Source organism: Fontibacter flavus (assembly GCF_042432905.1).
Lineage (GTDB): Bacteria > Bacteroidota > Bacteroidia > Cytophagales > Cyclobacteriaceae > Fontibacter > Fontibacter flavus.
Map to the genome: position 1 here is coordinate 1 of NZ_JBHLWI010000026.1, position 52,345 is coordinate 52,345.

The 52,345-nt window shown below is 37.6% G+C and carries 47 protein-coding genes; 28 read left to right on the forward strand and 19 right to left on the reverse strand.

The window, feature by feature from the left end; translation table 11 throughout:
• Positions 1-218 precede the first annotated feature (218 nt).
• From ACFFIP_RS09030 to ACFFIP_RS09040, 3 genes are all read right to left on the reverse strand, one after another.
• The gene (locus tag ACFFIP_RS09030; RefSeq protein ID WP_382387279.1) at positions 219-668 is read right to left on the reverse strand and encodes a hypothetical protein; all 450 of its coding nucleotides are present in this window, start codon (positions 666-668) and stop codon (positions 219-221) included.
• A gap of 114 nt (positions 669-782) precedes the next feature.
• Positions 783-1,394, reverse strand: a complete 612-nt coding sequence (locus ACFFIP_RS09035; RefSeq protein WP_382387280.1) for a hypothetical protein — start codon at positions 1,392-1,394, stop codon at positions 783-785.
• A 25-nt stretch (positions 1,395-1,419) separates the two neighbouring features.
• Entirely contained in the window at positions 1,420-3,687 is a 2,268-nt protein-coding gene (locus tag ACFFIP_RS09040) for a TonB-dependent receptor (protein WP_382387281.1), read from the reverse strand.
• A 330-nt stretch (positions 3,688-4,017) separates the two neighbouring features.
• On the opposite strand from ACFFIP_RS09040, the gene ACFFIP_RS09045 reads away from it, so the two are divergent.
• Positions 4,018-5,244, forward strand: a complete 1,227-nt coding sequence (locus ACFFIP_RS09045; RefSeq protein WP_382387282.1) for a S8 family serine peptidase — start codon at positions 4,018-4,020, stop codon at positions 5,242-5,244.
• 48 nt (positions 5,245-5,292) lie between these two features.
• Here ACFFIP_RS09045 and ACFFIP_RS09050 read toward each other — a convergent pair whose 3' ends face one another.
• Positions 5,293-5,514, reverse strand: a complete 222-nt coding sequence (locus ACFFIP_RS09050; RefSeq protein ID WP_382387283.1) for a DUF3820 family protein — start codon at positions 5,512-5,514, stop codon at positions 5,293-5,295.
• 45 nt (positions 5,515-5,559) lie between these two features.
• Between ACFFIP_RS09050 and ACFFIP_RS09055 the strand changes: the two genes are divergently transcribed.
• Entirely contained in the window at positions 5,560-6,966 is a 1,407-nt protein-coding gene (locus tag ACFFIP_RS09055) for an alpha/beta hydrolase family protein (protein WP_382387284.1), read from the forward strand.
• 51 nt (positions 6,967-7,017) lie between these two features.
• Here the strand turns inward: ACFFIP_RS09055 and ggt are convergent, their stop codons facing one another.
• From ggt to ACFFIP_RS09070, 3 genes are all read right to left on the reverse strand, one after another.
• Positions 7,018-8,742, reverse strand: a complete 1,725-nt coding sequence (ggt, locus tag ACFFIP_RS09060; protein WP_382387285.1) for a gamma-glutamyltransferase — start codon at positions 8,740-8,742, stop codon at positions 7,018-7,020.
• A complete protein-coding gene (locus tag ACFFIP_RS09065; protein ID WP_382387286.1) occupies positions 8,735-11,095 on the reverse strand; it encodes a S9 family peptidase in 2,361 nt (786 codons plus the stop codon). Before ACFFIP_RS09065 ends, ggt begins: the two co-directional genes overlap by 8 nt.
• Positions 11,096-11,176: 81 nt before the next feature.
• Positions 11,177-11,509, reverse strand: coding sequence for an Hpt domain-containing protein (locus ACFFIP_RS09070; RefSeq protein WP_382387287.1), 333 nt, complete (start codon positions 11,507-11,509; stop codon positions 11,177-11,179).
• Positions 11,510-11,670: 161 nt separating this feature from the next.
• On the opposite strand from ACFFIP_RS09070, the gene ACFFIP_RS09075 reads away from it, so the two are divergent.
• From ACFFIP_RS09075 to ACFFIP_RS09085, 3 genes are read left to right on the forward strand one after another with little or no spacing between them, the layout of a single operon-like run.
• The gene (locus tag ACFFIP_RS09075; RefSeq protein ID WP_382387288.1) at positions 11,671-11,913 is read left to right on the forward strand and encodes a hypothetical protein; all 243 of its coding nucleotides are present in this window, start codon (positions 11,671-11,673) and stop codon (positions 11,911-11,913) included.
• The gene (locus tag ACFFIP_RS09080; RefSeq protein WP_382387289.1) at positions 11,891-12,352 is read left to right on the forward strand and encodes a DUF2452 domain-containing protein; all 462 of its coding nucleotides are present in this window, start codon (positions 11,891-11,893) and stop codon (positions 12,350-12,352) included. Before ACFFIP_RS09075 ends, ACFFIP_RS09080 begins: the two co-directional genes overlap by 23 nt.
• Complete coding sequence (locus ACFFIP_RS09085; RefSeq protein ID WP_382387290.1) at positions 12,349-12,993, forward strand: DUF7255 family protein; 645 nt, start codon at positions 12,349-12,351, stop codon at positions 12,991-12,993. The genes ACFFIP_RS09080 and ACFFIP_RS09085 overlap by 4 nt, the downstream gene beginning before the upstream one ends.
• 48 nt (positions 12,994-13,041) lie before the next feature.
• Here the strand turns inward: ACFFIP_RS09085 and ACFFIP_RS09090 are convergent, their stop codons facing one another.
• Both ACFFIP_RS09090 and ACFFIP_RS09095 read right to left on the reverse strand, forming a co-directional pair.
• The gene (locus ACFFIP_RS09090) at positions 13,042-13,659 is read right to left on the reverse strand and encodes a deoxynucleoside kinase (protein WP_382387291.1); all 618 of its coding nucleotides are present in this window, start codon (positions 13,657-13,659) and stop codon (positions 13,042-13,044) included.
• Positions 13,660-13,726: 67 nt separating this feature from the next.
• Positions 13,727-14,617, reverse strand: coding sequence for a 3-hydroxybutyryl-CoA dehydrogenase (locus ACFFIP_RS09095; protein WP_382387292.1), 891 nt, complete (start codon positions 14,615-14,617; stop codon positions 13,727-13,729).
• 151 nt (positions 14,618-14,768) lie between these two features.
• Between ACFFIP_RS09095 and ACFFIP_RS09100 the strand changes: the two genes are divergently transcribed.
• Positions 14,769-15,596, forward strand: a complete 828-nt coding sequence (locus tag ACFFIP_RS09100) for a CvfB family protein (protein WP_382387293.1) — start codon at positions 14,769-14,771, stop codon at positions 15,594-15,596.
• Here the strand turns inward: ACFFIP_RS09100 and ACFFIP_RS09105 are convergent.
• Entirely contained in the window at positions 15,593-15,946 is a 354-nt protein-coding gene (locus ACFFIP_RS09105; protein ID WP_382387294.1) for an arsenate reductase family protein, read from the reverse strand. The genes ACFFIP_RS09100 and ACFFIP_RS09105 overlap by 4 nt on opposite strands.
• A gap of 106 nt (positions 15,947-16,052) precedes the next feature.
• On the opposite strand from ACFFIP_RS09105, the gene ACFFIP_RS09110 reads away from it, so the two are divergent.
• Complete coding sequence (locus tag ACFFIP_RS09110) at positions 16,053-16,547, forward strand: YkgJ family cysteine cluster protein (protein ID WP_382387295.1); 495 nt, start codon at positions 16,053-16,055, stop codon at positions 16,545-16,547.
• A gap of 49 nt (positions 16,548-16,596) precedes the next feature.
• Complete coding sequence (locus ACFFIP_RS09115) at positions 16,597-17,526, forward strand: ROK family protein (protein ID WP_382387296.1); 930 nt, start codon at positions 16,597-16,599, stop codon at positions 17,524-17,526.
• Between the two features lie 104 nt (positions 17,527-17,630).
• Here ACFFIP_RS09115 and ACFFIP_RS09120 read toward each other — a convergent pair whose 3' ends face one another.
• Positions 17,631-18,023, reverse strand: a complete 393-nt coding sequence (locus tag ACFFIP_RS09120) for a hypothetical protein (protein WP_382387297.1) — start codon at positions 18,021-18,023, stop codon at positions 17,631-17,633.
• A 265-nt stretch (positions 18,024-18,288) separates the two neighbouring features.
• Between ACFFIP_RS09120 and ACFFIP_RS09125 the strand changes: the two genes are divergently transcribed.
• From ACFFIP_RS09125 to ACFFIP_RS09135, 3 genes are all read left to right on the forward strand, one after another.
• Positions 18,289-18,783: a DNA topoisomerase IV gene (locus ACFFIP_RS09125; RefSeq protein WP_382387298.1), complete on the forward strand. Its 495-nt coding sequence runs from the start codon at positions 18,289-18,291 to the stop codon at positions 18,781-18,783.
• A gap of 39 nt (positions 18,784-18,822) precedes the next feature.
• Positions 18,823-20,730, forward strand: coding sequence for a DNA topoisomerase IV subunit B (locus ACFFIP_RS09130; protein WP_382387299.1), 1,908 nt, complete (start codon positions 18,823-18,825; stop codon positions 20,728-20,730).
• 109 nt (positions 20,731-20,839) lie between these two features.
• Complete coding sequence (locus ACFFIP_RS09135; protein WP_382387300.1) at positions 20,840-23,446, forward strand: DNA gyrase/topoisomerase IV subunit A; 2,607 nt, start codon at positions 20,840-20,842, stop codon at positions 23,444-23,446.
• 79 nt (positions 23,447-23,525) lie between these two features.
• On the opposite strand, the gene smc is transcribed toward ACFFIP_RS09135, so the two are convergent.
• A complete protein-coding gene (gene smc / locus ACFFIP_RS09140) occupies positions 23,526-27,065 on the reverse strand; it encodes a chromosome segregation protein SMC (RefSeq protein ID WP_382387301.1) in 3,540 nt (1,179 codons plus the stop codon).
• Positions 27,066-27,178: 113 nt separating this feature from the next.
• Here smc and ACFFIP_RS09145 point away from each other — a divergent pair, with 113 nt between their 5' ends.
• Together ACFFIP_RS09145 and ACFFIP_RS09150 are read left to right on the forward strand one after the other, a co-directional pair.
• Complete coding sequence (locus ACFFIP_RS09145) at positions 27,179-27,706, forward strand: hypothetical protein (protein ID WP_382387302.1); 528 nt, start codon at positions 27,179-27,181, stop codon at positions 27,704-27,706.
• Between the two features lie 85 nt (positions 27,707-27,791).
• Positions 27,792-28,706 (forward strand): helix-turn-helix transcriptional regulator, encoded by a 915-nt coding sequence (locus ACFFIP_RS09150; RefSeq protein ID WP_382387303.1) that lies wholly within the window; start codon positions 27,792-27,794, stop codon positions 28,704-28,706.
• Positions 28,707-28,784: 78 nt separating this feature from the next.
• Here the strand turns inward: ACFFIP_RS09150 and ACFFIP_RS09155 are convergent, their stop codons facing one another.
• The 4 genes from ACFFIP_RS09155 to pxpA form a co-directional block, all read right to left on the reverse strand.
• Positions 28,785-30,299: a DUF4301 family protein gene (locus tag ACFFIP_RS09155; RefSeq protein ID WP_382387304.1), complete on the reverse strand. Its 1,515-nt coding sequence runs from the start codon at positions 30,297-30,299 to the stop codon at positions 28,785-28,787.
• Positions 30,300-30,429: 130 nt separating this feature from the next.
• Complete coding sequence (locus tag ACFFIP_RS09160) at positions 30,430-31,308, reverse strand: 5-oxoprolinase subunit C family protein (RefSeq protein WP_382387305.1); 879 nt, start codon at positions 31,306-31,308, stop codon at positions 30,430-30,432.
• Positions 31,301-32,011 (reverse strand): 5-oxoprolinase subunit PxpB, encoded by a 711-nt coding sequence (gene pxpB, locus ACFFIP_RS09165; protein ID WP_382387306.1) that lies wholly within the window; start codon positions 32,009-32,011, stop codon positions 31,301-31,303. Before pxpB ends, ACFFIP_RS09160 begins: the two co-directional genes overlap by 8 nt.
• Positions 32,012-32,015: 4 nt before the next feature.
• Positions 32,016-32,738, reverse strand: a complete 723-nt coding sequence (pxpA, locus tag ACFFIP_RS09170) for a 5-oxoprolinase subunit PxpA (protein ID WP_382387308.1) — start codon at positions 32,736-32,738, stop codon at positions 32,016-32,018.
• A 182-nt stretch (positions 32,739-32,920) separates the two neighbouring features.
• Between pxpA and ACFFIP_RS09175 the strand changes: the two genes are divergently transcribed.
• From ACFFIP_RS09175 to ACFFIP_RS09200, 6 genes are all read left to right on the forward strand, one after another.
• Entirely contained in the window at positions 32,921-33,436 is a 516-nt protein-coding gene (locus ACFFIP_RS09175) for an acyl-CoA thioesterase (protein ID WP_382387309.1), read from the forward strand.
• Positions 33,437-33,809: 373 nt separating this feature from the next.
• A complete protein-coding gene (locus ACFFIP_RS09180) occupies positions 33,810-34,397 on the forward strand; it encodes a DUF3244 domain-containing protein (RefSeq protein ID WP_382387310.1) in 588 nt (195 codons plus the stop codon).
• Positions 34,398-34,557: 160 nt separating this feature from the next.
• Positions 34,558-36,093 (forward strand): M20/M25/M40 family metallo-hydrolase, encoded by a 1,536-nt coding sequence (locus ACFFIP_RS09185; RefSeq protein ID WP_382387311.1) that lies wholly within the window; start codon positions 34,558-34,560, stop codon positions 36,091-36,093.
• 186 nt (positions 36,094-36,279) lie between these two features.
• Positions 36,280-37,437, forward strand: coding sequence for an acyl-CoA dehydrogenase family protein (locus tag ACFFIP_RS09190; protein WP_382387312.1), 1,158 nt, complete (start codon positions 36,280-36,282; stop codon positions 37,435-37,437).
• Between the two features lie 141 nt (positions 37,438-37,578).
• On the forward strand, positions 37,579-39,261 hold the full coding sequence (locus tag ACFFIP_RS09195; protein ID WP_382387313.1) for an AMP-binding protein: 1,683 nt from the start codon (positions 37,579-37,581) through the stop codon (positions 39,259-39,261).
• 129 nt (positions 39,262-39,390) lie between these two features.
• The gene (locus ACFFIP_RS09200; RefSeq protein ID WP_382387314.1) at positions 39,391-40,989 is read left to right on the forward strand and encodes a GMC family oxidoreductase; all 1,599 of its coding nucleotides are present in this window, start codon (positions 39,391-39,393) and stop codon (positions 40,987-40,989) included.
• Between the two features lie 84 nt (positions 40,990-41,073).
• Here ACFFIP_RS09200 and ACFFIP_RS09205 read toward each other — a convergent pair whose 3' ends face one another.
• Together ACFFIP_RS09205 and ACFFIP_RS09210 are read right to left on the reverse strand one after the other, a co-directional pair.
• Positions 41,074-41,484, reverse strand: a complete 411-nt coding sequence (locus ACFFIP_RS09205) for a nuclear transport factor 2 family protein (RefSeq protein WP_382387315.1) — start codon at positions 41,482-41,484, stop codon at positions 41,074-41,076.
• Positions 41,477-41,914 (reverse strand): DUF6526 family protein, encoded by a 438-nt coding sequence (locus ACFFIP_RS09210; RefSeq protein ID WP_382387317.1) that lies wholly within the window; start codon positions 41,912-41,914, stop codon positions 41,477-41,479. The genes ACFFIP_RS09205 and ACFFIP_RS09210 overlap by 8 nt, the downstream gene beginning before the upstream one ends.
• 150 nt (positions 41,915-42,064) lie before the next feature.
• On the opposite strand from ACFFIP_RS09210, the gene ACFFIP_RS09215 reads away from it, so the two are divergent.
• Both ACFFIP_RS09215 and ACFFIP_RS09220 read left to right on the forward strand, forming a co-directional pair.
• On the forward strand, positions 42,065-43,393 hold the full coding sequence (locus ACFFIP_RS09215) for a polysaccharide deacetylase family protein (RefSeq protein WP_382387318.1): 1,329 nt from the start codon (positions 42,065-42,067) through the stop codon (positions 43,391-43,393).
• Positions 43,394-43,457: 64 nt separating this feature from the next.
• A complete protein-coding gene (locus tag ACFFIP_RS09220; protein ID WP_382387319.1) occupies positions 43,458-43,883 on the forward strand; it encodes a hypothetical protein in 426 nt (141 codons plus the stop codon).
• 74 nt (positions 43,884-43,957) lie between these two features.
• On the opposite strand, the gene trpS is transcribed toward ACFFIP_RS09220, so the two are convergent.
• The gene (gene trpS, locus ACFFIP_RS09225; RefSeq protein WP_382387320.1) at positions 43,958-44,932 is read right to left on the reverse strand and encodes a tryptophan--tRNA ligase; all 975 of its coding nucleotides are present in this window, start codon (positions 44,930-44,932) and stop codon (positions 43,958-43,960) included.
• Between the two features lie 72 nt (positions 44,933-45,004).
• Here trpS and ACFFIP_RS09230 point away from each other — a divergent pair, with 72 nt between their 5' ends.
• From ACFFIP_RS09230 to ACFFIP_RS09260, 7 genes are all read left to right on the forward strand, one after another.
• Positions 45,005-46,099 (forward strand): DUF1573 domain-containing protein, encoded by a 1,095-nt coding sequence (locus tag ACFFIP_RS09230; protein WP_382387321.1) that lies wholly within the window; start codon positions 45,005-45,007, stop codon positions 46,097-46,099.
• A gap of 127 nt (positions 46,100-46,226) precedes the next feature.
• A complete protein-coding gene (locus ACFFIP_RS09235; protein ID WP_382387322.1) occupies positions 46,227-46,484 on the forward strand; it encodes a YtxH domain-containing protein in 258 nt (85 codons plus the stop codon).
• Between the two features lie 202 nt (positions 46,485-46,686).
• A complete protein-coding gene (locus tag ACFFIP_RS09240; RefSeq protein ID WP_382387323.1) occupies positions 46,687-47,232 on the forward strand; it encodes a hypothetical protein in 546 nt (181 codons plus the stop codon).
• 267 nt (positions 47,233-47,499) lie between these two features.
• Positions 47,500-47,982, forward strand: coding sequence for a hypothetical protein (locus ACFFIP_RS09245; protein ID WP_382387324.1), 483 nt, complete (start codon positions 47,500-47,502; stop codon positions 47,980-47,982).
• Positions 47,983-48,116: 134 nt separating this feature from the next.
• Positions 48,117-50,033, forward strand: coding sequence for a sensor histidine kinase (locus tag ACFFIP_RS09250; RefSeq protein WP_382387325.1), 1,917 nt, complete (start codon positions 48,117-48,119; stop codon positions 50,031-50,033).
• The gene (locus tag ACFFIP_RS09255; protein ID WP_382387326.1) at positions 50,030-50,674 is read left to right on the forward strand and encodes a response regulator; all 645 of its coding nucleotides are present in this window, start codon (positions 50,030-50,032) and stop codon (positions 50,672-50,674) included. Before ACFFIP_RS09250 ends, ACFFIP_RS09255 begins: the two co-directional genes overlap by 4 nt.
• A 486-nt stretch (positions 50,675-51,160) precedes the next feature.
• Positions 51,161-52,345: hypothetical protein (locus tag ACFFIP_RS09260; protein WP_382387327.1), on the forward strand; the 1,185-nt coding region annotated here is incomplete at its 3' end.

Sequence of the window (52,345 nt, forward strand, 5' to 3'; positions counted from 1 at the left end):
TCGACCAGTATTATACGTGTCAAGGAAAAAATCTAATCAAAAATCCCCAATCATGACTTTAGATTTTCAAAATCAAAAAATTGCAGCATAAAAAAGGCTGCCCTTTTCGGACAGCCCCTTTTTTTTAAAACAATGACTATTACAATTCTGATTCAAATTCATTAAATCAAGATAAGTTTTCAGGATTTAAAACTTTATGTTATCAAGAGGTTATAGAATCAATCCTGATTCTCTTTATCCATGATTTTTGGAGCCATGAGCACTTTCAAGGCTTCCTGAATCTGAACGATTTCATCATGCATCACTTTCTGATACTCTAAGTGTTCAGCATCTGAAAATGGCTTCATTGGATTATGAACGTGGTATTTCCGGTGCTGTTCTTCCCCTTCATGGCCATGGTCATGTGAATGCTCAAAGCCTGGAACTTCAATTATATCTTTATCCCACAATTTGAGCATTTCCTTGGCTTCACTATAATCAATTTCAGCTTCTTTCAGGGATTTTTCAAGATCCATGATTTCTTCTCTAATGTCCAATGATTTTTGGTGGATTCCATTTGCTTCTTCAAGCTCTGGGGTGATTTCCCTATGTTCATGCTTATTGCCTGAACAATACATTAAGGAAGTGCTACTTAAAAGAATAAATGTTGCTTTCAGTAATGCTTTCATATTCGGTTTTTGATTTTCACAGCTAAAGATAAATAAAAAGGTTTCTAAAAATAAAAAGCCACCAAAAAGTTAACAGCTTCTTAGTGGCCTTCAAAAAGAGAAATGCTATTCAACTTATGGATTCAAGACTAAAGGAAAACTGATATCCAAATCTGTTTCACCACCGGCTTGCACAAAATTCTCCCAATTTGGATTATTGGCTCCTTGAAATGATTTGTTAAGGTCATGTCTCAAAACTATTCTGATCTGAGCATTATTGATATCAGGGTTTTCACTAACCTGTACAAATCCACGTACTCCCAATGGATTACCATTTTGATCCTGATCAGCATAGGTATAAGTCAAAACAGGTGTTCCTATGAAAGCAGTACCGAGAAAATAAAACTGATGGTCATCTGCCTCTTCCAAGATTTCTTCAGTAATATCTTCATTCTCTATACTATTGGTCAACTCCATTGTGAGTAAATATCTTTTTCCAGCTGTAAGGTTTACAGTTTCGATTGTCGGATTATTTCCCAATTCTAAACCTTCCGGATTAGAAGCCTGAAATGAAACGGGCTGACCAATTTCCTGACCTGATGCATTTACTTCAGTAAAAATCAAGGTAATGTCAGTTATCAATTCCTGCTCTTTCTCTTTTTCAGGGTCATCACTGACGCAAGAAGAGAAAGAAAACATCACCATCACCATTAAGAAACTTAAGAATTGAAATTTGTGCTTTTTCATTTTTGCTAATTGATTTAAAGTTGGTTTAAAATTCATAATTCAATTTGAGGAAGATATTACGGCCGATTTCATGACTGAAATACCTAAACCGATTCATATAATCACGATAAGCTACATTAAAGACATTGTTGACATGAAGTCCAATGTGTATGAATTTATCTTTCGATTTGAATCTGTTCTGGATTCCTGCATTCCAAACTGAATAGGCAGGAGGTGCCTGAGCAAAATCAAATTCCGGTTCTCTGTTTTGTCTGGCAACAGAGAAGTTACTGAAAAAGATCTTGGAGTTTATGCGCCCTGATTTATTATTCAATTTAAAATTAAGACCGCTTTCGATCCTGTCTGAAGGAATAAATGGAAGGAAAGTATCGTCTAGCAGATTGATGGCTCTTACCATTGACCCTCTCGTAAACATCTCCCATTTTTTAGAAATCTCCCATAAAGCACTGATATCTGCACCATATAAATTGGCATCTGTCTGCCTATATTCAAAAACATTAAAAGTGCCTCTTAAGGAAACAAACTGCTCTTGAACAGGATTCAAGTAGATATAATTGTTGATTCTATTAGTGTAAGCTGTTAGTTCAATATTTAATGAGCGGTCAGCATAATTAAGTGTGTTTAGCCATTTGAAAGACTGTTCGCTCACAAAATCAGGATTGCCGATTTCTATGGCAGCAAGGCCATGATGAAGACCCTGACTGAACAATTCATTTACATTTGGAGGTCTCCAGGCAGTAGCCAAGTTGGAGTTGAAGGTCCAATTGCGGGAAAAGGCATACACCCCACCAATAAAAGCGGAAGCATTATTAAACTGGTAGACTTTTTCCTGTAACTGTCCATTTGCAAATCTTGCAGCATCAGTCCACCTGTAATCATACCTGAGTCCTCCTTCAATTTCCAATGGCCCATTTGTGAATTTTTCAATGGCATAAATCCCGAAATTGAACATGTCAAAGTTTGGAATCAATGGCGTAACTCCTGTACCAGGAATATTTGAATTAGCCTGTTGGATCACACTGATGCCTACCGATCCATCCCAGTTTTTTCTGGTTTGATGGGTATAACTGAAGTCTAGAGTGTTTGTAAATAACTCCATATCCAAAGCAGGTCTTGCATCAAGCTCACCACGTCTACGGTCAAATTCCTGTCTGTGATTCCGTTGAAAAGCATATTGAAGGTTAAGTTTCGCGCCATCATGCAAGTGGTAATGGGCTTTTAACTTTAATAGCTGATGATCAACCTGCTGCTTTGGGTTTTGAATTGTATAAGTAAAATCAGGAGTATTGAACGGCCTTCCATTTTCAATGATGCTTTGGAGGTCAGATAAATTTCCGGTATGAGCATCTTTTAAAATGCCTATGGTCGTTTGGAAATGACTGAAATATATTTCAGTTCCAAGTGTCTGTGTGGTATAACCAAGTCCACCTGAAAAATTGAATTCTCTAAGCCCTGTATTATCGAGCATGTAATCGGGCGTCCTGATATTTCCTGCCATTTTGGAAGAGGCCTGTACTCTGTAGCCTAAACCTTTTATTTTTTCAGAGCCACCAATCAGGTAAGCAGAACCATTGATTCCCTGACCATTGGAAAATCCTATCAAATCAATTTGGCCTGATTGTCCCGCTTTTATTGGTAAAGGTTCCGGATTTACCATAATCACCCCACCCATAGCATCCGGCCCAAATCTCACTGTTTCTGCCCCTTTAACTACGGAGATTTCTTTAGCTGCCATAGGGTCAATTTCCGGCGCATGTTCGGCACCCCATTGTTGGCCTTCTAGCCTGACACCATTGTTAAGGATGAGTATACGATTGCTATGAAGACCGTGAATGACGGGCTTTTGTATGTTGGTACCTGAGGAATAAGAGGTAATTCCAGGTATATTCTTAAGCAGTTCACCCAAATTCAAACCTCTGTTTTCTCTTAGTACATCTCCATAAATACTGGAAACTGTATTAGAAGTCAAAAGGGCATCTTGATGACCATGAATATCGACGCCCTCCAAATTGATATCTTCAGCTACTAAGCGAATGGTAAGGTTTGAATTCGAAGTCATACTGATTTCTTCGAACTGATCTTTATGACCTAAATATTGAACTTTTATGGTGATTTTACCCGGACATATGTTTTGAATACGGAAATTGCCCATGGCATCACTGACGGTTCCTCTTTCTGCTTCTACTATCCAAATAAATGCCCCATCAATCGGTTCATTATTTTCCAAATGAACCACTTTTCCTCTTAGAACCAGGTTGCATTCATCTTGCGCAACAGCGGTTTGAAGAGTCAAAAGGATTGAAATAAATAATAATGCACGGACCATAAATGAAACTATGTTGCAAAAATAACAAAGTTGCACTTAGTATCCACACTTTATTGCAACTTTGTTTCATTTAGGATTCATGTCGATTTTCAAACGATCCATATTTAATGCCGCCAAAATTTTTATTTATAAACTATTATTGGGTGAATATTCAATGCTAAAAGGTTTTAGAAGAAAAATAGATCAGGGACAGAAAATTTTATTTATCCTGTGATTTGTTTTATTTATAAATTTTGTTTTGATTGTTATCGCCAAATTAGATTTGGTAAAGTCTTAAACCCTAACATTTAATTAATCATGTTTAAAAAGATTTACAGATTTATCGGTAAGCCAGCAGGATTAGCGGCGCTTGCCTTAGCGATGATGACATTCTCATGTCAGGAAAACATCGAGTCACCAAATATGGATATGGATGAGCAGTTCCTGAGGTATCAAAATGGTGACATTATACCAGGAAGCTTCATCGTGGTCCTAAATCCTGAGGGAATTAATTTCCGAAGAGATGGTAAATACGAGGACATTCAGGCAGCAATGAGAAAGACTGCTTCTGGTTTATTGGCGAAATATAGAATAGCTGAGGAAAATTTAGGTGCTGTTTACGGTACAGTTTTAGACGGTTTTGCTGTCAATTTGTCTTCAGAACAATATGAATTGATTAAAAATGATCCTGCTGTCAAATTTATTGAACCGGATAGGGTAATTTCGATTGCACAAGGTGGCCGTCCAGGTGGCGGTGGCGGAGGTGGTGGATCCACTGGTCAGGTAACTCCTTGGGGAATTACACGTGTTGGTGGGTCTGTGAATTATTCAGGCAGCAATGTAGCTTGGGTTATTGATACTGGTATTGAGTTAACACATCCAGACTTGAATGTCAGCACTGCTGATGGCTTTACTGCCTTTACATCCGGTAGAGATGCTAATTTCAATGATTTGAATGGCCATGGTACCCACGTGGCAGGCACCATAGGCGCTATCAATAATACCATTGGGGTAGTTGGTGTTGCTGCTGGTGCTCCAGTAGTCCCTGTTAAAGTATTGGACTCTAGAGGTTCAGGTTCTTATTCAGGTGTAATCGCAGGTGTAGACTGGGTAGGTGCTAAAGGTAAATCCGGTGATGTGGCCAATATGAGTTTGGGTGGTCCTGTTTCTCAGGCCTTGGATGATGCCGTTTTAGCAGCTTCAAATAAAGGAGTAAAATTTGTGGTAGCAGCTGGAAACAGCAGTGCCAATTCCAATAATTATTCTCCTGCTAGAGTTAATGGGCCAAACATTTGGACAATTTCAGCAATGAACAGTTCTGATGTTTTTGCTTCATTCTCTAATTTTGGAAATCCTCCTGTAGATTATTGTGCACCAGGCGTTAGCATCAATTCAACTTGGATAAAAGGTGGTTACAACAGTATTAGTGGAACCTCAATGGCTTCTCCACATGCAGCAGGTGTGCTGTTGCTTGGTAACGCCAGAACTTCTGGCACAGTCAATGGTGATCCAGATGGTAATCCTGATCCAATTATTTCTAGATAATTATTTAATGTACAAAAAGTAAAGGCAGCCATTCAGCTGCCTTTTCTTTTATCTCCTCACATGTTTTTTTAATTCTTCCAAAATCCATTCCAATCCATTGACCCTAATTTCGTAAAGTGTGTGTAACCACATTCCTAACTTCCCCTCAGGAAATCCCTTCCCATGCATCCAAACCAAATAATGCTCTGGAATATCACACAATAATTTTCCCTTATATTTTCCAAAAGGCATGGTCTTGGTGACCAAGTCCATTAAAATTTCCCTATCCATAATCCAAAGTAAATTATATTTTAGCAGCTTGTTAACAACTTGATCATGAAAAAACTTCTTTTCTCCTCATTGTTTTTCTTTTTATTGGCTATCGATTCATTTTCCCAGACCTTATCTGGAATTTGGGAGGGTGATCTACAGGTGATGGGACAATCCCTTCCCTTGGTGTTTAACTTTCAGGAAGTTGAGCAGGAGTGGAAAGGGAGTATGGACAGTCCAAAGCAAGGCGCAAGAGGAATAGCCATGTCCAAGGTTTTGTTTGATGGCACCATGTTATATTTTGAGATAGGAGATGGAGTAATAGTTTATGAGGGGTTATTTATAGGAGATACGGTTCAAGGAACATTTAAACAATCCGGAATGGTTTTACCCCTGGATCTTAAACGGTCTGTAGAGGAAGCTGCCGAGAAAAAAGAAATAAAAAGGCCACAGCGGCCTCAAGCACCATTTAATTATGATTCTTTTGAAACAAATTTTTCTAATGAGGATGGGGCACAGCTGAAAGGAACAGTCACCAAACCTTATGGTGAAGGACCTTTTCCTGCAGTTATTTTGGTTACCGGATCAGGTCCACAAAACCGGAATTCTGAAATTTTGGGTCACGAACCATTTTGGGTTATGGCCGATTATTTAACCCAAAATGGCATAGTTGTTTTCCGCTATGATGAAAGGGGAGTGGGAGAGTCAGAAGGAGACTTTTCCAATGCTACTACAAATGAATTTTTCAGAGATGCTCAAAAAGCTTTACTGCACTTGCCTACATTCGATTTTATAGATTCCAATAAATTAGGAATAATCGGACACAGTGAAGGAGGATTGATTGCCTGGATGTTGGCTGCAGATGCTAAAAAAACAGGATTAAGTTTTGCCATTTCTTTAGCTGGACCTGTAGTCACAATTCCTGAGCTGATGAAGAAGCAAACAGAAGAAGTATCACGTAGTTCAGGAAATCCAAAAGCATTAATTGAGCAGCAAGTAAAGATCAATTCACAGTACTATCAGATGATAGCACAAAGCAAAGGGATTGATGATGCCAAATCCAAAGTAAGAGATATGGTGAATGAAGTGCTTGATTCTTATGATCTTTCTCCTGAAATAAAACAACAGCAAGTCAATACCTTGATACCAACTTTGGAGAAAAGTTTGAACCCTTGGTTTTATAATTTTATCCGCACCAATCCTGAATCCTATATTTCAGAAATTCAAATTCCTGTATTTGCAGCCTTTGGAGGCAAGGATGTTCAGGTAAATGCTGCTCAAAATGCAAATCGGCTCTTAGAACTTTACAAAGGGAAGGAAGAATTGTTAGAACTAAAAGTATTCCCTGAACTGAATCATTTGTTTCAAAAAGCCAATACAGGATCAGTTTCGGAATATGCTGAAATAGAAGAATCTTTCAACCTAGAAGTTCTAAATAATATCGCTGCATTCATTCATTCTTTTAAAAAATAAGGAAATAGCAACCGAAAATATCCATTTTAAATTTTCCGGTTGCCATTAAATTTAAAACCCCACTGCTGAATCATCTCCTCTACGGTCGGCGCCTCCTTCAAGCTTTCCGTCTGAAAGGACCAAAATGGCATCTACTTTTCCCAATATGGGCGTATAACCTTCGTTGATATTATATCCTTTAGTTTTTAGGGCATTTAGTATTTCTACATCAAATCCTTCTGGTTCGAAATTAATATGATCCGGTAGCCATTGATGATGGAACCTTGGTGCATTTACCGCCTCTTGCATCGTCATTCCGAATTCGACAACATTCAAGATGGTCTGCAAAACAGAGGTAATGATAGTGGATCCACCCGGCGTGCCAACTACCATCAAAAGCTGTCCGTCTTTTTCTACTATAGTTGGGGTCATCGAACTGAGCATTCTTTTTTCTGGAGCTATACTGTTGGCTTCTGCACCAATCAGTCCAAACATGTTTGGAACGCCTGCCTTCGCACTGAAATCATCCATCTCGTTGTTAAGGAAGAAACCCAATTCATCACTGTACAATTTAGAGCCATAAGCTCCATTCAATGTGGTAGTGATGGCTGCTGCATTACCAAACTGATCCACAATGGAGTAATGGGTAGTCTCATCACTCTCCACAAATTGGACTGCTCCCTGAGATACCTCCGATGAAAGTGTTGCTTTTGCCGGATTGAAAGTTGATATCCTTGCCTGTAGATAATCTTTCTCAAGCAAGGCGTCAACAGGAACTTCAACAAAATCAGGATCTCCCAAGTAATAATTTCGGTCCGCATAAGCCCTTCTTTCTGCCTCTGTAAGAACCTGAATGTATTCAGGGCTATTGTGGCCCATAGAAGCCAAATCAAAACCTTCCAACATTCCAAATATTTGTGCCAGCGTTATCCCTCCGGAACTTGGTGGCGCCATAGAGATCAATTGGTAATTTTTATATTGAAACTGGATAGGATCTCTCCACTTAGCTTCATAATTGGCCAAATCTTCGAGTGTGATGATTCCACCGCTTTTCTGAATGAAATCCACCAGTTTATGAGCTGTTTCACCTTTATAAAATTCATCCCTGCCATTTTTGGCAATTCTCCTCAGCGTTTCCGCCAATGCTGGATATTTAATGGTGTCACCGGCTTTGAATTCCTGTGCAAATAGAGTGTTGATTCCGTTAACCTTGATGATATCAGCCCTACTGTTATCCAGTCTTTTTGCTTGGTTTTCAGTGACGAGCACACCTTTTTCGGCAAGCTCAATAACAGGGGCAAGGATTTCTTCGATAGGGAGTGAACCAAGTTGGCGATGTACCTCAAAAACTCCTGCGATGGTTCCTGGCACCCCTACAGCCATAGCACCAAGAGTACTTAATCCGGGAATTACGTCACCGTTTTCATCTAAATACATATCCTTTGTGGCTGCTAAAGGAGCCTTTTCCCTATAATCAATAGCGCCTGTGGTGCCGTCTGACAAACGATAGACCATAAATCCACCACCACCCAGGTTTCCTGCAAAAGGAAATGCTACAGCCAAGGCCAATTCAGTTGCCACCATCGCATCGAAGGCATTGCCGCCTTTCTCCATCATCAAGAGCCCAATTTTAGATGCTTCTTCTCTCGCTGATACCACAATGGCACTTTCAGCTATTAAACCTCTATTTTTTTCGGGTGTTTTTTCAACTTCCTTACAGGATACAGAGAAAATGAGTAAAGAAAATAGCAGGGAAAATACCCTGCTATATATTCTAATTGATTTCTTATCAATCATCGATTAGCGTATCATTGAATAGTTTGAGTATTCTTTTGTATTCATCAGTCCAGCTGCTTGGTTCAATAAAACCATGATCTTCAACTGGATATACAGCCATTTCCCAATTATCCTTACCCAATTCTATCAACCTTTGGGCAAGTCTCACCACATCCTGGAAATGAACATTGACGTCTACCATACCATGGGCAATAAGGAGGTTTCCTTTGAGGCCTTCAGCAAAATAAATTGGAGAGGAACGTCTATATGCAATAGGATCATTGAAAGGCTCATTGAGGATATTGGAAGTATAACCATGGTTATAATGTGCCCAATCTGTTACAGAGCGCAATGCTGCCCCCGATTTGAATATTTCAGGTGCTGTGAAGAGCCCCATCAACGTGATAAAACCACCATAACTTCCTCCATAGATACCGATTTTTCCAGGGTCAACTCCATGGTTTTCAACCAGGTATTTTGCTCCATCTACCTGATCTGACAAGTCCTTACCGCCCATATGCCTATAAATTCCTGTTCTCCAGTCCCTTCCATAGCCAGCAGAACCTCTATAGTCTATATCCAATACGGTATAACCTAGATCGGTCAATAAGTTATGGAACATATATTCTCTAAAATAGCTTGACCACCATTTGTGGACATTTTGTAAATAACCGGCACCATGAACAAATATTACAGCCGCACCATTTTTCTTAGCCAATTCAGGCACATAAAGTCTTGCAGGTACCATAGCTCCGTCCGCAGCTTTGAAGTCAATCATGTATGGATCCCTCCAGGCATAGGATTTAAATGCTTCACTTTGTCCATCTGTAAGTTGCTTTGGTGCAGAACTAGGTAAGTTTTCCTGAAGATAGAGTTCCCAAGGCTTATTGCTGTATGAATACAGAATGGCCATATTTTTCTCATCAGGGGAAAGGAATACCGTATTATTTCCTGTCATGGAAGTCAGTTTTTCCATTTTTCCTCCCATGAGTGGCATCATATAAAAATGTCTCTCTCCAGGATGTATTTCAGAAGTGGTCAGGTACCAATATTTGCCATTATTGGAGATTTTCGGATCGAACACCTCAAAATTTCCTTTTGTCAACTGCTTTTTCTGGCCATTTGTAACATCCAGGATATATAGGTGAGAATACCCACTTGCCTCTGACTGGAAATAAATATGCTTGTTGTCAGGAAGCCATCCAAGGGTACCACCACCCATACTCCAGCCAATGCCAGGACCAGCTATCCATGCTTCATCCCTTTGTCTATCCAGGTTTTTAAGATCACCGGTTTTCATATCCAGTAATGCAATCCATCTGTCTTTGTTGTCCGTTGACCTGACATTGACAATGGCATGATTACCATCCGGGGAAAATATCGGACTGGAAATGATCACATCCCTATTTTTTTCTTCCCATTTCTTTTCGGGATAATCCTTTACATAATCGGGGAGATCTTTGATGCCTGGCAAAGACAAGCTATTGATAAAATAAACAGTATCTCTATGTAGGTCATAGATGGCCAATTCGATTTTGGTAGGTTGATCACCTACTTTTGATCTGGAAGGCAGGTCCACTGTGTATCCTGATGCATCTGTGTAATCAGGTACATTTGTTCTCTTGTAATCTGCTCTCGTGGTCAGAGAGAAAGTCACAAAGTTTGCATTGGGGGCAAGTTGAAGATTGCCCAATTGCTTATTTCCATAGTAAAAAACATATGGATCCTTATCTGCTATTGCAGAATTGTATTCTTTCGCCTGTGCTTTTTTTTCTTCTCTTTCATTGATTATCTGAAGGAGGGAAAGGTTGTCCTCTTTCAGCCATTTCTCTCTTTCTTCAATTTTCGGTTCTTTGTCTTCAGGTTTATTTCCAGCTTGAATTCTGGTCAGTCTTTTTAATTTTCCAGTTTCCAGTTCATATAAAAAAATGTTGTTTCCAGAAACAAAGCTTACATTCTTTTCATTGGCGAGAAATTGGGGGTTACTGATCCTTTCTCCGAATGAAATCAGGGTATTTTTGCTTCCTTTTACTGCATCATACAAGATAAGATCGCCATTGGAAGCATAAAGTTTTAGATTTTTATTTTTATTGACTGCTGCATTAGAGGGAATAAAACTTTTCTTTTCCTGCAGTCCCACCTTTTCAATTTTGGAAGGGTTTTTAATATGGATCTTGTAGAGGGAATCCGAAGGATTACCTTCTGGGTTATAATCAAAATAGATGATTTCACCCTTATCATCCCATTTGATGTTGGAAGGGAAATGCCCCATCCACTTGGGATCCTGCATTATTTTCTCTACGGTCAGTTCTTGTCCAACAACTTGGAAGGATAAAAGGACTGTCAGAATTAAAATTAAATTTAGACGCTTCATGGATTTGATTTTTGTCAAATATGTGTTTAAAAAAATTAAAAGCGTAAAAAAATTATGTAAGCGTTACAAAACTAATGTTAGTCAAAGGGTTTTTAAAAAATCATTCAGTTCAGCTTCAATAATTTTGATGTGTTCAAGTAGTTTCTGATATGTTTTGTAAGAATTTTCCAAATCAGATTCAATCTTTTCTAATAACTTTCTGGTATCAATTGCACCCACGTAGCTCATGCTTGGTTTTGCTTTATGACATTTTTTCTTGATGGAGGCAAAGTCATTGGTTTTATAATATTCATCCAAATGCTTCAGGTCAGTTAGGTTTGTATCTAAAATGATCTGGATCATTTCTTTGAGCATCTCATTGTCATCATCCCCAAAATACTGGATTATTGTCTGTGGGCTTATTAGCTGGTACATAAAAGCTTATTTTAGCAAGTTTTCTGCATTATTTATGCAAATTTATGCATTTCAAATAAATAAAAAAAGAGTTTCGGATGTTTTACCTGAAATAAATATTTTCTACCAGAAGCCTTTGTCTGAAAGTCAGACAAATCGTCATCAATACTTTTTTCAAAAAAATGAAAGGTATAATTTTGGGCATTTCAAAAACTGTTTTGATCAATGGTTTGTTTCAGGTATTACTTATGAATAGGAATAAATTAATCTTTCTAATTATTGCTGCAATATTCATGATAATCATGATATGGATAGGAGTCGATATCTCTAGCAGAACCACATTTCCAGGTTCAAAAGGCAATTTAAAAGAAAGAATAGCACCATCTGATACCCTAGATAATAATGGAGAAGGGAAAAAAAATTGATGTAAATAGAATTGATCTGGACAAAATGAAGGAGAAAACAGCCGATTTACCCGGCTTGCTCCCATATGCACATCATAGTGGAAGTGCCATCATCAAACCTGGTGATAAGGGCAAGATTACAGGTAGGGCAGTAGCTGCTATGCATTCTCAGACTGACATGCAGATGGCTCAGATTTATCAACAAATGCAGTTGTTGGCTGATCAGGCCAAGGCTATTAAAAATCGCGTGGAAATATCCGAGCGCATTTATAATACTCCAATGAGTTTTGAACCCTTAATCAATCACCATTATTTTTTGTATGAGAAGGAAGATGGATCAGATTTTTTAAGTATGGTTGCTCCCGAAGAATGGGGAAAGAAAAAAAGATATTCCAAATTTGTTGCTGAAATTAAACTCCTGGCGGATCATACCTGGAAGATCGTCAGAAAGGAACAATGAGACATTTGAAAATCAACAACCTTCTAGAAATACTTAAAACAACTGATCTTTTTGTAGAAGAAGGGCATACTTTGGAAGTAAAAGCTGCCTATTTACAAGGAAAAGGAGAAGAGTTTTTGTTGCAGATTTTTGAGGAGCTTGGAGGAAAAGGGAGCCCGCCGGTACTCGAAAGGTTAAAATTTGACTTTAAAATTAATCGGTTTTTATTGATTTATGATGATGAAGTTCACTTTAATAGGTATAGGTTAAATACCTTAAAATCTGAATTATATGATTTTTTTTCATTTGGGTGGACGGAAACTTATAAAAGGCTTTGCAGGAATTATGAAAAGGAATGTTTGAAGGCAGGTCTTCAGGATAGAATTTGGAATGGGCCTCCTTTGGCTTCCAAAGTATTTGGAAACAGTGAAATCCCGGGTGATTTGTCGGGAAACGGATCGTCTGGATGGAAACTAAATGCCTATAATGACAGCCAATATGATTTATTGACAAGGTTACATGGTTTTAAGCTCATACGGATTTCTATGTATGAAAATCTAATGATCGGAGGTTCCTTAAGAAAACTTGATGATTTACTGTTGCACCCCAATGAAGTTACCCAACAAGGAATTAGAAACTGGCTTCTTCGAAAAATGGAATAAAAAAGCCGTTGAAATATTTCAACGGCCTAAATTTTTTAATATTTAACTTTAAGCAAACAATCCATAAATTTCTCTATCCACTCTTTCCACAATAGAGGAAAAATGATCCGGATGCGCCACAAAATCCATATCATTCACATCGATGACCAAGAGTTTGCCTTTGTCATAATTGGAAATCCAATCTTCATAATGGGCATTTAGATTTTTGAGATAATCAATTCGGATTGCGTTTTCATAATGCCTTCCTCTTTTTTCTATCTGACCAACCAATTTAGGGATATCAGCTTTCAGGTAAATCAATAAGTCTGGAGCTTTGACAAAATTGATCATTGAATGGAAAAGATTAAGATAGTTTTCATAATCCCTTTCCGATATCAGATTTGAATTTTTGAGATTTGCAGCAAAAATATAAGCATCTTCATAGATAGTCCTATCCTGAATAACCGATTGTCCACTTTCTCTAATTCGAGTAATCTGATTGAATCTGCTGTTTAGGAAGTAAACCTGTAAATGGAAAGACCACCTTTTCATATCCTCATAGAAATCGGCAAGATAAGGATTGTTTTCAACCGCTTCGAGCTCTGCATTCCAACCGTAATGTTTTGCCAATTTAATCGTCAAGGTAGTTTTACCACTCCCTATATTTCCGGATACCGCTATATGCATTTCAAATCATTATAAAAGGAAGGAAAGATTGCTTCGATCTCTCCTTCCAAAGTTGTTATATCTAAGATTATTTTTTGAATTGGGGAGAAACAATAAATTCTTTCTCTCCAGGTGTGTATTTATAGAAGCCTTCACCTGTTTTAACCCCTTTAAAACCAGCTTCTACCATATTCACCAACAAAGGACAAGGTGCATATTTTGGATTTCCGAACCCTTCATGCAAAACTTTCAAAATTGAGAGGCAGACATCCAGACCAATAAAATCAGCAAGCTGAAGTGGACCCATTGGGTGGGCCATACCCAATTTCATAACAGTGTCAATTTCTTCAACTCCAGCTACTCCTTCAAATAAGGTAAATATAGCCTCATTGATCATAGGCATGAGGATTCTGTTTGCCACAAATCCAGGATAATCATTAACCTCTACCGGAACTTTTTCGAGATTTCTAGAAAGTTCCATAATTTCCTTGGTCACCACATCTGAAGTGGCATATCCTCTGATGACTTCCACTAGTTTCATTACAGGAACCGGATTCATGAAATGCATTCCTATTACTTTATCCGGCCTTTCAGTAACTGCTCCTATTTTTGTAATTGAAATTGATGAAGTGTTGGAAGCTAGAATGGCCGAATCTTTACACAAAGTGTCCAGTTTGCGGAATAGCTCAAGTTTGATGCTGACGTTTTCCGTAGCTGCTTCCACTACCAAATCTGCATTTTTAACCCCTTCTTCTAATTCTGTGAAGGTTTTGATTCTTCCTAATGCTGAGTTTTTGTCTTCAGTACTCAAAGTACCTTTACTTACTTGCCTGTCGAAATTTCTGGTAATTGTAGCAATGGCTTTATCCAGTGCACTTTGTTGAATATCAATTAGTGACACTTGGTAACCATATTGGGCAAAAACATGGGCGATACCATTTCCCATGGTTCCTGAGCCTATTACAGCAATGTTTTTCATGTTGATTTGGGTTTTATATTCACTTGATTAACAAAATTCATGAAAAAAGGTCTTTGAAAGTAGTCTCTTTCTTTCGGATTTCTTGCCCAAATCTACTTTGAAACTGAAGTAATTCCAATTCCTAATTAGATAATTTGGTTAACTTTGGGCTATGAAAGAATTGGGAAAAATCAACAGCCTTTTAATCAATAGGTTTACTGCAAACGGTGCTTATTTGGCCCTGCATGAAGGTGGAGAGGTGTTGTTGCCAAAAGGATATTTAAAAGGAGATGAAAAGGAAGGTGAGGAGATAGAGGTATTTGTTTACACGGATAGTGAAGACAGGCCTGTGGCGGTGACCAATAGGCCAACAGCCTTGCTTAATGAATTTGGATTAATGGAAGCCAAAGAAATTACCAAGTTCGGCGCATTCGTAGACTGGGGCCTACCCAAGGACCTTTTCGTACCCAAAGCCGAAATGGGTAAAACCATGGAAAAGGGAGGTAAATACCTGGTCAGGGTTTGTTTGGATTATAAAACAGACAGGTTAATTGGTGTATCCAAGTATGAGGATTTTTTGATTACAGATACGCAAGGATTTGAGGTAGGTCAGGAAGTGGAAGCATTGGTTTTTGACATTACGGACCTAGGGTATAAGCTTCTTATTGAAGGTAACTTTGAAGGGTTGATGTATAAAAATGAGACCTTTAAGGACTTAAAGATAGGGGATATCATTCGGGCTTTTGTTAAAAAGCGTAGAGATGATGGAAAGTTGGATATGCAATTGACACCTTTAGGAAGGGAAAAATACGAGGAAGGGGCAGAAAAAATTCTTGAAGTCTTAAAAGTCCGGAAATTTTTACCCCTTCATGACAAATCATCCCCGGAGTCTATTAAAGAAATCTTGGGAATGAGTAAAAAACATTTTAAACAGTCCATTGGTCAGCTTTATAAAGCAAAAAAGATTGCAATAAAATCTGACGGCATTGAACTGACTTAATCCAATTCAAGAATAATGTTTGGAGTGGTGCACAAAACCGCCTTATTCCTTTTGATCGCAATTGGTGCTTTGATCAAATGAGGATTTCTGGTCAGAATGTTCAACCACCCTTCATCATCCCATGTTTTACCAGCTATTTTATTCTGATAATCAGGATGGGCACGGTTCAATAGGTCTTTAGGTCTTAAATTAAGTTTATCTAAAATAGAACGCCAACCTGTCAAGGTTATCCGTTCTTTTTCAATATTGATTTCATTGATGTGTTTGGATACTGACTGCGCATAGGCCCTCATTTGTTTATCAACAGAATGAGCGGGGTTGTAATAGAAGAATAATTCGTTGGGATGCATAGTACATAGGGCTTGGTTTTCAAGGATTAATTTAATATATAATTTCTTGAAAACCAAACAAATACACTTCATAAATAAAATTTGCAGTAGTAGTATAAGGAAGAAAATGTCAATAGATTTAGAAAATTTCAAAAAAAATAGCAAAACAGAATTTTCTTCTAACCAAAAACTTGCTAAAAAATTAAAAAACGTCAAGCCAAAGGTATTGGATGAGATGTTTGAAGAGGCGCATGATAAGAAATTCAAAGAGATGGATTGCCTTTCATGCGCAAATTGCTGTAAAACTACCAGTCCTATTTTTATACAGACAGATATTGAAAGATTGGCAAGGACGTTTAGGATGAAAAGTTCAGCATTTATTGATGAATACCTGCATAGGGACGAAGATGGAGATTATGTGCTGAATTCCTCACCTTGTCCTTTTTTGAATCAGGACAATACATGTTTGGTTTATGAAGATAGGCCAAAAGCCTGTAGGGAATATCCCCATACCAATAGGAAAAATATGCATGGCATTATGAATTTGACCTTAAGAAATACGCTTGTTTGTCCTGCAGTTTTCGAAATATTTCAAGACTTTAATAAAGATTTTAGGAAGTAAGCAAATCTCTTTACTATTTTAGGGTCTTAAACCTATTGAGTAGATAACTATGAATTCAGAAAAGCAGTATTTTTTGGGTGTAGATGTGGGAGGAACCCATTTAAAAATTGGTTTGGTCAGCAGGCAAGGAGAAATTATTTCGTTTGAAAAAATTGATACCGCACCTTACCGGGACAGTGAAATTGGTTTTAATGCCAGTTTTATTGAAGTAATGGGCCAAATGCTGGAGAAATATCCAGAAGTATCCAAAGTTGGCATCGGTTTGCCAGGTTTAATTTCTAAAGACAGAACAACAACGCTTGAGATTCCTGCCATACCAGCTTTGAATGGTTTCAATCTTAAAGGTGAACTCAAAAAAAAATATCCAAAAACCACCTTTTTTCTCGAGAATGACGCTGCTGCAGCTGCATTAGGAGAATATAGATTTGGAAAAAACAATCCTCCCGAAAACTTTTTGTTCATCACCATGGGTACAGGTATTGGTAGTGCCTTGGTTTTGGATGGAGCCATTTTCAAAGGTTCTAGAGGTAATGCCATGGAAATGGGACACATGCTCTCAAGAGGTAATGAAGGTCTAGAGCAATTGATCGGTAGAAAAGGAATCCTTCGAATCATGGAAAGATTTATTCAAGCCTATCCTCGATTGGCCGGAGAGCTTGAAAATAAAGAACTTGGTACCCACTTATTGGTGGATACTGCCAAAGCCGGGAATGAAGTTTCCTTAATGGTTTTTGAAGAGGTGGGTAGAATATTAGGAGAAGCCATCGTCTCTACTATCCGTATTTTGGATGTGACCAATGTCTACTTTGGCGGGGGAATCTCTGCAGGACTGGAATTTATGATGCCTTCTATGGAAAAAACCGTTAGACAATTCCTTACACATTATTATGTAAAGGACTTGAATCTCATGAAAGCTACACTTGAAAATAACGCAGGCACCTTAGGTGCTGCTGCACTTTGCTTTATAGAAGAAGACTAATCGCTTTATAAATTTAACTAAAGAGGTTGGTCATCACACGAGATCAACCTCCTTAGTTTTTGGATAGGTTGCAATATTAATATCCAATTCTCGCCTTAAAGCATTTATGGATTTAAGGTACTGATCGTTACTTCACTGACCTTACTGATGGCATTGAGTCTTAAAATAACCTTTAAAGGTTCTTCTTTTTTTTCTGCAGTAGGGCAATCCGGTCCTGCTTCAATAAAATAAATGAAAAAAGTCTGACTGCGGTCTTCTAATTCTACTTTATCTGGTCTCCCAAATGTCTTGATGATTGCCTGATTGTTTTTTCCGAGTAAATCATTTTTTACCGATCGGAAGTTTTCAATTTCATGTATTCTTAATCCAAGACATCCGTTTCGATCCTCTTTCCATTTATCAAGATCCACACCTACGAGTTCCACTTTTTGGGAACAAGCAGCCATGGTGATTAAAAAAAGTGAAAAACCAATAGATAAAATTTTATTTTTTAACATTGTTTAATTTTTAAATAGTAGTCAAAATTATGTGTTTTCAAGGTGCTGGGATGCCTGCATCAAAAGTAGGTGAGTAAAACAAAAGCTAAAAGCATTCCTTATTTTTAATTTTACTATAAGGCACAAAAAGTCAGAATTGGGCTATTATTCAATGGATTGACTAAAATAAAGCTCATGATGAGGGAAAATAAAGACCATTTGCCTAAAACAGTTTCGGATTTGTCTGCTTTTTAATATTTATATTAGCACCCAAAATTAAAGAATCATGTATTATCGATTTGGTAAAGTATTCCACGTTCTATCCTCACTATTCTTTGTCTTCATGTTGTTGTATACTTATGCGGCACTTCCTGATTTTGTAGCTTATGAAATCAATGATGGAGGCAATCCTGTGAAAGGAATGGATAAAAGCAGTTATTTTTATAGTGCCATTGCATTATTTATCCTTTTGAATCTTGTTCTTATTATTCCTGCAAAATTGATCGAAAACCAAAGTACTCCTAACCTGAAAAGACTTTTTCCGACAGGTGATGTCTTTAGGGATTATATGTTAACCTGGATTTATAGCTTTGTAGGAATTATCAATGCTTCGTTATGTATCATGGCTTTGTTTGTACACAGCATCAACAATCAAAATGAAATCGGAACAGGAAGTTTCGCATTTTTCTTTTACCTGGTACCAATATTTTTTGTAGTTTGGATTGTTGGCCTGTTTTGGATTCTGATCCAAAAATTCAAATCTGTACAGGCAGGCAATTAAAGATATTCATTACCAATAAATTAAATATTAAGTAACCAAATGGCAGAAAACGTACAGTATACCGAGGACAGTATCAAGTCGTTGGATTGGAGGGAACATATCAGGTTAAGGCCAGGGATGTACATTGGAAAGCTTGGGGATGGTAGTGCCCAGGATGACGGGATTTATGTTTTAGTCAAAGAGGTGGTCGATAACAGTATCGATGAACACATGATGGGATATGGCAGGACCATCGACATCAAGATTTCAGAGCATAAAGTAGAAGTAAGGGATTACGGAAGAGGCATACCTTTGGGCAAAGTCATTGATTGTGTATCAAAAATCAATACCGGTGGCAAATATGACTCAGGGGCTTTTCAAAAATCTGTGGGATTGAATGGCGTGGGTACGAAGGCTGTTAACGCGCTTTCAGACTTTTTTAAAGTACAGTCTTTTAGAGACGGGGAAACGAAAGTTGCTGAATTTGAAAAGGGCATTTTGATTGAAGAAAAGAAGATTGAGAAAACCACAGAGAGGAACGGAACCAAAGTGGTCTTTTCCCCGGATGCAACAGTATTTAAAAACTACCATTTCATACCGGAATACCTCGAAAACCAAATCTGGAATTATGCTTTCCTGAATGCCGGTCTAACTATTAATTATAATGGAAAGAAATATTTTTCAGAAAGAGGATTATATGATCTTCTTGAAAGAAAAGTGGATGAGGACAGCATTAGGTATCCAATCATCCACCTGAAAGGGAATGATATTGAACTTGCACTGACACATTCCAACCAATATGGCGAAGAATACTATTCTTTTGTGAACGGCCAGTTTACCACTCAGGGAGGTACTCATTTGGCTGCTTTTCGTGAGGCTTTGGTGAAAACAATCCGGGAGTTCTTTAAAAAGGATTTTGATGCTTCTGATATCAGACAATCTGTAGTAGGTGCAATTGCTGTCAGAGTACAGGAACCCGTGTTTGAATCGCAGACCAAAACCAAACTTGGATCTCAGAGTATAGGTCCTGATGGACCTACCTTAAGGACATTCGTCAATGATTTTGTCAAGACAGAACTGGATAATTATCTTCATAAAAACCCGACTGTTGCAGATGCGCTTTTAAAAAGAATCATGCAGTCAGAAAGGGAAAGAAAGGAAATATCAGGCATCAAAAAGCTGGCAAACGAAAGGGCCAAAAAAGCCAATCTGCATAATAAAAAGCTTAGAGACTGCAGGATTCATTATGATGACAATAAGGCGGATGAGGAACTAAAAAACAGGACCATGCTCTTCATCACAGAGGGTGACTCTGCATCCGGATCGATTACCAAATCAAGGGATGTACAGACCCAGGCAGTTTTCTCATTGAGAGGCAAGCCGCTAAACTGCTATGGCATGACCAAAAAGGTGGTCTACGAAAATGAAGAATTCAACCTACTCCAACATGCACTGAATATTGAGGATGGAATAGAAGGCTTACGTTATAGAAAAATCGTCATTGCTACAGATGCCGATGTGGATGGTATGCATATCCGTCTGTTGATCATGACCTATTTCCTTCAGTTTTTCCCGGATCTTGTCAGAAATGGTCATTTGTTTATACTAGACACACCATTGTTCAGGGTAAGAAATAAAAAGGAAACCATTTATTGCTATACCGATGAAGAGCGGCAAAGGGCAATTCACAAATTAGGAAAAACGGCAGAAATAACGAGATTCAAAGGACTAGGGGAAATTTCACCCGGTGAGTTTGGTAATTTTATCGGTGAAGAAATCCGACTTGACCCCATTATACTGAATAAGGAAACGAAAATCAGTGATCTGTTGAGTTTTTATATGGGTAAAAACACACCTGACCGTCAGAACTTTATTATAGACAATTTGAAAATTGAAAAGGATATCGTATTTGATGACCCTGCAAAGAATTCAGAAGAGGAGGTCAAAGAGGAGAGCGAAGCAGCATAAAAGTTTCGTATGAATTACAGAAATGGAAAGGTTCGAGAATTCCTTTAATTCTAAAGTTTTCACAAGTTGGACAAAATTTCACTTTTAGTGAGACATTAAAGAACTTTAAATGAGTGACATTAACAATATAAACCCTGAGGGAAAGGACGAAAGCTTGCATGATTCCATCCCTGTGACAGGGATGTACAAAGATTGGTTTTTGGATTACGCCTCTTATGTGATCTTGGAAAGGGCTGTTCCAGCCATCGAAGATGGTTTGAAACCTGTACAGCGCCGTATTCTTCATGCCATGAAGGAGATGGATGATGGCAGGTTCAATAAAGTAGCCAACATTATTGGACAGTCCATGCAATATCACCCTCATGGTGATGCTTCCATAGGAGATGCAATTGTGAATCTTGGACAAAAAGATTTGCTTATTGAGACTCAAGGAAACTGGGGAGATATTAGGACAGGAGACAGTGCTGCTGCTGCCCGATATATTGAAGCCAGGCTTTCCAAATTTGCGTTAGAGGTCGTTTTCAATCCGCAGACCACTGAATGGCAGCTTTCTTATGACGGAAGGAAAAGAGAGCCTGTAACACTTCCCGTGAAATTCCCGCTGCTATTAGGTCAGGGGGTAGAAGGTATTGCGGTAGGTCTGTCCACCAAGATTTTACCTCACAATTTCATTGAATTAATCGAAGGCTCTATCCAAATCCTGAATGGAGAAAGGACAAATATTCTTCCTGACTTCCCTACAGGTGGTTTAGCCGATTTTTCAGAATATAATGAGGGCTTAAGAGGGGGAAGAATTAAGGTTCGAGCAAGAATTGAAGAGGAAGACAATAAAACCTTATTAATCAAAGATATACCTTTTGGCACTACTACCAATTCTTTGATAGAATCCATTATCAAAGCAAATGATAAAGGAAAAATTAAAATCAAAAAAGTAGTAGACAATACCGCCAAAGATGTAGAAATACAGATCCAATTGGCTCCTGGTCAATCACCTGATATGACCATAGATGCCTTGTATGCCTTTACAGATTGTGAGGTAAGCATCTCTCCGAATGCTTGCGTTATCATTGAAGACAAACCTATATTCTTGTCTGTCAATGATATTCTTGAGTATAACACTAAGCAAACTAAAGCACTTTTAAAAAGAGAATTGGAAATCAGGAAAGCAGAGTTGATGGAGAAGCTGCTTTTCTCTTCTTTGGAAAAGATCTTTATCGAGAACAAGATATACCGTGATATAGAAGAATGTGAAACCTGGGATGCTGTCATTGAAACCATTGATAGGGGACTTGATCCTTTCAAACCTGACTTTTACAGAGAAATCACGACTGAAGATATTATCAGGCTGACTGAAATCAAAATCAAGAGGATCTCCAAGTTTGATGCTTTTAAGGCTGATGAACTGATGAGCAAGCTTCAGGAAGAACTCAAGGAAGTAAATTACAACTTAAAGCACCTGACTGAATATGCCATCAAATATTACCAAAACTTATTGATTAAGTACGGAAAAGGCAGAGAGCGTAAAACAGAAATCAGAACTTTTGATACTATTGAAGCTACTGTAGTAGCTGCCAATAACGCTAAATTATATGTGAACCGTTCAGATGGTTTTGTGGGATATGGCCTCAAAAAGGACGAGTTTGTTTGTGACTGCTCTGACCTTGATGATATCATCGTATTCCGTCGTGATGGCAAATGTGTCGTCACCAAAATACAGGAGAAAGGCTTTGTAGGCAAGGATATCATTCATGTAGCCGTATTCCGAAAAGGTGATGAACGTATGGTGTATAATTTGATTTACCTTGACGGTACTTCAGGAAAAGCCATGGTCAAAAGATTTCAGGTACTGGCTGTAACAAGAGACAGGGAGTACGACCTTACAAAGGGTACAAAAGGATCAAAGGTCTTGTACATGACGGCCAATCCAAATGGAGAAGCTGAAATTATAACTGTTTACCTCACTCAAGGAGCTAAGGCAAGGATTAAGGTTTTTGATTTTGATTTCAGCACCATAGAAATCAAAGGAAGGGCTGCAGGTGGAAACATCCTTACCAAATATCCTGTGAGAAAGATCCAACTGAAGATGGAAGGAGTATCTACTTTGGGTGGACTGGACATTTACTATGACAGCTCAATCGGTAGATTGAATACAGATCAGCGAGGCAGAAAGATCGGTAACTTCCTTGGTGAAGACAGGATTATTGTTTTTTATAAAAACGGGGATTATGAACTAACCACATTTGAGCTCACCAATAGATATGAGGCCAACAATGTGGTGTTAATTGAAAAATTTGATCAGGAAAAAGTCTTTTCAGCAATATATTATGACGGGGCATCAAAGAATCATTTCGTAAAAAGATTCCTGATTGAAACCACTACGCTGAATAAAAAATTCAATGTTATTTCTGACCACAAGCAATCAGCTTTGGTTGTGATATCTTCGGATAAACAACCTCAGGTAAAGGTATTGTTGGAGAAAGGAAAAGAGAAAGAAGAGGTGGAATATGACTTGGATATGCTTATTGATATAAAAGGGTGGAAATCAATAGGTAATAAGCTTTCATCTTATAAAGTACTTGAGGTAAAATTACTGACCAATACACCTGAAAAACAAGAGTTGAAAGAGGAAGAAAATACTGATGATGATGTAGAGATCGGATCAACTGTGGAATTCAAAATTAAAAAAGATGATGAAGAACAGCTTGGTTTGTTCTAAAATAAAATAGGCTTTCCGAATTGAAAAGCCAGTTCAAAAAAATAAGCCGCATAATTTCAAATTATGCGGCTTATTTAATTTATGCCAATTCTCTTAAATCAACCGGTACAACTCTGGAAACGCCGGCCTCAATCATGGTAATACCATAGATGATGTCCGTGCTGGCCATAGTCCTTTTGTTGTGAGTGACGATGATAAACTGGGACTCTTTGGAGAAGGTCTGTATAATATTGTTGAATTTATCAATATTGGCATCATCCAAAGGCGCATCCACTTCATCAAAAATACAGAATGGTGCCGGCTTAAGCAGGTAAATTGAAAAGAGCAGAGAGGTGGCTGTCAATGTTTTTTCTCCACCTGAAAGCTGATTGATGGTCAATGGTCTTTTGCCTTTAGGCTTGGCCATAATCTCAATTGGGCTTTCAAGAGGATTATCTGGATCTACAAGTTTCAAGTCACAGTCATCTTCTGCAGTGAATAAAGAACGGAACACTTTTACAAAATTTTCCTTAATCTTTCCAAAAGCATCTAAGAAGGTTTCTTTGGCAACCTGATCGATTTCTTTGATGGTTTCTACCAGGGAATTTTTGGCCTTGATCAAATCCTCCTTTTGGGTAGAAATGAAGGTATAACGTTCCTTAATCTCATCATAAGCCTCCATAGCCATAGGATTGATAGGGCCTATTTTTTCTAATCTTTCTTTGGCTTTGTTTACAATTTCCCTGATGTCAGATTCACTAAGATCAAGATAGGCTTCTTCGACTTCAGGATTTTCTTCCATCAATTGGTCAAGGTCTATCTCAAATTCTACACTGAGTCTTTCCTTCAAGCTGGCCAATTTGAGTTTTACCTCGTTCATGGATTGCTGCATCTCATGGATCAAAGTATCCAGTGATTCTTTGGATTTTTGAAGCTCGCGGATCTGCTTATCTGTCTCATCTATCTGCCCTCTTGATGCATAATAATCTTTTTCTGCTTCATTGACACCCTTTTCAATACCTTCCTTTTCCGCATACAATTCAATCAATTCGTCGTCCTTGATTTCATTGTTTTCCAGTAATCCTTTTATTTCCTGATCAATAGTACTTAGTTCAGCCTGTGACTTTTCAATTCTTTCCTTACTGCTTTCGAAAGTGGCTTGCTTAAACTCAATTTCCTGTTCAAGACTGTTAACTCTATTCAGTTGTTGATGATAGAGGATATTTTCCTGGTTAAAAGCTGCAGACTTTTGGCTAAAATTTTCATTTTCCGATTGCAAATAGATATTGATTTCTTCCAGCTCCAGTTCTAAAGCTTCAAAAGCAGCCTTTTCATTTTCAAGGTCAGGAAGGATAGTCTGAAGACTGATTTGAATCGATTCAATCCTGTCAATGATATCCTCTCTTTTATTGGCATTTGAAGACAGTAATTCAGCTAGCTGCTCCTTTTTCGTCCTGATCGAAATATACTCCTGATTGACTTCATTGATCGCCAGTTGAAGCTTTTCGATAGAAGATTTATAGCTGACTTCCTTTAGTTTAAGAAGATCACTCAGCTTGTTATCCAAATTGGACCTGGTGGCTGATACTTTTTTGTTCAGCTCTTTGATTTCTTTTTCAAGCTTTTCGAGATTTTTGGCCCGGCCTATTCTTTTTCCTTCAAAAAGACCCACTGATCCTCCTGAAATACTGAATTTTCGCTTGGTAAACTTTCCGCTTTCGGTAATGAAAACTGCGCTATTATCAAGAGGGAAATCATGATATTCTCCCTTTACGATGTAAACATCATCCAGGATAAATCCGATCAGTTTGGCATATTTTTCATCGTATTCAATTATTTCCGTAGCAGGAATGGCGTTTGGAAATAATTTGGTTTGGCTGGGATGAAAACTGTTGAAATGCTCTAATACAAAGAAATTGGCTTTTCCTTTGGCTGAATCACTTAATAGATTGACTGCCGCAATAGCCTGAGCTTCTGTTTCCACTACATAATAATTCATGTAGTTTTCCAGATAATTTTCAATGGTCACCCTGAACCTTTCTTCAGTGGTCAGGATATCTGACAGCAAGGGTGTTTCTTTTGCCCAGTTGGAATTTTTCTTCAAAAATTTAATGGCCTCAGGAAACCCTTCCAGGTTCTCCACCAAAGATTTGGTCAAATTATATTCATTTTGACGGGCATCAAGCTTACGTGAAGTTTGGGTTACTTCCTCACGGATCATTTCGATCACGCGGTTGGCTTCTTCAATTTTTTGTATCTGGTCTTCTTCTTTGGCTTTGATATTTTGAAGTTCTACAGTTTTAGCATCAAGTTCATCCTTGAGTACCAATATTTTTTCCTCAAACTCTGCCAAATTGGATACCTGACTACTATCATCAAAAGCTGTCTTTTCCAACTCCTGTTTCAAAGTAGAAAGCTGTATTTGTTTGATTTCCTGATCCTTAGAAAGTTGATAGACAAGATCCTTTTTGGAAGAAAAATTTCTGGATAGAACCTTTTGCTTTTCCTGCATTTCGGTCAGTTCAGCTTTTTTAGCCTCATAAGCAGAGCGGAGTTCTTCCACAATAAATTCTTTTTCGCTTAAAAGCTTTTGTGCAGATTCCTTTTCTTGTTCCAAAGAACGGATACTGAATCCCGCACGGTCATTTGATTTCCTGTCGGTATCAATGGTTTCACGGAGCTTTTGGGACCTGTCTTCGAGAAATCTCAGCCGTTCATTTTTGATTTTTTTATCGCTTTCAAACTGTCTGATTTTATTGACATGTTCATTGAGCGTCTTTTGCCTTGAAGCAAGTAATTTTTCTTTTTGGATAAGGTCAGCCTTAGTATATTCCAATAAAGCTTCTTTTTCAGAGATTTTGGTATTAACAGCTAATTTGCTGTCCAGTTCCTGTTGTACCTTTTGGTTAAGGGATATTAAAGCTTCAGAATGTTTTTCTACAGACTTTTTGGCCAAATTGATACTGGCCTCTTTATATTCTTTTTTGATTTCAAAGTACTTGGCTGTTTGTTTTGCCTGCTTTTCAAGACTTTTAAGATTTTTCTCTATTTCAAACAAAACATCTTCTACACGTTCCAGATCTGCATCTGTATCTTCCAGCTTCCTTAAGGTTTCCTTTTTTCTGGTTTTGAATTTTGAAATTCCGGCAGCTTCTTCAAATAGATCTCTTCTTGAATTATTCTTGTCATTGAGTAATTCATCGATCATTTTCAATTCAATAATAGCATAGCTGTTAGAATTGATACCTGTATCCATAAACAGGTTGGTAATATCCTTCAAGCGGCAAGCCACACCATTCAGCAGGTATTCACTCTCCCCACTTCTGTAATAACGGCGTGTGATGGTGACGTGAGTATATTCGGTAGGAAGAAGGTTTTTGGTGTTTTCAAAAGTCAGGGAAACTTCCGCCAAATTGGTAGGCTTTCGGTTTTTGGTACCATTGAAAATCACGTTTTCCATTTTATCAGAGCGGAGCATTCTGGACTTTTGTTCACCCAAAACCCACCTGATTGCATCCACAACATTGGATTTGCCGCATCCATTTGGACCCACCACACCGGTAATTCCTTTGTCAAAATGGATGACCATCCTGTCACCAAAACTTTTAAATCCTTTTATCTCGAGCTTACTCAGCAGCATCCTAAAGCAATTGAATTTGTACAACGAACAAAATTAACCTATTTCAGATATTTACCAAGACTTGGCTGACTATGCCTTTTTAACTATCTTGGACAACATAAAACAATTGTGCCGTGGATGCAGGAAATTTAATATATATCGTCGCTGTAATTATCTATTTCATTTATAGTGCCTTAAAGAAAAATAAAGGACAGGATGAAATTGATTTGCCGGAAAAACCACAAGAACAAAGCAAGCCTGTCTCTTTTGAAGATTTGTTGAAAGAAATCCGTCAAGGGCAACAGGCGAGAGAAAAGGATTTGAGTACAAGCGGTCAGGGTAATGCTGTAGGAGATAGAAAACCTGTGCCTGCCCACTACGATGATCCAAATCCAAGGAGGTATCAGGCTGAAGTTAAAAAGCAGCCAAAAGCATTTGAAAAGTTTCAGGGGGAAGTTTCCGAAAGGGAGCGTCCCAAATTGATGACCTTGGACGAACAGGTCAGACTGACCGGATCAATCGAGGGAATAAAATCTTCTCTGCAAACTGAATCTTTGGAAAAAGAGCAAGGTGAAAATAAATATGCAAAGCTTCTGAAAAACCCTGAAACAGTAAAAGATGCGGTAATTCTAAGTGAAATTTTGAACCGAAAGCATTTTTAAGATTTTTATATATTCGACAATTAATGTCTAAAATTTCTGAACTGTTTGGCTATTTATTATATTTTGGGTCTGAACAGTTAACATTATGTCAAAATCAAATTCAGTAGAGCAGCAAAAAATTCTCAGGGTTTTTAAATTAATCAATTTACTGAGAGGAAATATTGGTAAACCTGTCCATAAACTGGCAGAATCACTGCAAACAGATCCGCGGACAATTTACCGTTATTTCAAACTGCTTGAAGCATTGGGTTTTGAGATTGAAAAAAAGCATTCCAAGTTCCGCATTGTGGATCGCGTAGAAAATCCTACTGAATATGCATATGGAACATTCAGTGAAGAGGAAATCCTGTTTATGAATGAATTGGTCAACAAAAGCAGCCATAAAAACCTGCTTAAAGATTCTATTCTTCAAAAAATCAATATTCGATCGGATTTTAGACAAAGTGTAAATCAGCTATTCAATGCTAATCTGGGTATTTTTGTAGACTTGATTTCCAGGGCCATTAAGGAACAAAACCAGGTTATATTGAGCGACTATTATTCCCTTAGCTCTGACTCTGTCTCGGACCGTTTGGTTGAACCCGTCGCATTCAACAATAATTTTGATTCTATTTATGCTTTAGAGGTCGAAAGTAAAGAGATGAAAATGTTTAAAATTGAAAGAATAGGAGAGGTTTTATTGACCTCTAAGCCTTTCAAATATCAAGCATTACACCAACCTTTAGAGCAAGGGCTTTTTGGATTTACCGGAAAAAACCAATTCCCTGTACATCTCAAACTATCCAAAAAAGCATACCAATTGATGATGGAGGAGTATCCGGACGCCAAACCTTTTACCTATTCCAAGAATAGGAACCAATATTTTTTTGAGGGGAAGATACCCCAGCTGCCTGGATTGGCTAGATTCATATTGGGTTTGCCCGGTGAAGTAAAAGTCTTGGAAGGGGAGGAGTTGAAAGTCTATCTGACAGAACAATTGGATAAAGCAAAATATTTCTGATAAGAAAAGGGTAAAATAAAAAAAGGTTGGACAGGTTTTGCACCTGTCCAACCTTTTTAACGGGTTATTACAGTAAGATCAACCTTGATGTTCGTCTCTAAGCAAATCATTGACAGTTTTTACAGGATTGAATGTGATCAATGGAACTTCCACAAAAACGGTATTCCAATCTGCCATAGAACCGTTCCATAACCCAGGTAATTCCTGCGCTTTTAAGTCCCTGCCACTTTTTGACTTTTCGGTAATAAAGCCTGTACGCAAATCCCTATATGCCAACAAGTTGAATTTCTCACCTTTGTAATTTTTGGTAGCACAAACCAAATCAACTGGATTGAAGTGGGTTGAAGCTTGTAAAATTTCTTTTTGCTTTAAGTCTGACAGATCAATTTGGGCTGTTTCGGCTATTTGAAGAGAAAGAGAACCATCATCCTCTTTCACCCAAAAAGGACCGCCACCAGGTTCTCCTGTATTTTTCACCATCCCGCATACCCTTATCGGTCTATTTAGCTTGGAAATCAAATAATCTGCTTTTTCCTTGTCAGACAATGAGGCATAACCATCGGGCAATTTTCCCTCTAATACCTCCGTAATAACCTTTTCTCCAATCTTGATAGTGCTTGGTTTGTTGTCTGTTTCCAATCTTTTCAGTGCGTCAAAGACCTTTTCCTGGATTTCCAACAATAAACCGCCTATGGCTATTTTATAGTCTCTCGTTGTGTTTTTAAGTCTATCAGGGACGACATTGTCAATGTTTTTGATAAATATTATGTCACCATCAATTTCATTTAGATTTTCCAAAAGGGCTCCATGGCCAGCTGGTCTGAACAATATGCTTCCGTCATCTTCAAAAAATGGTTGATTGTCCATATCCACAGCAATGGTATCGGTAGATTTTTTCTGTTGAGAGTAACTGACGTCAAACTTGACACCATATTCCTTTTCAAGTTTGGGTTTGACCAATGCTACTTCTGCTTTGAATTTCTCTTCATGTTCAGGAGAAACTGTGAAGTGTAACCTTACCGTATTCTCAGCACCTAAAGCATACATCACCCCTTCGATAAAATGCTCATAAGTAGGCGTTCTGTCGTGGTCTGCGTAATGATGGAATTTCAGTAATCCCTTCGGCAACTGACCATATCCCAGGCCATTATCATTTAATAGATGACTGATAATCAATTGATACTGTTGACTGGAAAGGGCTTTAGAAAGACTTGAACCCGCTTCTTTTAGACTGTTATCAAGGTCATCATAAAATGCAAACCTATCAATATTTTGAATAAACTTTTGGACAAAAGAGCTTTTTGAAATGTCCCCATCACCCTCTAAAAATGAAAAAAGATCCTTGAACATCCTGGAAGCAGCACCACTTGCCGGAACAAATTTTATAATTTTTTTAGTGTCTGTTTTAGCCGGATAGGTATCCTGAAAATCACTGATTTCTGATTCCGTCAATACCTTGATACCATTTCCAATTGTGGCAGCTTCAACAATCGGAAGAAAAGGGAAGCCCTCCTTGAAATTTTTCAGCTGTTCCTTGACTTTTTCCAGGGACATTCCCTGCTCGGTAATTTGCTTTTCTAGGTTTGAATCCATGGTTGATTTTGGTTAAATAATAAAAGTTTAATATATAAACTGGACGGCTCTAATAAAAATTTATTGATTCCATTCCGAAAAAAAACTTTGTGACTTTGAAATTGATAAAATCAAAACCAATCCCTAAATGCTATAATTGCCCTGCAATTTCAAACTTGATTTTATCCCCACTACGTTTTTGGGCGAGCACATTCAGGGAAATATTGTCTATCTGTAATATTCTTGGATATCCTCCTGTCACCTGGGCATCCCGCATTAGGATGATTAATTTGCCGGAAGGAGTCATCTGAACAGTACCTGGATAAACTGGTGAAGTAAGAATCTGTGGCAGGTCATTTGAAATTTCTTCTTTTAACTGATATGCCATTCTATTGACCAAATCAGAAATTGAAAAGGCCTTATTGCTGATTCTATTTTTCAACAACTGGGGCAAAAGGTCCCATTCAGGTCCTGGATAAGCTTTTATAATTGAAGTCCTGTACCAATCTGACCGGACTTTGGCTTTCAAGTCAACTTTTGGATAAAATCTTCCTTCTTCAGAAAGATAGCAAATACTATCATTTTTCTGGATCCTGTCTCTTGGTGTTATCATAGGGTACCAGCTTTTGCTGCCTGCTATTTCCTCCGACTCAAAGCCACCCTGTATTCCCATATATAACCATTGGCCCTTTCTAAACTTCAATATACTGACAGTATCATCCGGTTGGATTTCCACTACTTGCCCCATCTTGATATACTGTTTGTTATTCAACAAAATGTCTGCATCGGATCCGGCAAAAACAATCCTTGTAGCCATTTCAAAAACCATTTCAGGTCCTACACCGGACATTTCCAGAACAGCGGCTCCCTTATTGTTTTGCAGGATAAAATTGACCTGAGCCAAAGAGTACCTGTCCATGGCACCTGAATAAGGAACCCCAAATTGGGCATAACCAAAGCGCCCCAAATCTTGAACTGTAGTGATAAGTCCAGGCTTCCGGAAGTGGATATATGCAGGAACCTTAATCATAATGTATTTGGTATAAGCCTTTTTCTGATAAGTCTTTTATTCTTCGAAATTCAATCTTGTTGATTTCCTGAAACCTGATTTTATCCCCGATTTGTGCTATTGACGGAGGACTTTTCGAAATGTCAAACAATTTGATTGGCGACCGTCCTATAGCATGCCAACCTCCTGGGCTATCCATTGGGTAAATACCCGTTTGTTGTCCTCCTATAGCTACGGTTCCTTTTGGCAAAAACCTATCAGGATTGGACTTTCTTGGAGTATAAAGCCTTGGATTTAATCCTCCCAAATACATGAATCCAGGCAAAAATCCATAGAAATGCAGCAAATAGGAAGGTTGGGAATGTAACCTGATCAACTCTTCCACCTCCATTCCATGAGTTTTTGAAAGGTTGGGAAGGTCTTTTCCAAATTCAATATCATAGCAAACCGGAATAACCCAGGTTTTTGACTTGAATTCAAAAATTTTGTTCGGGAGCACTTTAATTTCTTCTAATAAATCCTGGCAGTCCTTATCAGTTATCTCAAATTGGAGCTTTAAAGAAAGGGTATTGAAGCCAAACCTTATTTCTTTGATGCCTTCTTTATATTCCTTTTCCAAAAATTCCTTTACCTTCATCTGATCTTTGAGAATCTCTACCGAGATTTCTTTTGGCCAAATAAACTCGATCAATTTACTGTGCGTCTGATAATAGGAAATCTCCATTTTTTTAGATGTTTAGATTTACCCTGATAGTCTTTAGAATCTCTACTGCCGAAGGATTGTCTCCATGTATGCATAAGGTTTCGGCTTTAATCGGGACCAATTCACCCTCAATTGTTTTAACTTTCCCATATAACATCATTTGTTTGACATGGTCAAGAACTTCTTTAGGATCTGTCAGCAAGGCTTTAGGATGACTTCTTGAAACCAAAGTAAGATTAGAATGATAGGACCTATCAGCAAAGGCCTCCGTGATTATCGGAACATTATTTTCCAAAGCTAGTCTTTCGATTACTGAATTTGGGGGAACATATAGGTTTACCCCAGGAAAATTACTCATGACCTGAATAAGAAGACCTGCTATTTCAGGATCTATAGCTGCTTCATTGTACAAAGCCCCATGCGGTTTGATATGATGAAATATCGCCTGCTCTTCTTTACAGATATTTTCAAAAAGCTTCAGTTGCGCCATTATAGAACCCTTTAAATCCGAAAAGGGAATTACCAGTTTTTTCCTCCCAAAATTCTCCCTGTCAGGGTAGGAAGGATGTGCTCCGATTTTCACAAGATTCTTTTTAGCCATCCGGATGGACTTTCGGATACTGAACTCATCACCTGCATGGCCGCCACAAGAAATATTACAGCTATCTAGCAAAGGCATGAGTTGGTTATCATTATCCAAACCTTCTCCTAAGTCACAATTGATATCCATCATCTTTTGAACCATCATAAGTTAAAATTAAAAAGATATTTGATTCTTCCTTGTAGTTTGAGAGATAAAGCAAATCAGAAATCGAGAAAACTATTTAACCTTGATTTATTGTGCTTTGGAATTTCCCCTAGACCTATTTCATCCAGCTTAATCATTTGTGGTAAATTCCTACCTTTGTCTTCGCAATAAAGAATATAGACATGTTTGAATATAACCCGGAAAAGCATTATCCCAAAGAAACAGAGAGCAGGGTAGTGATCCGTTTTCAGGATTGTGACCCACTTCAGCATTTGAACAATGCCAAATATTTTGATTATTTTTTTAATGCCAGAGAAGACCAGGTCCCTAAGTTGTATGGTTTGGAAATGATCGATATGATCAAAAAATATAAGGCTGCTTGGGTAGTATATAACCACAACATCTCTTATGTAAGGCCAGCAAGGGTAGGGGAATGGGTCAGAATCATGAGCAGATTATTGTGGTATAACCATAATACCGTGGTTTTGGAATATTATATGACCGATGATTCCAAATCAGAACTCAAGACAGTGCTCTGGACAACAATGCGTTATGTGACGGTCAAGGAAGGTATATCTACAGACCATGAAGGTGCAGTGTTAGATTTCTTGAAAGCTACCAGTGAGAACCTTGACATTACCAATATGTCAATCGGAGATAGGGTTAGATCCCTGAAAAATAGATTAATAGAAGGTTAATTGTGAACGTAGTCAAACATTTTGTGTACGCTTTTGTACACAAGATGTTTTTTTATTTCCGGGGATACGGAATTGCGATTTTTTTTGAAAAATAATTTTTCGAAAAACATAAATTAAGATGCAACCTTTTGAATACAATTTCATTAGCTTTTTTGGCTTTATAATGTCCGCTTTCGTTTCATTTGGACGTAATGTTGTAGTGATTCGATACAGTTTTTTGGTATTTCTATATCTTATTCAAAACATTCATTTACAGTATTTTATATTTTTTACGTGAAAACGGATCTTATCTCATGCTGAATTATGAAAGGTGATTTTGATTTGGTACAGAAGATGGATAATGAGAAAGTACCAACTTAAAAAAACCACAAAAATGAAAAAGTTTCTCACATTCGCATTGGCCGCTACACTAGGTGTAGCCAGCTTTGCAAACGCAAACAATGAAAAAGTTTCTTCCTTAGCTGAAGTTAAAAGCAGCAACAACAGGGTAAGAGTCGTGCTTAAAGAAGGATTAGGAAAAGTAAGGCTAGCTCTATTGGATGAGGAAGGCAAAAGACTTCACCAGCAAACTGTATTTGTCAAAAATGATGTTTTGGTACCCTATAACTTAACTGAACTTCCGGCTGGAGTTTATCATTTGATGATTGAAAACAGCAGCAAAGGATCAGAAAATGATAGGGTAATCTATGAAATCGAAAGAGAAGAAGATCCTGTAAGTCTCCCATTGACAGCATACAGAAAGGACCTTAATGAAAATTCTGTAAAGGTTTCTGTCATTGGCCTTGATGAGCCAGGAGTTCAGGTACAGTTCAGTGATAGATTGGGAAAAGAGATTTATTCTGAGGTTGTGGAACATCCAGGGGCTTTTTCAAAGATTTATACCTTCAAAAACATGAAAGCTAAAGATGTGAATATTCACCTGGTGGACGCAAAAGGCAGAACAAAAGATCTTTTCTATTAGTCAACGTCCAACCATTTTTAAAGAGCCCGAATTAAACTTCGGGCTTTTTTCATTTTTGGAAGTGCTCCGCTCAGAATTACATCAACGGCATGATGCCTTTTCAATTTTTTACCATTTTTGGGATATCAATAAATATAACAATCCAAATAATAATTTAGACATGAAGTTACAAAGTCAAGCTAGCCTGATGATTTTGGCCCTTTTAATTTGGTCAAGCCAAGTATGGGCACAGGAAAAAGTGGATTTGGAAATGATGTACCGGATCAAATCCGAAGGTATAGGAAATTCACAAATTCAGAATTTATCTTTTCACCTAACCGACTTTTTAGGGCCTAGACTTTCAGGTTCTACCAATTTGAGAAATGCTAGAGCATGGTCAATGGAGAAGTTTCAGGAGTGGGGATTGAGCAATGTTACTGTTGATTCTTATGGCGAATTCGGAAGGGGATGGAATGTGAAGAAGTCTTACATTGCCATGAAAGAACCCTACTATGCCCAAATTATAGGCTATCCAAAAGCATGGACAGATGGTACGAAAGGTTTGGTTGACGCTGAAGTCATGTTATTGGAAATTACCTCCGAGGCAGATTTCGATAAATATAAAGGAAACTTAAAAGGAAAGGTTGTCATGACTCCAGCTAATTTACAGGTGTCTCCGGCATTTGAAGCTGAAGCAAGAAGATGGACTGATGAAGAACTCGAAGACAGGAAATCGATCTCAATCGGTGGCGGCGGAGGTAGATATACTCCTGAAATGCTGGCGCAATTGAGGGCACAAAGAGCATTAGATCAAAAATTGACAGAGTTTTTGTTAAATGAGGAAGTTGGATTGAGAATCACAGGAACCAGAGGAAGCTTTGGAACGGTGTTTCATACTAGATCCGGTTCATACAGTACAGACAAGAAGCCTACCACCCCGGAAATAGAAATTGCAGCTGAACACTACGGCAGGATCTATAGATTGATCAAAAACGGAAAACCAGTAAAAATTGAAGCTGAAGTACAGGTAGAATGGTTGGATGATGATTATAATGGATATAATGTATTGGCTGAAATCCCTGGAACTGACAAATCCTTAAAATCAGAAATTGTCATGTTGGGTGCTCATTTGGATAGCTGGCATGCCGGAACAGGTGGGAATGATAACGCAGCAGGTGTTGCTGTGATGATGGAAGCCATCAGAATTCTGAAAACTTTGGGAGTACAGCCAAAGAGAACAATCAGGATAGCCTTATGGGGTGAAGAAGAACAGGGCTTACATGGCTCTAGAGGTTATGTGCAGAAATACGTAGCAGACAGGAATACTAAGGAAAAGAAAGCTGAGTGGGATAAAATATCAGCCTATTACAATTTGGATAATGGCTCGGGTAAAATCAGAGGTATCTATGTAGAAGGTAATGATATGGTTGTTCCAATTTTTGAAAAATGGTTTGAACCTTTCCACGAATTAGGGGCAAACACCGTTACTAGAAGGAATACCGGATCTACAGACCATGTCCCATTTGAAGCAGTGGGCATACCTGGATTTCAGTTTATACAGGACCCAATTGATTACGGAAAAGGTTATCATACCAATATGGACGTTTATGAGCGCATGCAATTATCCGATATGACCCAAGCGGCAGTTATTATCGCTGCATTGGTATATAATACGGCACAAAGGGATGAAAAACTTCCCCGAAAGCCTTGGAATTAAGCGAAATAGAAATCAATCAAAAACGGGAGAACATAAGTCTCCCGTTTTTTTATCCTCTTTATCGGAAATGTCCGCCAAATATTTATTGGTAAAAAACCATTAATTTTATATTTTTAGACCAAATTAATAAACATTATACCTTAGTTTCAGGATTTAATTTTGATTTGATATAAACCCAAGTAGTAAATGTATAAAGTACTAAGAACTATCTACAATGAGGAGCATGAAATGTTCCGTCAGTCTTTAAGAGACTTTATTGCCAAAGAAATCACGCCATTTAATGCCGAATGGGAAAAGAATAAAATGGTTTCCAGGGAATCTTGGAAAAAGTTAGGGGATAATGGTTTTCTCTGTATTCAGGCACCGGAGGAATTCGGTGGATTAAATATCCAGGACTTTAGGTACAATGCTATTTTTGTAGAAGAATTAGGGTTGAGTGGATGCTCTGGACCGGCAATTGGTTATCCTTTGCACAATGATATTGTGGCGCCGTATATACTGCATTATGGAACAGAAGCAGCAAAGGCCAAATATATTCCTGGGATGATCAGTGGTGACTTGATTTCAGCTGTGGCCATGACAGAGCCTGGAGCGGGAAGTGATTTGCAGGCAATCCGTTCGACTGCCGTGGACAAAGGAGACCACTACTTGATCAATGGATCCAAAACTTTTATAACCAATGGTTATCTGGCAGATGTGGTCGTTGTAGCCGCTAAAACAGATCCCACAAAAGGAGCCAAAGGGATCAGCTTATTCATCATTGATAAGGATATGGCCGGTTTTTCTAAAGGTGTCCCTTTTGAAAAAGTTGGATTGCATGCACAGGATACCTGTGAACTGTTTTTTGAGGATGTAAAGGTTCCAAAGGAGAACTTGTTGGGTAAAGTTGGGGAAGGGTTTAAATACCTGATGACAGAACTTGCTCAAGAAAGGTTGATCGTAGGTTTGGCCGCCATTTCATTGGCGGAATCCACTTTTCTTAGCACAGTAGACTATGTAAAGCAGCGTCAGGCGTTTGGGAAAAGTATCTCTGAGTTTCAAAACACCAGATTTAAATTAGCAGAAATGGGTGCCAAATTGGAACAGGGAAGAATCTATGTTGATCAATTGGTCATGTTGCATAATGAAAAGAAAGTTGATTCTGCTATGGCTTCATCAGCAAAATATCTCTTAACGGAACTTCAATGCTGGGTTTCTGATGAGTGTGTACAGTTACATGGTGGCTATGGATACATGTGGGAATACGGAGTAGCAAGAGCATTTGCAGATGCCAGGGTCCAGAGAATTTATGCCGGAACCAATGAAATCATGAAAGAATTGATAGTGAGAAAAATATTGGAATAACCAAGTTGATCTTTTCAGAAGAAACCACTTTTCAGGCATTGGAAAGTGGTTTATTATTTTTATAAACAAACATTTATCCTTTATATTTAGTCCTCTGTTTAGAGGATTAAATCATTACAACCCAAATAATAAGACCTAAATATGCATAATTTTCCTTGGTTTAAATTTTACCCTGAAAGCGTAGATTCTGAAATCAATGTGACTGCTTACAGCTCAGTGGTCAACCTTTTTGAAGAAAGTGTAAGCAAGTATGGTGATGCCATCGCCTATGAGTGCATGGGTAAAACCATGACATTCAATGAAATAGATCAGTATTCAAAGAAATTTGCTTCTTACCTTCAGAATGATCTCAATATGAAAAAAGGAGATAGGGTGGCTATTCAAATGCCAAACTGTCTTCAATATCCTGTTGCCTTATTTGGAACGCTCAGAGCAGGAATGGTAGTGGTAAATGCCAATCCGCTGTACACCTCAAAAGAGATGAAGCATCAATTTGAGGATGCCGGAGTGGATGCCATAGTGATTTTGGCAAATTTTGCGAATAACCTGGAAAAAATCAGACAGGAAATCAAAGCCAAGCATATTATCATCACTGAATTGGGAGATATGTTGGGCGGCCTAAAAGGAACGATTGTCAATTTGGTGGTCAAGCATGTGAAGAAAATGGTGCCTGCCTTTAATCTACCAAGAGCCATCAAATGGAAAACCATGATGGCAAAAGCAAATGCCTCCAAGTTTAGAATTGAGAAAATGACTTTAGCAGATACTGCTTTTCTCCAATATACAGGTGGAACAACAGGAGTTTCTAAGGGCGCTGAGCTGACACATGGAAATATTGTAGCGAATATGCAGCAAATATCTGCCTGGATGAAGCCGAAATTAAAGGAAAAAGAAGAGGTTGTCATAACTGCTTTACCCCTTTATCACATATTTGCCCTAACGGTCAACTGTCTTGCGATGATGAAAATTGGGGCCCACAACGTACTGATTACCAATCCCAGAGACATGCCTGGTTTTATCAAAGAATTGGCTAAGCATAAGTTTACAGTGATTACTGGTGTAAATACCTTGTTCAATGGATTGATGAACAATGAAGCTTTTGCCAAATTGGATTTCAGTCCGCTTAAAGTAGCTGTTGGGGGCGGTATGGCCGTCCAAAAAGCAACAGCCGAAAAATGGGAAAAGATTACAGGTGTACCATTGGCAGAAGGTTATGGATTAACTGAAACCTCTCCTGTGGCGACATGCAACCCAATTGATGGTACAGAAAGGATAGGAACAATCGGTATTCCACTTCCCAATACGGATGTCAAGATCATTGATGATAATGGTAATGACCTATCTATTGGAGAAAGGGGTGAACTTTGCATTAAAGGTCCTCAAGTGATGAAGGGATATTGGGAAAAACCAGATGAAACAGAAAAAGTCATGGAAGGTGACTGGTTCAAAACCGGAGATATTGCCATCATGGATGACGATGGTTTCATCAAAATTGTAGACAGGAAAAAAGAAATGATTTTAGTATCTGGCTTCAATGTCTATCCAAACGAAGTTGAAAATGCCATCGCTCTACATCCAAAAGTTTTGGAAACAGGTGTAATTGGCATGCCTGATGACAAATCAACCGAAAAAGTGGTAGCATATGTTGTCCCTAAGGATAAATCCGTAACAGCAGAGGAAATCATTGCACATTGCAGGGAAGAGCTTACCAATTATAAAGTTCCTAGAGAGGTTTACTTTGCTGATGAATTACCCAAAACTAACGTGGGTAAAATTCTGAGAAGAAAGATCAAAGAAATGCATGAAAAAACTGTCTCGAAATAAACTTAGATAAAAAATGGCCATCCACAGAGGTGGCCATTATTTTTTAATATGCCACTTGTATAAATTCTTTATTATGAAGGGATTTTACCTGAATTCTTAGTATTTTTTCAAACACTATTTTCTGAAAATATGGTTTACGACTACATCATCATTGGAGCTGGTTCTGCAGGTTGTGTTCTGGCCAATAGACTATCGGCTGATCCCAATATCTCAGTTTTACTTCTAGAAGCTGGCATCAAAGATAGGAAAACTGAAATCCATATTCCAGGAGGCTATTCACAGCTTAACCGTTCTGAGGTGGATTGGGCTTTTTGGACCGAACCACAAGTACACCTAGATGGTCGCAGAGTTTTTATCCCAAGAGGAAAAGTTTTAGGTGGAAGCAGCAGTACAAATGCGATGGCCTATGTTAGGGGAAATAAAGCTGATTTTGATGAGTGGGCTTCTTTAGGTAATGAAGGTTGGTCCTACGAAGAAGTTTTACCCTATTTTACCAGATCTGAACATAATGAAAATTTTGAGGGTTCTTATTACGGAAAAAACGGTCTTTTAAATGTTGCGCATTCTTCCGAACCTCATCCTTTGGGAAAAGTTTTTATAGATTCCTGTGTAGAAAAAGGGATTCCTTTTAACCCTGAATACAATGGAAAGGAGCAAATGGGAGCGTCTATGCTTCAGTTTACCATTAAAAAAAATCATCGCCATAGCACTGCCACTGCTTTTCTGAAACCTGTGTTGGATAGAAAAAATTTACATATCAGAACATCCTGCAGGGTATCCAAAATCATCATTGAAAATCAACAGGCCAAAGGGGTAGAAGTCATTCATAAGAATGGCAATAAGGAGGTTTTTGATTGTAAAAGGGAAGTGATTTTAAGTGCTGGGGCTTTGCAATCCCCACAGATTTTGATGCTTTCTGGAATAGGTGATCCTCAGTATCTGGAAAAGTTTGGTATTCCTGTTCAGCATAACCTCCCGGGAATTGGTAAAAACCTGATAGATCATGTTTGGTCCGGTGTAACCGCCTGGTCCACTGTTCCCACAAATAATGATATAATGAAGCCATTCAATCAGATCAAAGCTTTATTGAAGTTTTTGTTTTTCAAGAAAGGACCTTTGGTCAATGGACCGTTGACAGCCAATGCATTTTTGACATCTAAAGAAGGTTTGGACCGACCTGATCTTCAATTTCATTTTGCTCCTTGTGGTGTTAGGGAGGATTATAGTACAGATATTTATGACCTTAAAACCTATCCCAGAAAAAGTGGCTTGGGGCTTTTGGTCATTTTAATTAGACCTGAAAGCAGAGGATTTATAGGTTTAAATTCAGCAAATCCTTTAGACGCCCCTTTGATCCAGCCCAATTTACTTTCTGATTCAAGAGACATGGAGGTTTTAAAAAAAGGAATACTGAAGGCTAAAGAAGTACTTGAGGCAAAGGCTATAAAACCCTACCATAACGGGCAGATATATTTTCCCAAAAAATTCGATGATGCCAGTTTGGAAGAACATATTAAAAAAAGTCTGGAAACCCTTTACCATCCGGTGGGAACATGCAAAATGGGCAATGATGACATGGCAGTAGTAGATGAAAAATTGAAAGTTCGTGGGATTACTGGACTTCGGGTTGCAGATGCTTCCATTATGCCCACGATTATTTCAGGAAACACTAATGCTGCCTGCATCATGATCGGTGAAAAAGCTTCTGATATGATACTGGGAAAATAAATACCGCAAAATACCTTAAGGATTATCGATAATGAGGACGCATCTAAGGATTGAAACCGGGTTTTAGATGAGGATTCTAAAACCCTATTCCTCTCTCATAAAATAGACCTCAGCAATTTTACCATTTTTGATCTTATAGATGGCTATTGCTTTAACCGGAGGTTCTGATTTGTTAATAGTTACTTCCTCTTGGTCAATGACTGTATTTCCCATGACTATCCTGTTGACTAACCTACAATGAAGGTCAGGAGTTCTGGAAAACATTCTACCATACAGTCCATACATTTCATCACGTCCCTGATACATCAATTGATCAGGAAAGTTGAATACCTTTACATCTTCAGCATAGGGAAGAATAAAAGCTTCAATGTCCCGATTATTGTAGGCATCAAGCTGTTCTTGAGCCAGCTTCTCTGAAATAACCTCTATATTTTTCTGTGCTTTCACCTGTCCAAATAAGAAAAAAACAAGCAGCGCTATAAGATTTTTATACACGTCTTTTGTCCTCCTGCCAATTTTGAATTGATTGTTTGATTTCTTTAGCTGAAAGCTTTTCGGTTACAGCTCTATCCATTAACGGCAATAACTCTTCAATTGCTGCAAATCTGAGCGCAATTATCTGAGAAAGCCTGAGATTCTTTTCAGTTTCCTGAAAAGATTTACCGGTAAGTTCAAAATATCTTTGACGCATTTCCAATCTGATTATCCTATCCTGATTTTTCAAGGCATATATCCTGGACAATAAAGGCAATAAAATCAAAATAATCGCACCGATTAAATGGTAGATTTCCATGGAAATACCTTCCCCAATTCTGATGGCTTCACCCAAATTGGTTAAACTCCAAATCAGGTAAACCAAGGTCAAAGGGGTTATTACAAAATGATGAAGTGGATAATAGCGGGCATGATTTTTAAAGTTTTGCATAAGGTGTTTATTGTTCAAAATATAATGAAATTTAACTTTCAACAGACCATTTGTCAAAATAGTTGTTGATTGGGAAATGTTTTTCATAATTTTCTGAGTATTAAAATTTAATTAATGAAAATTCTCAAATCAGACCTAAGCCCTGCAAACATGATTAGCAAATATCCAATGAGCATATTTTGGATTTTTTTTGGGATTTCGTCCATATTCGGATCTTGTACCCAAGACTACACAGTGAGAACTGAAATCCTCAAATGGAAAGATGGAAAAAAAGCAGCTGTTTCCCTCACCTATGACGATGGTACACTAAATCAATTTAGGGTAGCCTTGCCTATCATGGAAGAGTTTGACATGAGAGGAACATTTTACATCAACACTGGGGAAATACCTGGCCAGAAAAACGAGGCCAAATATCTTGGAAGAGATCCAAAAATAGTGATTGATGCAACAGCAAGCATTCCTACCAATCTGGAAAACTATTTTGAAAGGGCAGGATTGATCAGATTCTTGGACATACCTGGTGCAGTTTCTTTTCATGATAGAAGTGGTGCTACCTACGAACAGGGTAGAGTGGAGGAAGCTTATAGGGTTTTGGATGAAGGATATGAACTGGCCAGAAAATTAAAAACCATCAATTTAATTCCACCCCAGATTATAGATGGCCCCATGATTGGCTGGGATGAGTTGAGAACATATGCGGCTAGGGGACATGAATTTGGGGTGCATACTATTTCCCACCCCAGATTGGCTGTTTTAGATGAAGAAAACCTGCTGTTTGAATTGGAAAAATGTGCTGAGGATATTGAGCGGGAGTTGGGGAAAGCACATCTTTTTTCAGCAGAGTGCCCATTTGGAACCGAGAATGAAAGGGTAATGGAATATGCTTTAGACCTCTTTCCGGCTACCAGAAACAGGATGCCTGAACCTTATTTAGAGGAAATCAACAGGTCAGGTACTTTTGATGTCAAAAAGGATTACCAGAAAGAGTATGTTCAATTTCAGAGAGGCCCACTTTCAAGAACAGATCAGGATTTGATGAAATCCTGGATTGATGATATTATCACCAGAAATGATGTGTGGTTGGTCCTTGTTTTTCATGGTATAGAGGGTATAGGCTGGGAAGCCATTTCAGAAGATAGAATACGGGATTATTTTACCTACATAGCTTCTAAGTCTGAGGATGTTTGGGTAGCGCCATTTAGAGAGGTGACCAAATATATGCGGCAAAGGATGGCGTCTGAAGTAATGCTACAGGTAGCCTCGAATGAAATTAAAATAGAACTAAAATCCGATTTGGATCCGTATTGGTATGATCAACCATTGACCCTCAAAACATACTTCGATATGGCTTGGGAAAAAGTAAAGCTTGTTCAGGGAAATGAGGAAAAAGAGTTGGAAGTGCAGCAGGATGAAGGTGGTCAATATGTGCAATATGATTATCAGCCTTCCAAAGGTTCCTTGATTTTAAAGTCCATATAACCTTATGAACTTTGGAATCCGAAGCTATATTCAATAACTTCGTGCTTTTAACCAAATTAGAAACATGGATTACAACAAACTGGACGAAGACTTAGCTGCAATTGTAGAAAAAAGAATCGCTTTGAGCAAAATCTCCTATGCGGATGAAGCTTACGATGACATTGAAGAGGAATTACATGATTTGGAAGATGACTTTAATGAAGATTATGGCGACGAATTGGAAGACATCTTAGAAAAAATCTACAACCAACTCAAATCTGACAATGAGGTGCTTTTGCCCTCTGCGTATCTCGCCAATGAATACCATACCATGATGCCTGATGCAGCTGGAAAAGTAACTTATGAAGTAATTGGAAGAGAGGGTGTGCCGGTTGAATCAGAACAGTTTGATAAAATGGACGTGAGATTGGTTTTGGTTCCAAATCCTGCCAGATTTGTCTTACAGATTAATGGGAAATCAATGAAAGACCTTTGGGTTGCTAAAAAATAAAAATATAATAATCAGGTTGTCATATATTAAGGCCGAAACTTATAATATATGACAACCTGAAAATCTTTGTTAAATCAATTAAAACCTAGTTTTTTTCTTACTTTTTCCAGAATATGACTTGCTTCTATTCTGGCTTTAGTCTCTCCTTCGGAAAGTCTCGCCTCTAACTCTTCAGGGTTGGACATATAATAATTAAATAACCTTCTTTCTTCAGCATATTTGCTCAGGATCAGTTCCAAAAACTCCTTTTTGGCATGTCCGTACCCGAAGTTACCTGCAAGATATCTATCCCTCAAAGTTGAAGTCTGTTCTGCACTGGCAATAAGTGAATAAAGTTTGAACACATTACAGGTATCTGGATCTTTAGGTTCTTCCAATGGTGTAGAATCGGTCACAATGCTATTGATATTCTTTTTGAGCAATTTTTCAGGAAGAAAGATATCTATAAAGTTGTTGTACGATTTACTCATTTTTTGACCATCTGTGCCTGGGATGATCATCACATCTTCAGAAATTCTTGCTTCCGGAATAGTGAGAATTTCCTCTTCCATCCTGTGATTGAAGGAGCTGGCGATATCCCTGGCCATTTCCAGATGTTGCAATTGATCTTTTCCAACCGGGACAATATTGGCACTGTATAAAAGGATGTCTGCCGCCATCAATACAGGATAAGTAAACAGACCTGCATTTACATCTGCCAAGCGATCAGATTTATCCTTGAAGCTATGGGCATTGGCCAACATGGGGAAAGGCGTGAAGCAACTCAGGTACCAAGTAAGCTCTGTCACTTCAGGAATCATGGACTGCCGGTAAAAAACAGTTTTGCTGATATCCAGCCCGAATGCCAACCAAGCGGCTGCCACTGCCAAAGTATTTTCTCTCCTCATGTCCCCATCTTTGATGGTGGTCAAAGAGTGTAAATCAGCAATGAAAATAAAGGATTCGTTATTGTCTTTTTTGGTCAATTCAATCGCCGGAACGATAGCACCCAGAATATTTCCCAGGTGTGGTCGGCCAGAACTTTGTATTCCTGTCAGTACTCTTGCCATTTGTCTAAAATTTTGGCGCAAAATAAATAATTCAGGGTACAATTCGCTCGATTTTTCACGTTATTTGCCCATATGAATAAAAGTAAATACACGGTAATTTCAGTTTTCCTGCTCCTTCTTTTGAGTTTAAGCATTGAAGCACAGACACTTGACAGGAAGACATTGACTTGGGAAAGAAAAACAATCAATATAGGCGCTGTCTTGGAGGAAAATGGACCAGTTGATGTTGAATTTTATGCAGTCAATCTCCACGAAGAAAAAATTGCAATCACCGATATTATCACAGATTGTGGGTGTACCACAGTGGATTTTACCAAGGACAGCCTAGAAAACCAGAAAGTAGCATCTTTAAAGGTGAAATTCGATCCTGACCATAGAGGCGGTGAATTTTCAAAAGTAATCATCGTCAGGACTACAGAAGATATCTATGGAGATACACTTTATTTAGAAGGTATCAATATGCCTATTCCTGATAATATCGAAATGGCTTATCCTCATAGGCTTGGTGTTCTTGGATTTAGACTTTCTTCTATCAATATGGGAAATGTTTTGACCAATGAACCTAAAATCAAGTATATAGAAGTACATAATTTTGGTCAGGACACTATTCACTTGAATAAAGATCAAGAACATTTACCCGACCATCTTCAGGTAAGATTGGAACCCGAATATTTAAATCCCGGAGAAAGAGGACTGATGATTTTCACCTATGATGGTACACTAAAAGGTGATTTGGGTTACTTAGAAGAATCCGTAGCCATAAAGTTGGAAAGTAGTGAAGAAAAGATCAGCTTGAAATTAATAGCAGTTGTATTTGAATACTTCGAACCTGTCCCGAAAAGTATGGAAAACCTTGTGCCAAGGCTGGGATTTTCTGAATCTGATATTGACCTGAAAGATATATCTTCTAGCAGAAAAGTGGAAAGATCAGTTACTTTGATCAATATGGGACAAGAACCATTAGAGATCAGAAAAGTAGTGTCGAATTGTCCTTGTCTGACGATAGAACTAGATGAAAGAAGGATTGAAGCCGGTCAAAGAATACAGTTAAAGTTTGAATTTGACCCAAAAGGAAGGAGGGGAATTGACCACAAACACATCACGCTATTCACAAATGACCCTATCAACCCAGTGAGGACAATTATTATAAAAAGTACGATAAAATAGAACGTAAAAGCCATTTTTTCCGTTTAATTGGTATGGTTGTTGATCTTCTATATTTATGAAAATAGGAGATTGAACAAATCTGATCACCAATTATTTTATTTATTTCTAACTTAAAAACGACAAGACTATGAGTTCTACGAAGTTTATTTTAGGTGCACTGGTAGGTGCAGTTGTAGGTGTACAAATCGGTATATTGGTTGCCCCGGACAAGGGTGAGAATACAAGGAAAAAAATCTCTAAAAAGAGTGGTGAATATTTAGATGACGTGACGGGTAAATTGAATCACTTCTTTGACAATCTTACAAAGAAAGTTTCTGATGTCAGCAATGAAGTGGATAAGCTGGCTAAGAAAGCAAAAGCTGAAGTTGACCGTGTGGCGAAATAAAAAAATTTAACTATTCATCTTAGAAATAAGGGAGGCTATTTGTCTCCCTTTTTTATTTAATCATGGAAGAGGAGGCGAGTTTCTGATACATTTTCAAAACTTTTAGGTAAAAATACCCTGATCGGGGTATTTTACATACTTGAAAATATATTTAACTTACGAAAAATTGTTATTGACCTTTTAATTTGATAACCCTAGGTATATGCCGACTGAAGCGATTTTACCAAACACGGAACTTTCTTCTTTTGTTAATGGATATTTTTTGATTGATATCGAAAACTCAGATGATGAGATTCCTATTAGAACTTATGAAAGTGGGATTTCATTAGGTATTCCTTTTGGAAAGCCTTTTAAATTCCATATAGGTGAACCTGAACTGGATGAAAAGGACAATCCAATTTATCATGATTTTGATAAGCCTTTTTTATTTTACAATGTCACAGGCGAAGATACTTTTTGGGTAAAAGGAGATGCAAGGATGATTTTCGTGGTATTTACCGAATTAGGATTACAATTGTTTTTAAATGACAAAAACCCCAAATATGAGGAGCATTTATTTCCCTTGAGTAGATTGGGTATTCCTATTTTTAACTTGATGGTGAAAAGAAAATTAAGATATAATCAGGATAATCATTCTGGAATTCAGATTATTGAAGATGAATTGAAAAGATTTTTCAAAAAGTTTCATATGGAAGAAAGTCATGAAGAAGAATTTGACTTGGACACCGACTTTCCATTTGTACCATAAGAAATATTTGAAGTCTGAAATTAGTGTTCTTTGCTTTTGGTGAACAGGTCATACACTTTTAAAGAGTATGGGGTCTGTTATGGGTCATTTGACTTGCTTTTACAAATATCCAATAACTTACCTATTAAATGATTGAAGTTTTTGGTGAATATTCTTCAAAATAAGGACAACTAAATATTTTCTTTATCCTTATTATTCTTCTTCAATTTATACAATAGGTGAGGTAAAGGATGATTTTAATGGTTTTATTTTTACTGAAACAGGAGTATGTTACAGGAATTTTTTCTTCCCGCACCAATACTTTCAGAGGTAATCACAGGTTATCTTTTTTATGAAGGTAGTAATGAGTATCCCGAACATGTGGATTTATATGAAAACAGTATCAGCATAGGAGTCCCTTTGGGAGATCCTTTTAATATCATTGTGGGCAAAAACCTCAATGATATCGGAACATTTGTAGTTACGTTTAATAAACCTCTTCTCATTAATGGAAAACAAAAGCAAACGCATATTTGGGTAGAAGGCGAGTACAAATTATGTATGGCCATTTTTTCTCCCAAGGCCCAGAAGAAAATCCGCGAATATCTACAAATAGAGGAATTTTTGAACTTATGCCCGCTCTGTAGGACGGAATTGAGTTTGTTCAACTTGGCCGTCAGAAATAAATTGAGAAGAAATGAAAGCCCGGAAACAGCACTTCCGATAATTGAAAATGAGTTGGTAAAATTTTTCAACAAACTACCTTCCTAAAAGGACCAGTAAAAGAATTAACACCATTATAACTCAATTAAAAACCCATCTTTTCAATTGGAAAAGTTATTATTTTCAATATTAACTTTTAATAGTAGCATTTATTCTTTAAATATAGTGCGAAAAACTCAATAATGCTTAAATCACTCATTTCCATCATTCTACTTTTCCTCTTCGGCACTATGAGTATGGCCAATGAAAGCTTTATTTCATCTGTAAAAGTTTCAGATAAAGAAGATTATTCATTGGGAAATCAGATTTATTACTTGGAGGACAAAGGAGATCAAGATTTTAGGTCAGCATTTCAATCTTTTAAAAATGGATTATTTGATAGTTTAGGCAAAAGCAACATATTCAATAAAGGGTATAGCACCTCCAAGTGGTGGTTTGCTTTCAATATTGAAAACGAATTAGATGAGGAAAATACCGTCATATTCAGCCCAGCAAGTTCTTCATTAATGAAAGCCACTTTGTATATAATCAACAATGAAGGTAATCTTCAGACATCAAAAATTACTGGGTATAACCTGAATGAAAACAAGCGGAATTTAGAATCAAGATTGAATGCCTTTACTATTACCCTTAAACCAAGGGAAAGAGTCACTTTATTGTTGGAAACAGATTCAAGAGGAAGAAGTACCTACATTCCTTTTTTTCTGGACAGCCCTGATTCCTTTTGGGTATTCGAAGTGAACAGAGCGGCATTGTTTGGGGGAGTCAGTACTGTGTTAACCTTTGCATCACTTTTTTCTATTATACTGTTCTATTTCTTAAAAGAACGAGTATATATAGTTTTCACAGCCTATATCATGACCTGTTTGTTACTTATTTTGGAAGAAGATGGCTATGCTTATGATTGGTTTTATGGAGAAAGTTTTTCCCAGTTCTCGTTGATTGGAGTTCCATTTTTCGGGCTATTGTCCTGTGCATTTTTATTGAGGTTTAATTTGTTGTTTTTCGAATCTAATTTGGCTGATCAAACATTGTATCGACAATCCATAATCTTTTACAGATTCAGCTTGGTTTGGTGCATTTTTCTAATGCTTAGTTTGGGAATTGATGAGCAATATTCATTAAAATTTACCTTAAATTGGACAGCACAGTTCTTTGGTGTTTTATGTCTGATTTTTGTTTTTTTAGTCAATATCAACCAATTAAAAAATAAGTCAAATGTATTTATCATGTTTTTGAATTTGTTTTTGGTTTTTGGCTTGTTTTTCTATTTATCAAACAATCTCGGATTTACTTCATTTAATCCATTCAATCCCAATGGCCTGGTTCTAGGGGTACTCATTAATATAATAGGTTTCAGTATGCTAATAGGCTATCGTTTCTATTTGGCCAGAAAGGACAAAGAAGAATTGGTCAGGAAGATAGCTGAAAATGAAAAACAGTATTTGAAACAAATATTTCAGGTTCAAGAGGAAGAAAGACACAGAATTGCCAGAGATCTTCATGATGATTTGGGCGGATTGTTGGCCATGATCAAACTCAAAGTGGAAGACAGTGAAAACAAACTCCAAAACGCTAGTGATCCTGTAAAGAAAGGCTTACAGGATACTGTTGAAATGTTGGAAAAAGCATCCCATGATATCCGGTTTATTGCCCATGAACTTCTTCCAACGGAAATTGAAAAAAAAAACTTACAAGAGCTCATCTCAGATTTGGTAGAGGTAATTGGAAAACAAAACAAATTGAAGTTCAACTTTAACAGTGGGGAACTACCTGAACTTTCTAATTATATGAAAAGTAATTTGTTTAGAATTTTGAAAGAGCTTCTTAATAATATAATCAAGCATGCTAAGGCCACAGAAGTGGAAATAGAGGTTTTTCATGATGAAGAAGATCAGGAAGTCAAATTGATCATCAGCGATAATGGAAAAGGATTTGATTATATGAAAGTCCAAAGTGAAAACATAGGAATGGGATTAAAGAACTTAAAAACCAGACTGAAACACTTAAATGGTAAAGAGGAAATTAATAGTGGGCCTCTAGGAACGACAGTAGTCATTTGCGTTCCTGTTTATACTGAGAAATTGGCAAAAGGATGAAAAAGGATAAGATCATCATTGTAGATGACCATGAGATATTTTCAAATGGTATAAAGCTTATATTGGACAGTAATTTGAATGTTGAAGTAACCCAGCATTTTGATAATGCTTCAGATGCCATGATGTATTTCAAAAATGGAGGGGCTGCTGATTTAGTAATGTTGGATCTGTATATGCCGGGAATAAGCGGATTCGAGTTTTTGGAATTTATCCAGGAACATGGATTGGAATTAAAGATTTTAGTGGTCAGCATGCAATCTTCCGATGCCAATGTCTCACTATGTAAAAAATTAGGTGCTCATGGGTATATCCGAAAAGACAGTTCTTTAAAAGAAATGATTCTGGCAGTACAAGAAGTACTGAGTGGAAAAAAGCATTTTCCGATGACTGTAACAGGAACAAAGTCTGAATATAAGATTGAAAATGCTTTGGGTAGGCTGTGCAATAGCTATAAATTGTCAAAAGCAGAAACCAAAATACTGGATATGCTGCTCGAACAAAAAAAGAATAAGGAAATTGCGGAAGAACTTTTTTTGAGTCCCTTTACTGTCAAAACACACCGGAAGAATATTTATCGGAAATTCAAAGTATCCAGCTTGGCCGGAATAGTGGGATTACTAAAGGGGGAGTTGGAGAAATAAATACAAAAAGAATTAAAAAGTATACTTTCCTTTTTTTCGATTTCAGTAAATTTTATATCATTCCGGTTTCCTGTAAATATTTTTAAATTAAATCTGATTAAATTTTTCTTTCATTCTTTTATAGCAAAGTTCACAGCATCGTTTCTACTTTTAAATTATTTGGAAATCAAGAGTATTTTTTGAAATAAAAATTTAATTCCACTAAAAACAAGTTTATAGCCATTTTCTATTTAAATTATTAAATAATGAATCATATAAATGACTTACTATAATTATTACATTTTTTTTTATGATAAAAAAACAATTTTTTTTAAAATATGTTTTTAATGATCGATAAAAAAAATTAACGTAATGCTTTTTTATGTAATTGAAATACATTTATTTAGTAGTGAGAAGGAATTTTTCAAAATTTCAACTTTGGATTTATCAAAATGCTAAACAGTAGTTTGAGTTAGTTTTTGAACAAGTTTTAAACCCTAGTAATATATGAAATCAAAAATTTTACCCAACATCTTGGCTTTGATCCGAATGATTCCGCTTTTGGGATTGATGCTGATAATAAGTCATTCAATTGTGGCACAAACATCCCCTGCCACGATCACCACGGACAAGGATGATTATGCTCCAGGTGAGACAGCCATTATTACCGGCACCGGATGGTTGCCCGGAGAAACGGTCGAGCTCGATTTCGAGCATATCGGTGATTTTATCCCAGATCATGAGCACGTATATAAATACGTTACAGCCGATGATGCTGGGAATATTTATTTTGAATGGTATGTAGATGAAAAAGAATTAGGAACAACGTTCCATTTAATGGCTAGAGGGCAGACTTCGGGTTTTTATGCTGAAACATATTTTACAGACGCAAATGTTAGATTTACTACAACTGGATTGCCTACAGGTCTGAACGTGACTGTTGCGTATTCAGGAACAGCACCTGGGAATAGTCCCGTTAACACGACAGTTTCATTTTCTACAAGCGGTTCTGGAAGTAGTTCAAATATAGCTCTTGTAGGAAATTTGATATTTTCATTTCCCTCAACTATTACATCAGGAGCTAACACTTATGAATTGACTAGTACTTCCCCTACATCCCCGTATGATGTACCAACTAATGGCTCATTAACCATATCAGGAAATTACATACTTCAATCAGGAGCAGATGGGTCAATTGCATCAATTTCTATTGGTTCACAATCTTCAGCAGTTGTCTACGGATCATCTGCTACTGTTGATTATAATGTCACCTCGTTAAGAGCTTCGAATGGTAATGTTAATGGTACTTATAGTGTAAGCGGGCTTCCTTCAGGAATTACAGGTGTTTTTAATCCTGCATCCTTCAATTCAACAGGAAGTAATGCTTTTCCAGGATCTACTTTGTCTTTGAGCGTTCCTGATAATATAAATGCAGGATCTTATCCTTTCACAGTAACACTTTCTGCCGGAAGCACAGGTTCTGCTTCAACTGATGGAATTCTAATCATCGAAAAAGCACCGACCACCACAGTGGTGACAATCAACGGCGGTCCGTTCACCTATACAGGTTCAGCGGTCACTCCTGCAACGGTAAGCGTTACAGGTGCGGGCGGACTTGACCTCAGCCCTGATCCGGTTTACGCAAACAATGTGAACGCGGGAACAGCAACGGCAAGCTACACCTATGCCGAA

What these genes read in the sequence shown, in the direction of transcription:
- ACFFIP_RS09135 (WP_382387300.1), top strand. Translation starts at nt 20,840, where the DNA reads ATGAGTGACATTAACAATATAAACCCTGAGGGAAAGGACGAAAGCTTG.
- pxpA (WP_382387308.1), bottom strand. Translation starts at nt 32,738, where the DNA reads ATGATGGTTCAAAAGATGATGGATATCAATTGTGACTTAGGAGAAGGT.
- ACFFIP_RS09155 (WP_382387304.1), bottom strand. Translation starts at nt 30,299, where the DNA reads ATGGATTCAAACCTAGAAAAGCAAATTACCGAGCAGGGAATGTCCCTG.
- smc (WP_382387301.1), bottom strand. Translation starts at nt 27,065, where the DNA reads ATGCTGCTGAGTAAGCTCGAGATAAAAGGATTTAAAAGTTTTGGTGAC.
- ACFFIP_RS09245 (WP_382387324.1), top strand. Translation starts at nt 47,500, where the DNA reads ATGTTACAGGAATTTTTTCTTCCCGCACCAATACTTTCAGAGGTAATC.
- ACFFIP_RS09125 (WP_382387298.1), top strand. Translation starts at nt 18,289, where the DNA reads ATGTATTATCGATTTGGTAAAGTATTCCACGTTCTATCCTCACTATTC.
- ACFFIP_RS09150 (WP_382387303.1), top strand. Translation starts at nt 27,792, where the DNA reads ATGTCAAAATCAAATTCAGTAGAGCAGCAAAAAATTCTCAGGGTTTTT.
- ACFFIP_RS09220 (WP_382387319.1), top strand. Translation starts at nt 43,458, where the DNA reads ATGGATTACAACAAACTGGACGAAGACTTAGCTGCAATTGTAGAAAAA.
- ACFFIP_RS09175 (WP_382387309.1), top strand. Translation starts at nt 32,921, where the DNA reads ATGTTTGAATATAACCCGGAAAAGCATTATCCCAAAGAAACAGAGAGC.
- ACFFIP_RS09115 (WP_382387296.1), top strand. Translation starts at nt 16,597, where the DNA reads ATGAATTCAGAAAAGCAGTATTTTTTGGGTGTAGATGTGGGAGGAACC.
- ACFFIP_RS09090 (WP_382387291.1), bottom strand. Translation starts at nt 13,659, where the DNA reads ATGCATATAGCGGTATCCGGAAATATAGGGAGTGGTAAAACTACCTTG.
- ACFFIP_RS09250 (WP_382387325.1), top strand. Translation starts at nt 48,117, where the DNA reads ATGCTTAAATCACTCATTTCCATCATTCTACTTTTCCTCTTCGGCACT.
- ACFFIP_RS09075 (WP_382387288.1), top strand. Translation starts at nt 11,671, where the DNA reads ATGAAAGGTATAATTTTGGGCATTTCAAAAACTGTTTTGATCAATGGT.
- ACFFIP_RS09120 (WP_382387297.1), bottom strand. Translation starts at nt 18,023, where the DNA reads ATGTTAAAAAATAAAATTTTATCTATTGGTTTTTCACTTTTTTTAATC.
- trpS (WP_382387320.1), bottom strand. Translation starts at nt 44,932, where the DNA reads ATGGCAAGAGTACTGACAGGAATACAAAGTTCTGGCCGACCACACCTG.
- ACFFIP_RS09200 (WP_382387314.1), top strand. Translation starts at nt 39,391, where the DNA reads ATGGTTTACGACTACATCATCATTGGAGCTGGTTCTGCAGGTTGTGTT.
- ACFFIP_RS09050 (WP_382387283.1), bottom strand. Translation starts at nt 5,514, where the DNA reads ATGGATAGGGAAATTTTAATGGACTTGGTCACCAAGACCATGCCTTTT.
- ACFFIP_RS09100 (WP_382387293.1), top strand. Translation starts at nt 14,769, where the DNA reads ATGAAAGAATTGGGAAAAATCAACAGCCTTTTAATCAATAGGTTTACT.
- ACFFIP_RS09230 (WP_382387321.1), top strand. Translation starts at nt 45,005, where the DNA reads ATGAATAAAAGTAAATACACGGTAATTTCAGTTTTCCTGCTCCTTCTT.
- ACFFIP_RS09045 (WP_382387282.1), top strand. Translation starts at nt 4,018, where the DNA reads ATGTTTAAAAAGATTTACAGATTTATCGGTAAGCCAGCAGGATTAGCG.
- ACFFIP_RS09095 (WP_382387292.1), bottom strand. Translation starts at nt 14,617, where the DNA reads ATGAAAAACATTGCTGTAATAGGCTCAGGAACCATGGGAAATGGTATC.
- ACFFIP_RS09130 (WP_382387299.1), top strand. Translation starts at nt 18,823, where the DNA reads ATGGCAGAAAACGTACAGTATACCGAGGACAGTATCAAGTCGTTGGAT.
- ACFFIP_RS09110 (WP_382387295.1), top strand. Translation starts at nt 16,053, where the DNA reads ATGTCAATAGATTTAGAAAATTTCAAAAAAAATAGCAAAACAGAATTT.
- ggt (WP_382387285.1), bottom strand. Translation starts at nt 8,742, where the DNA reads ATGATTGATAAGAAATCAATTAGAATATATAGCAGGGTATTTTCCCTG.
- ACFFIP_RS09105 (WP_382387294.1), bottom strand. Translation starts at nt 15,946, where the DNA reads ATGCATCCCAACGAATTATTCTTCTATTACAACCCCGCTCATTCTGTT.
- ACFFIP_RS09190 (WP_382387312.1), top strand. Translation starts at nt 36,280, where the DNA reads ATGTATAAAGTACTAAGAACTATCTACAATGAGGAGCATGAAATGTTC.
- ACFFIP_RS09210 (WP_382387317.1), bottom strand. Translation starts at nt 41,914, where the DNA reads ATGCAAAACTTTAAAAATCATGCCCGCTATTATCCACTTCATCATTTT.
- ACFFIP_RS09080 (WP_382387289.1), top strand. Translation starts at nt 11,891, where the DNA reads ATGGAGAAGGGAAAAAAAATTGATGTAAATAGAATTGATCTGGACAAA.
- ACFFIP_RS09180 (WP_382387310.1), top strand. Translation starts at nt 33,810, where the DNA reads ATGAAAAAGTTTCTCACATTCGCATTGGCCGCTACACTAGGTGTAGCC.
- ACFFIP_RS09160 (WP_382387305.1), bottom strand. Translation starts at nt 31,308, where the DNA reads ATGATTAAGGTTCCTGCATATATCCACTTCCGGAAGCCTGGACTTATC.
- ACFFIP_RS09195 (WP_382387313.1), top strand. Translation starts at nt 37,579, where the DNA reads ATGCATAATTTTCCTTGGTTTAAATTTTACCCTGAAAGCGTAGATTCT.
- ACFFIP_RS09255 (WP_382387326.1), top strand. Translation starts at nt 50,030, where the DNA reads ATGAAAAAGGATAAGATCATCATTGTAGATGACCATGAGATATTTTCA.
- ACFFIP_RS09055 (WP_382387284.1), top strand. Translation starts at nt 5,560, where the DNA reads ATGAAAAAACTTCTTTTCTCCTCATTGTTTTTCTTTTTATTGGCTATC.
- ACFFIP_RS09235 (WP_382387322.1), top strand. Translation starts at nt 46,227, where the DNA reads ATGAGTTCTACGAAGTTTATTTTAGGTGCACTGGTAGGTGCAGTTGTA.
- pxpB (WP_382387306.1), bottom strand. Translation starts at nt 32,011, where the DNA reads ATGGAGATTTCCTATTATCAGACGCACAGTAAATTGATCGAGTTTATT.
- ACFFIP_RS09065 (WP_382387286.1), bottom strand. Translation starts at nt 11,095, where the DNA reads ATGAAGCGTCTAAATTTAATTTTAATTCTGACAGTCCTTTTATCCTTC.
- ACFFIP_RS09215 (WP_382387318.1), top strand. Translation starts at nt 42,065, where the DNA reads ATGATTAGCAAATATCCAATGAGCATATTTTGGATTTTTTTTGGGATT.
- ACFFIP_RS09035 (WP_382387280.1), bottom strand. Translation starts at nt 1,394, where the DNA reads ATGAAAAAGCACAAATTTCAATTCTTAAGTTTCTTAATGGTGATGGTG.
- ACFFIP_RS09240 (WP_382387323.1), top strand. Translation starts at nt 46,687, where the DNA reads ATGCCGACTGAAGCGATTTTACCAAACACGGAACTTTCTTCTTTTGTT.
- ACFFIP_RS09030 (WP_382387279.1), bottom strand. Translation starts at nt 668, where the DNA reads ATGAAAGCATTACTGAAAGCAACATTTATTCTTTTAAGTAGCACTTCC.
- ACFFIP_RS09085 (WP_382387290.1), top strand. Translation starts at nt 12,349, where the DNA reads ATGAGACATTTGAAAATCAACAACCTTCTAGAAATACTTAAAACAACT.
- ACFFIP_RS09070 (WP_382387287.1), bottom strand. Translation starts at nt 11,509, where the DNA reads ATGTACCAGCTAATAAGCCCACAGACAATAATCCAGTATTTTGGGGAT.
- ACFFIP_RS09185 (WP_382387311.1), top strand. Translation starts at nt 34,558, where the DNA reads ATGAAGTTACAAAGTCAAGCTAGCCTGATGATTTTGGCCCTTTTAATT.